Source organism: Pseudomonas sp. Ag1 (assembly GCF_000278565.1).
In the GTDB taxonomy this organism is placed as follows: Bacteria; Pseudomonadota; Gammaproteobacteria; order Pseudomonadales; family Pseudomonadaceae; genus Aquipseudomonas.
This window is the reverse complement of record NZ_AKVH01000105.1, coordinates 57,672-115,342: the sequence shown is the minus strand read 5'-3', so window position 1 is coordinate 115,342 and position 57,671 is coordinate 57,672. Positions and strand designations below refer to the sequence as shown.

The following is a 57,671-nucleotide window of genomic DNA, read 5'->3' as shown; positions in this document are numbered from 1 at the left end:
GATCGTCGACCGCGCGGGCCACCAGTACATCGCATTCGGATTCGTACACGGGGTACAGCAAGACCGGAGAGTTATATTCAAGATACTCAGGCAACTTCTCAAATTTCGGTAACGGCAGCCAGATATGCTCCACCAGCACAATTTCCCCGCCGAAAGATCTGCATCGATGCATGTAGAGCGCGGTCTGCCCAGGCGCGAGTCGTAATTGCTGCGCAGCTTTTTCTGGAGGGGGCAGGATTTTTATCGCAAGGATTTGGGCGGTGGGCAATTCGTTTCCCTTGGTGCCCCTGAATCGCACAAAGCGCAGCATCGAGGAGCGTTCGAAAGAACGCGACACAAACGTTCCCAGCCCTCGGATACGCTCGACCAAACCGTCCTGCACTAACGCGTCAAGCACCTTGCGCATTGTGCTTACTGAAACTGAATACTCTGCGGCGAGTTTGTCTTCTGAAGGCAACGCTATTCCAGTCGCCCAAGTCCTCTGATTGATTCTTTGCGCCAGGTCGTCACGGATCTGCACGTAGCGGGGCAGGCGGCTATCCGGCGTTTGGCTAGAAGCGTGATCAGAAACCATTGCACTAATCCTTGAGTTGAAGCGTGGCGCGGCAAATAGGGGGAGCACATTACCAGACGTTGACAGGTCGCTCAATAAATCTATACTTCTATACAGAACTACCTAGGAGATTTTTTATGACGACCTGCTCAAGCCGCGTTTCAACTGCGGATCTGTGCGATCTCTACTGGGATTCTATCGGGCCCAACATCCAGCAAGCTTTTCCGGGTCTTGTCTCCCTGGGCGGCAAACGCACCTGCGCTGGCCCTGCCATGACAGTCACATGCGCCGACGACAACGTGCTGATCCGGGAACTGGTGTCTTCCCCAGGCAATGGCCAGGTGCTTGTGATCGATGGCGGCGCATCTGCAAACCGTGCCCTGCTGGGCGACGTCCAGACGGCCAAGGCAATGAACAACGGTTGGGCTGGGCTAGTTATAAATGGCTATGTAAGGGATCGAGAGCTCTTGGCTTTACTGCCTTTCGCGGTGTTTGCGCTAGGGACTGTACCCCTCAGGCCTCTGAAGACAGGTGCGGGGCATCTCGGCGGCACCGTCAGTTTCCTGAATGTAACCATTGCACAGGGCGACTGGGTCTATGTGGATAGCGACGGTCTGATCGTTTCCAAGCGCGCACTCGAACTCCCCGTAGAAGCACTGACAGAACAATAAAAGCGTTTCTAGGCGTTAGCTGGAAGTGCGACAAGGAAAGATATGAACTCAAACTCCGAAATTGATAACCCTCTGTTCTTCGTGCACACCCAAGACGGATGCCGGTTGGCCGTCAGACGTTTGAAACATGCCGCTGATACTGCCCCCACAGTCGTGTTGATTCATGCTTTGGCTATGGACTCTCAGATGTGGACTGACACTGTCCGTGCATTACAAAAGCAGGCCAATGTCTACGCTGTCGACTGTCGCGGTCATGGTCAATCTGACAAGCCAGTGGGGCCTTACGATATCGCTCGCTTCAGCGAGGACATGTGCAGCGTCCTTGACCACCTGAGGGTAGATCGGGCCGTGGTGGTGGGCTGTTCCATGGGTGGCACCATAGCCTTGGGAACGGCTGGTCGATATCCGGAACGAGTGGCTGGCCTAGTCGCCATCGACACCACAGCCAGCTACGGCGAAGGGGCTCTCTCGAAATGGTCAGACCGAGGCGAGCAAGCGTTGCGCGACGGGATGGCCTCGCTGGCAGATTTTCAGTGTGAGCGCTGGTTCAGTGCGCAATACCGCCAACTTCATCCAGAGGCGGTCAGCCGAGCGCTCGACGTGTTCCTGGCCAATGACACCATGGCCTACCACGAGGCCTGCCTGATGTTGGGCAAAGCCGACGAAAGGGGGCTGCTGCCCCGCTATAAAGGGCCTGCGCGGATCGTCGTCGGAGAGGATGACTACGCAACTCCGATTTCTATGGCGATGGACATTCAGCGGCTGCTGCCGAATTCAGTGCTCCAGATCGTCCCTGAAGCGAGGCACTACACACCCATCGAAACGCCGGGATCTGTGGCTGCGAACATCGACTCTATTTTGACATCGCTGTAACCCGGTATCACTGAAGGATTCGACAATGACAATAAAAAGAAGAAGTTTTTTGATGGGGTCGGCTGCCGCACTTGCGTGCATTCCGCTGCGCGATCTGTTCGCCGCTGGGGAAGCTTCATACGAGCCCGTATTCGACGCACACTTTCATTTGTTCGACCCTGCTTACCCGGTAGACGCGAATGGTGGGTACACGCCACCTACATTTTCCCAGGCTGATTACCAGCGGCTTGCGACCCCGTTAGGGATTTGCTCGGGCGTTTTGGTCGGCAGCTCGTTCCAAGGCTATCGGCAGGATTGGTTATGCGACGCGCTCACCAAGCTGGGAACTGAATGGGTCGGAATCACCCAATTGCCTATGGACGTTTCGGACGCGGAAATCCTTAGGCTCGCGAAGTTTGGGGTTCGCGGCATTCGCTTCAATATTTATCGCGGTGATGAAATTTCGATGGATCAACTGGTGGCGCTCTCCCAGCGAGCATTCGATCTTGCAGGATGGCATCCAGAAGTCTATTTAGATGCTTCCCAGGTACGAGCGCATGTGCCGCAACTGAGTAAGCTGCGTGGCTTGGTTATTGATCATCTCGGCATGACGGAAGCGGGCTTGCCTGTGCTATTGGATTTGGTTGATGCCGGTGCCAAGGTCAAGGCTTCAGGATTTGGCAGGGTTAATCTGGATGTGCCTCGCGCACTCGAACGTATTGCGCGGCGCAGCCCTGACGCTTTGATGTTCGGGTCGGATATGCCGTCCACACGCACCAAGCGGCCATTCCAGGCTGCCGATATACAACTTATCAAATCTATCCTGGGGCAAGAGTTGGCGCGTAAGGCGCTTTGGAGTAACGGGCGCAGCCTTTATCGCTTGCCGGTTACCGATCAAGTCAAACTGACCACGCGCAAAGGCGGTGCCCTATGAACACGTCGATTGAGAAACGCACCATCAAGAAAGTTGGGTTGCGGCTGATTCCGCTGATGCTGGTTTGTTACCTGGTCAATTATCTAGACCGTATTAACGTGGGTTTCGCTGCATTACACATGAACGAAGATGTTGGGATCACTGCAACAGTATTCGGATGGGGAGCAGGGCTGTTCTTCATCAGTTATTTTCTCTGTGAAGTGCCCAGCAATATGGCCCTTCATCTGGTAGGAGCACGTCGCTGGATTGCCAGAATAATGATTACCTGGGGTATCGTTTCAACCTGCTTTGCGTTTGTTCAGGGGCCGATATCATTCATGGCTTTGCGATTTTTGCTGGGAGTCGCCGAAGCGGGATTTTTTCCGGGTATGGTGCTCTACATCAGCTACTGGTTCCCTCGGGAGTACCGGGGTCGATTGACAGCATTGTTCATGACTGCGATTCCCTTGTCCGCTCTCATCGGTGCACCGCTTTCTGGTTTTCTGCTTGAAACCGCGAACTTCTGGAGTATCGCCAGTTGGAAGTGGATGTTCATCATCGAAGGCGTTCCTGCGATCATTTTGGGCGTAGTGGTGCTGGTGTACCTCACCGACAGGCCGTCTGAAGCCAAGTGGCTCACTCCAGAGGAAAAAGATTGGCTGATTTCCAAGCTCTCCGTGGAAAAAACGGGCGGTCATCTCTCCAGCTTCAAGGACGCCTTCAAAAGCCTGAACGTGATGCTCATGGGTGTTATTCATTTGGGATTCGCCGTCGGCTCCTATGGGATTGCCATTTGGCTGCCGCAGATCCTCAAAGGGCACGGCTTGAGCAGCTTTCACATCGGGCTGATGTCGATGATCCCGTACGGTGTCGCAATTGTAGGAATGATCGCTTGGGGCGCTTTGTCGGATAAAAGCCCTAACCGTTCCCTCCATGTAGCTGCCAGTTGCATGCTAGGTGCGATAGGCCTGTGGATAGCTGCTGCTGTACCCACCCTGTGCGGAGCCATGGTGGGCATCTCAATCAGCACCTTGGGTGTGATTGCAGCGCGACCAATATTCTGGACTTTACCGGGCAGCTTTCTCACCGGCTCAGCGGCGGCGGCGGGTATAGCGTTCATCAACGCGTTTGGCAATCTCGGCGGATTCATAGGGCCCTACGTAATTGGTCTTATTAAAGACCAAACTGGCTCCTTTACCCTGGGTATCGTGGCTACATCCTTGCCATTAGCGTTAAGCGTCGTTGCGGCATTGGTTCTGGCCAAACGCCTGGCGCCACTCAGAGCTGACGCTGCAGCCAATACTTCTGAATCCGTGCAGGAGCCTATCTAAGGGCTGCCTCAATTATTTGTGGAGTTGTCAATGTTCAAATCACCTATGTTTCCCGTCTTCCAGAATGGCTTTAGCTCTCGGATGCATGCTGGCGTGATGGAGTTGCCAGTGCATTACATGAGAGGTGGGACTTCGACGGGGGTGGTGATTTGGGAGCCCTTGCTACCCCGTGATGAGAGGCTGCGAGCTGAGCTATTGCGCCACCTCATGGGAGTCCCTCTTGCTGGAAATCAGCAGGGTAATCGGCAGATAACCGGTCTGGGCCGGGGCCCTGCTACCAGCAACAAAGTGTTTTTGGCACGGGTGGAGTACACGCCTTTGGGGCCTCAGATCGTAAGTACGCTTGCCCAACTGGCCAGTGATCATAGCGACATAGACTGGAGCGTGAACTGCGGCAACATGTCTTCCGCGTTGCCGCTCTGGGCTATCGACACGGGCTTGATCGAAGTGCCTGCGGCTGGGAGCTTCGACATCAAAATCAAGAACACCAACACGGGCGTTCTTACTGTCTCACGGATGTCCCAGGATTCCCGGGACGGATTTGTGAATGCTGAAATTCCAGGGGTTACCGGCGCGTTTCCCCGCGTCGATCTTTTCTTGCAGTCACCGGTAGGCAATAAGACCGGAGCTCTTTTACCTACAGGCAACGTCCTGGACACAGTCGCCGGGCACAATGTTTCGTGTGTGGACGTGGCTGTGCCCATGGTAATTGCCGATGCCGCCAGCTTTGGCAAAACAGGCCACGAAGCCATTTCAGAACTCGAAGCCGACGCTGTGTTCATGGCGAAGCTGAGGCAAGTCTGGATTGAGGCGGGTTTGAAGATGCAGCTTCGGCGTCGCGACGGCGAGCTCATGAGCCTGGCCGAACTCGAACGAAGTGAAACCATTCCCAAAGTGTGCATCGTCGGCGCACCCCGTCACGGCGGGCACATTGCAGTCCGGTATTTCACGCCCCAGACGGGGCACGCTTCGATGGCCGTCTCTGGCGGCTGCTGTCTCGCCGCCGCATGCCTGCTAGTCGGAAGCACCGCCCATGCGGTGGCCGTGGGTCTGAAAAACACATCAACGACGTACTCGGATGTGGAGGTGAGTATCGAGAATCCGGCTGGCAGGTTGGATACCACGGTCAGTGTCAAGGCTCATGCCGGTAGCATAGACATTCGCGCCGCTGCTTACCGACGCAGTACCCAAATCTTGATGCGCGGCCATGTCCCCCTTTATCGAGCGTCAGCGCAATTGATCGAAGCGATGGAGACAGCGGCAAAATCGGTGATCGATTGAGCGTCGAGCGTTTTGAGTCAGCACGCGACCGACGCATTATTGTAGGAGGTGGCCTAGCGTGAGCCCTAATGCCAGCTTTTGGCCGTAAACACCCGTTGGCGACTGCCCCCAAAGCTACGGCCAGTCGATTGCTAACCGAAATCATCTCTCCCACGCAAAAGTATATTTGCCCCCGTAATTTTTAGATCGAGACATTAGCAGTTTGCCTCTGGTCATCTTAGTCACTAACACTGTTGTTTATGCATGACTTGGCCGGACGCTTACATCCAAAGGGCTTTAAGACGTTGCTAAGCGGTTTTAACTGTTCCTGGAAACGTCACAGACTTGATCAGTTTTCGAAACGTAAGCACGGTCTCCTAGCGTAGATATAGAAAACCCAATCTGACGTTTTTACACACTCTGGACCATAAGCTGCCTGTCGCTTAGGCCGCTAGCTGTCTGTGGGAGACCACTGTTTCCAAACCAAGCCAGTCGGTTGACATGAGCGCATATGCAGGACGGCGTGTACCGGTAAACCGTTGAGATGACCGGTAAGTACGGTTGCCTCTAACGCGCGAATGACGTGTCGACAGACCCTGTTCTCTGGAAATCCCGTCGAAACACGCGCGTTGCAGTCGTGCTTCACATAATGTCAGCATGGCAGAAGCTTTAAGCCAGCCATGGGTTCGCTTGCAGGTGAGCCGCTTCGAATTGGCGGATGGCATCGGTGCGCTGCAAGGTGCTGCCGATGGCATCCAGGCCGAGAAGTAACGCCTCCTTGCGTAGCCCATCAATGCTGAACGAAATGGGTGTCTTATCTGCCAGTGTGATGGTTTGCGCCTCAAGGTCGACCGATATCGAAGCGGTTTCGGGGTTGCTAACCAGAGTGCCAAGCTTATGCAGCTCGGCCTCGCTGAGTTGAATAAGTAGCACACCGTTGCGCTGGCAGTTATCGTAAAAAATGCCAGCAAAGCTGGTACCAATCAACGCGCGAATACCCAACTGTTTGAGCCCCCACACGGCGTGCTCACGGCTGGAACCGCAGCCGAAGTTGGGCCCCACCACGAGAAACCTTGAGCCCTCCCAAGGCGTTTGATTCAGCACGAAATCGGGATTTCTGTCCCCATTGGTCAAAAACCGCAGATCAAAGAAAAGACCGCGATCCAATCCATTACGGTCGATGCCCTTGAGAAACTGCTTGGGCATGATTACGTCCGTGTCGACATTAGCTGCCAGAATCGGTGCTGCAGTGCCAGTAACCGTTGTAAAGGGCTGCATATCAAGCCTCCTGGGCGAGTTTGCGAACGTCGGTCAGGTGGCCGCTGATAGCCGCCGCAGCAACCATGGCCGGGCTCATCAAGTGAGTGCGCGCACCTGCACCCTGACGGCCTTCGAAGTTACGGTTGGTGCTGGAGGCGCAGCGGTCACCGGGAGCCAACACGTCGTCATTCATGGCCAGGCACATGGAACAACCCGACTGCCGCCATTCAAAACCTGCGTCGAGAAAAATCTGCGCCAAACCTTCTGCTTCAGCCCGCTCGCGCACCTGGGTAGATCCCGGTACGATCATCGCTCGCACGTGGGCTGCCACCTTGCGCCCACGAATCACTCTGGCAGCATCGCGCAGGTCTTCGATGCGGGCATTGGTGCAAGAGCCGATAAAGGCATGACTGATGGGAACCTCGCGAAGTAACGCGCCGGCTTCCAGGCCCATGTACCGTAAGGCCCGCTGCATATCTTGACGGCGTATCAGGTCCATTTCTTTGAGTGGATCAGGTACCCGCTCGCCAATGTGCACCGTCTGGTCCGGGCTAGTACCCCATGTGACCATCGGTTGCAATTGGCTGGCATCGATGTCGACCTGGGCGTCGAATGTTGCGCCCGGATCGGTGTACAGCGCTTTCCAGCAGGTTACAGCCTGCTCCCACAGTGCCCCCTTTGGCGCGCGGGGCTTGTCGCTAAGGTACGCGTAGACTTTGTCATCGGGTGCCATGAATGCACCCCGCGCACCGGCTTCCACAGCCATATTGCAGATGGTCATCCGTGCTTCCACAGATAGATCAGTGATGGTCTGACCATCAAATTCAATGGCAAAACCGGTTGCCCCTGAAGCCCCGATCTGACCAATCAAAGCCATGATGATATCCTTCGACGTAACTCCGTCGCCAAGCGTCCCCGTCACGGTCACCCGCATAGTTTTCAGGCGCTTATAGACCAACGTCTGGGTCGCCAGCAGATGCTCGATTTCCGAGGTGCCAATGCCAAAACCAAAGGCGCCCAAGGCACCATAAGTAGTGGTATGGCTATCACCGGCGGCAATCACCATCCCCGGCAAAATGAAGCCTTGTTCCGGGGCGATGACATGCTCGATGCCCTGACGTTTATCCAGCACATCAAACAGCTCGATGCCGAAGTCCCGACAGTTTTCCCCAAAATAGGAAACTTGTCGCGCACCTCCAGCGTCGGGCATGGTTGCCGTTCGAATCGGCGACGTTGGGTTTACGTGATCAACCACGCCAAGCGTCGCAGACGGACGCCAGACTTTTCTGCCCGCTTCGCGCAGGCCACTGAACGCCTGTGGGCTGGTGTACTCGTTAGCGACCTGGCGGTCGATGTAGAGAAGAATATGACCATCATCATCGAGCGCGGAGACCGCGTGGGAGTCGATGTGTTTTTCGTACAACGTTCGGAGTTTATTCATGGGGATCAAGCCTTTTTCTCAAGCTCTTCCTGGAGCAGGCAAGCCCACTGAGCGCCGTGCATATCGCGGTCCGCAATGGCACCTTGCACGATGGGTCGCGGTAGACTGATCTTGATAACGTTCAGTGCATCGATCTGGAAAATCTTCACGCCCTCCGGTGCCGTCTTGAGCAAATCCGCAACAGCCTGACTTTTCAGCTTTGGTTCTTTGCACAAGCGCTCAAACACATCGGCGTTTTCGCAAAAAATATCGACAGTCAACCAGAACGGTCCGGCGTTTTTAGAGCGTACGTCGTAGCCAGTATTTGCAAGCGCTGTCATTGGGATACTCCAAAGGTAGAAAACTCGAAAACGAATGGGGCCAATGGGTCGGTGACGGTCATCACGTGATTGAGGACAAATTCGTAGACGACGCCTCGGTCCATAGAGGCCGGTGAAAAAGGAAAAGCGTGCGTGGGCAACGACTCATCGTCTGGCAGCGGGAAGTGCAGCATGTAGGGATTCAGCAGCGACAATATTTCCCGAGTGCGCGTTTCATCCGGTGATGTGACGATAGCTAGAACACCGATTTCAACGGGGTCGCCGGTGAGCGCCTCAAGGCTGCCCAAGGCCGAATCCTTGCCAATGGCGCGGAACTGCAAATCGTAGTCGGCAGCCTCAATTTCGAGACTTTTGCGAATGCGGTAGTGCATTGCCTCGTCCATGCAGGCAAGCCATTCCTCGAAGCGCGCCTTGTACTTCGGGTTACGGATGATGCACATGATGGTGGACTGGTATCCCGCCGGCGCAGCGCCCTCAAGCTTTACGGTATAGGTATCCGTTGGCGTCCATACCGAGCCTTCGACACGAACACTTTGCTCATCGAGCGCTGTATAAGTGGCGGCTTCGACGTTTAGTGAACCACCGGGCTCTACGAGCACATACGGGTTACTGTTTTCATAAAGCATGTGCGCCATTACTGAACGCGGGGTCGCTTTCGCACCGTCGGCGATGGCCTGCAAGGTGAAGCCCTGGTCATCAATGGTGGCCATTACTACGGCCTTACCCGGCGTGGTGGTGCACATCGCACCGCACTCCAGAATCTTGCCAGCATGCCAGGAAGCGCCTGGTGCGGCACCGCGCATGATCGGCAACGAAGCCATCACCGCCGTGTCGGTCGCCCTACCCGCAAAAATAATATCTGCGCCGTTACTGAGCGCATGTATGAACGGTTCTATGCCCATCACGGCGACAATATGAGAACACCGATCAATCAGCGCTTCGTCAATTTCTCGCTGGGGTTGCAGGGAGCTGATGCGCCCTTCCCTTAGAGCCGTCTTTACCGTTTCGCCAAGCTGTTCGCTGTAGATGCATGCTACCTGGACGGTCTGGCCCAGTTCAATTGCCAGCTCCTCGCTGAGCCTACGCATCATGTTGACGCCATCGTCCGAGCCGCAGGTTCCACAACTACCCACGATCAATGGGATACCCAGTTTTGCCCGTGCGATCATCAAGGTGCGCAGCTCAGACTTGAGCACCATGACTGACGATTTGGTCTTGCCCGTGCCCAGGTAATGCGGCCCGGAGTCTGTGGAGCCAGAATCTGTGGCGATCACATCGGGAAGTTCAAGCAGGGCCTGTTCGAAAGCAGCCAACGGCAGGCCTGAGCCCATCGAACCGGATGGGACCAGCACTTTTATAGGCGTGTTCATGTCGAGTCCTTAGTAGATAGTGTTATCGGCCGTCAGCAATTGTGCAGTCGGGGGGCAGAGCCGTTCCGTCGAATACGGCAACCACGCACCGAGCCGCCACCAGGTTGGTTCGGTCAAGCCCTTCACGGGTAGAGGCGCCGGAGTGAGGCGTTGCAATGACATTCGGCAAGGCAATCAGCGCGTCGGTCACCGGTTTATAAGTGGGGTCGGACTCGCTCAGGAATACGTCAAGTCCAGCGCCGGCAATGCGGTTTTCGGCCAAGGCGGTTAGTAGGTCTTTGTCATCGACCAAACCACCGCGGGCGGTGTTGATCAGGTAGGCACTGGACTTCATCCGCTGCAAAGCAGCGCCATTGATCAAACACTGCGTGGCCGGGTTGAGTGGCGCATGCAGCGTGACGTAGTCACTTTCGGCAAGCAGCGTATCGAGGTCGACATAGGTCACACCTGTCTTCCGGGCATAATCAGCGTCAGGCTCCGGCGCCACGGCTAATATCCGCGCCTCGAAACCGATCAACCTTTGCACCACCGCTCGGCCAATACGACCCAAGCCAATAATGCCGACGGTTTTGCGGTACAGATCGGTGCCCAACAGGATCGACCAATCGCCGGCGATCATCCGCTCTTGCGATTCTCGGATGCGGTGGCCCAGTGACAACATCATTGCCAGGGTTCGGTCGGCGACGCAGGCGTCATTGCTGCCCACCGCGATGGTTGCAACCTTGCCATGGGCTTTTACCGCCGCCACGTCGACACGCTCATAACCCACGCCACGGCGAGCGATGACCTGCAGGCGAGGTAAGGCGGCGAGCAAGCTTGCGGTGACATGTGCGTGGCCGACAATCCAGCCATCGCAGTCTGTTAATAGTTCCACCAGCGCCTCCTGCGAAAGACCACCGTCGGCCTGACCCGCCGGAAGGTCGGCTATCACCACCTCACAGCCGGCATCGCGTAACCAGTGGATGGTCGCCTCGTCGAAAAAACGCTGAGTGACAACAACCTTTCGTTTGTTCAACGTCATATCAGGCCACATCCGATTGACGTTCTGTCTGGGTTACCAACAGCGACGATGGATATTCGATGTCGATGACCAGGTTGTAATGCTCATCGACAGTGAACTGACAGTCCGGCCCGACGCTACAACTCGACTCGCGCTCCTCTATCACTGCAGGGCCAGTGAGCAGGGTGCCCGGAGCAATGGCGTATCGGTCGTAGACAGCGGCAGTGAGGTCACCAAATTCAGGAAAATACACTTGGCGCTCGCCGCGTCGTGCTTCGGTATTCGCCTGGCTATAGGCAAGGCTGATGTCCTGCTCGGGGAGCGAGGCCGTCAGTCGCCAATTGATAGCTTCAACCGGCACGCCCTTGACCATGCGATCAAAGCGCTCCAGGTATGAATCAAGGAAAGCCTGACGAATCACCTCGATATTCTGGTTACCCAGCAATCCTCTGGGGATCGGCACGGATATCTCGAAACCCTGCCCCAGGTAACGCATGTCCACTGACCACGCCATGTGAATGGCTTGTGCATTGCCACCGGCTTGTACCAACAGGTTTGTGCAATAGGCCTCCATCTCGTCATAGATGGATTGCACGTGCGCCCAATCGGCGTGGTCGAGCTGGGTCACGTAACCACGAACCTGATCTACAGCAGGTGCGGCAACCAGGAAGCCGAAAGCGGAAATAACCCCTGCGCCCATTGGGACGACTAGGCGCCGAACCTTGAGCAGCTTCGCCAACCCGTATGCGTGCACTGGGCCCGCACCCCCGAAGGCATACATGGTGTAGGCACGCGGGTCCTTGCCCTTTTCAGCCAAGTGCATCCGCGTAGCGGCAGCCATGCTCTCGTTGACGATGCTCTGGATGCCACGTGCGACCGTTACGGCATCGGTTTCCAGGGGTTTGGCCAGCTTTTCATGCATGGCGTCCTTGACCTTGCCGAGCGACAGGTTGAGTTCACCGCCTAGGAAATACTCGGGATTGAGGTTGCCCAGAAGCAGATCTGCGTCCGTCACGGTAGGCTCGGTCCCGCCCTTGCCGTAGCACACAGGCCCCGGCACCGAACTCGCGCTTCGCGGGCCGACCTTCATCAGCCCCAGTTCATCGATGCGGGCAATCGATCCGCCGCCCGACCCGATTTCAATCATGTCAATTACGGTGACTTTAAGGGGCAGCCCAGAACCTTGCTTGAAGCGGCTCAGCCGCCCAGCTTCGAAATCATGTTTAACGTGAGGCCGACCGTTCTCGATCAAACACATCTTCGCGGTCGTACCGCCCATGTCGAAGGAGATGATCTTGTCTTCGGCGATTTGCCGGGCCGTGAATGCGGCCGCCATGGCGCCCGCCGCTGGCCCTGACTCGATCAACCGGACAGGAAAGGCCTTGGCATCATCGATGGTGGTCACCCCTCCACCTGACAACATGATGTACAGGTCGCCCGCAAAACCCAGCCCCTGCAACTCTGCGCTCAAGCTGTTCATGTAGCCGTGAACCCGCGGCTGGACATACGCATTGACACACGCCGTGCTAGTGCGGTCGAACTCCCGAATTTCCGGTGCCACGCTGGATGACAGGGTCACCAGCAAATCGGGGTAAAGTTCGGCAATGATCTGCGCGGCGCGCTTCTCGTGAACCGGGTTGCGATACGAATGCATGAAGGCAATGGCCAGCGACTCTATCTGATGCACTTCCACCAAGCGCGTCACCGCTTCGGCAACGGCGGCTTCGTTAAGCGGGGCATGCTCAACACCATCCGCCCTGATCCGGCCAGCGATACCCAGCCGCAGTGACCGGGGAACAAGGACCGGAACGGCCTCTAGAAAAAGGTCGTCCACGTCGTAGCGACTTTCCCGGCCCATTTCCAATACATCACGGAAACCTTCTGTGGTCAGTAACCCCACCTTCGCCCCTGTGCGCTCGAGGACCGTGTTGGTGATCAACGTCGTGCCATGGACGATGGTCTGAATTTGCGCAGCCGACGTGTCTGTTTCCTTGAGCAGGCGCTGGATACCCTCGATAATCGCGCGGCTCGGGGCTTCAGGAGTGGTCAGACGTTTGCCTGTACGCGTGATGCCGCGCACTTCGTCATGGAAAACGAAGTCAGTGAACGTCCCGCCAATGTCGACGCCGATACGCGTGGTTTTTTGGACTGCCATAGTGAGTTCCTCGTTACTGGGCATCGGAATACCCATAAATCTCGGCCGCGGCCTGCGCTGAAATGAAACCGTCGTCAATGTCTTGCTGGATGGCCGCTTTGCAGCGCTCGCCTACCGGGCCGTACCCGCCGCCACCGGCAAAGAAAAACGTCACGTGTTGGCCGGCCGGCAAGGACACCTGGGACTTGAGCGGTGGTCGACTTCCATCCTGAAACACCACATCGGTGGGCGCCCCAGGCAGCCCCCCGGCAATGCCCAAGGCTGGATGGTCGTGGCGGTCGGCTAGAATCGCCAACTGGACAGGTTGCTGAGTGATGTTGCGGACTTCACAAGCCTGCCCCAGGCCGCCGCGTTGGCGTCCCGCGCCGCCGGAGTCGATGCGGAACTCCTTACGGTTGACCAGGATGGGCGAAACAGCCTCCATGGCCTCGATGCTGCCGGCCCCAGAGTTGGTAGGGAACGCAGTTGTAGACAAGCCGTCGCGAGCAGATGAGGCACCCATCCCGCCGCTGGCGAAGAGGATTTGCGAGAATGGGATACCTGCCTCACTTCGACCGCTAAAGCGCGCCCGCATTGCCGGAGTGCCACCACTGTCGGCAATAACTTGGTCAGGCAGTACATCTGCCAACGCTTGGTAAATGGCGCAGCACAACAAATGTCCGGTCAGGTGCCGAGCGCCCACCGCTGCAGGGAAACGTGCATTGAGAATGGAGCCCTGCGGCGCCGTAACTGTTATGGCACGATAGGAACCCTCGTTACGACGAGTCAACGGATCCAGCACACATTTGAGCGGGTAAATCGAATAGGCCTGGGTGTAGTTCAATGTGCAGTTGGTGCCACGGGCAACTTGTGCAGAGCTTCCATTGTAATCGACGGTCATGTCCGTATCGGCGACCGTAATCGTGCAGTTGATTCGCGTGGGCAACCCATCGAAACCGTCAGCGTCTACGCACGCCGTGTAGGTACCGTCAGGTATGGCGCCGATAGCGCGGCGCATCGACATTTCCGAATGCCCATGAACGGCGTCCGACAGGAGTTCAAAATTGCGTAGGCCGGTGTCGACCAGGAACTCGATTGCCTTTTTTCGGCAAACGTCGTTGGCGGTAACCTGAGCTTCCAGGTCTCCCAACACCTGCTCAGGTAAACGCACGTTATTGAGGAACAGCTCAAGCATCGCGTCGTTTCGTTGGCCGGCATGATAGAGGTGCATGAGTGGGATACAGATGCCCTCCTCGAACAACTCTCGGTTACCGGGTCCGGGGTTGCCGCCGGTGTCGGGCGAGTGCGCGGCAGAACCTGCGAAACCGATTAACTCGCCTTCGTAAAAAATGGGTGTGATAACGGTGATGTCGGGCAGGTGTCCCGTGGCGAGCCAAGGGTCGTTAGTAATTAGGCAATCACCGTCACGTAACGTGTGCGGTTTGAACTTCTCCAACATCGCCTTGGCTGTGCGCGGAATAATGCCCGCGAAAGCAGGGATTCCACCGGAACACTCAGCGATGGACTCGCCCTTGACGTTCATCAATGTGGTCGCAAAATCGTTGGACTCACGAACAATGGTGGAGAACGCAGTACGCAGCAGCGTGGTGGCGGCTTCATCGGCAACGGCGACCAAGCGGCTCCACCATATTTCGAGCGTAATCGGATCTATATTTTTTTGTTTTAAGTGATTCATAACCGCTCCAGGTACACAGTCAGGTGCGTCCGCAAACACACCGCAATGACGGGTTGAAAATCAGCAAGCGGCTCGGTAGTCAGCCCCGGTCTCAGCCAGCTGTTTACCAGTGTCGATGCTGGTCTGAAGGACCGACAAGTGATCTTTTTGGGTGGCAGCCGTCGTTACTTTCGATGGCTGTCTTTCGTGTAGAAGATGGGCGATCAAACGCCGCGTAACGGGCGAGTTAACTTCCGCTGGCCGCGCACAAAGCATGAAGTTTCCGCCTGCCCACGTTTCGTCCAAGGCAATGACTCGCAAATCGTAAAGCGCCCTAAATCGCGCAATGGCTTCCACAGGAAATATCCCGATCGCATGGCCCGACTTGATCACTCGTAGCGCGGCATCAAATGACGAAACGTAAAACCGAATATTCACCTCACGATCCATGTCCCGAGCGAGCTTTTCCATTGGAGGTTGCAACGCTGCGTTCAGTGAAAGCGCAACGTGCTCGTAGATCAGGGTCTCGTTGAAGGCAACACTCGTGCGGCAGGCCAATTCATGCTGCGGGTGAACGACCACAGCGAAACGATCGGAACCGCAGGGGTAACTCAGCAAACCGTGCGGCACTGGCATTTCCCGGCAGATACCAATATCCGCAGAGCCATTTTCTACGCTGCGTAACACTTGGGTCGTCACGGCTTCATCAAGGCTGATTCGAACATGAGCGTTGTCGCCTAGAAAGGTTGCCAAGCACTCCGGCAGAAACTCGACCATTGCTGTAACCACGGACAGCACTCGAACATGGCCACGAATGCCATCGCCGTACTCTCCGACCTCGGCTCGCATTCGAGCCAGGCTGTGCAAGATCTGCCGGGCATGCAGCAGCAGCGTTTCACCTGCCGCCGTCATGCGCACACCACGGGGTTCGCGAGTCAGTAACGTGGTACCGAGCTCCGCTTCCAAGTCTGAGATTCGCTTGCTCAAGGCTGACGGTGAGAGACATTCACGCTCCGCCGCACCGGCTAGGCTTCCCACTTCGCAAACAGCAACAAATAACTTCAACGACACTGGATCTGGATACGTCATCACACCCCCCCCCACCGAACATTCACTGCTCTTTCATCTTCAGTGCTTGCAACGAGGCTTGCTTTGATTTGTGGCGAGGTACCACGATGAACAAAGTCATTAGTGCCGCCAATAACAATGCACCGCTCAATACGAACAGCCCCGCCGAGGACGTACCGGTCGCCTTCTTGACCACGCCCACGATATAAGGGCCAACGAACCCACCGCAGTTACCTAGCGATGAAATGATTGCCGCAGCAACCGCCACCGTTGGTTTGCTAAATAGCTGCGTCAACATGGCAAAAAATGGCGATTTCGTAGCGAAGATTCCGGTCAGCGCCAACGTAATTGCCGCCATGCCTAGGTAAGGGTCTTGAGTGGTTCCTGCGACGAACAGGCCTATCGCCCCCAGCAATAACGGAATGGCAGTAAAAAATTTGCGCTCATAGAAGCGGTCCGACAAACGCGCCCAAATCACGAGGCCAACACCAGCTGCCGCATACGGAAGGCCGGCAATCAAGCCAATTTGAGTCAATGAAAAAGCCGCTGAAAGGTTCTGGACTATCTGGGGCAACCAATAGCCGATACCCAATGCACCTACTTGGGAAAGGAAATAGATGACCGACAAATAAAGGATTATGGGGTTGGTCAACGCTTGCCACGTACCCAAGTGAGTAACGGGAGGCTGGCTGGCTTTTTCTCGCTCAAACTCGGCCGCCAACCAGTCTTTCTCACTCTGAGTGAGCCAGGTGGCTTTCTGCGGGCTGTCTAACAAGTAGCGATAACACAGCACGCCGCCCACTATCGCGGGTAACCCTTCCAGAAAGAGCATCCAGCGCCACCCTGCGATGTCGCCGAGTGTGACGTAGTGCATCAGCGCAGTGCTGAGCGGCGCTCCCACCAGATAAGTAACAGGTGCTGCAAGCAAGAAGAGGCCGGTTGCTGTGGCACGCTCCTTTTCGCGAAACCACAAGGCGAAATAGAACACCATGCCTGGCAGAAAGCCTGCCTCAGCGACGCCGAGTAAGAACCGTAAAACGTACAGTTGATTTGCGGTTTGAACGAAAGCCGTCAGAGTCGCAACCACACCCCAGGTCAGAATTATTCGAGCTATCCAAACCCGCGGCCCAAATTTGATCACCAGCATGTTGCTGGGCACTTCAAATAACACGTTACCTATAAAAAAAATCCCTGCTGCAAACCCGAACGCCTCACTGGTCAGTGCCAAGTCAGCGTTCATCTGCAGCGCGGCATAGCCCAAGTTGACTCTGTCCAGAAAGGCTACGAAATAGAGAAAAAAGGTAAGGGGGATAATCCGCAGCATGACTTTTCGGATGATCTTTTTAACGGTGACGGGGGCAAGCTCGGGACTCATGTCGGTCTCCTGGGGAACGCGTATTTCTTGTTTTTGTGGGCGGACAATTGCCGTCTGTTTTTTTCTGCAAAAAAATCTGGGCTGAGACGACTTGACTGGAGACGTCATGAGCCTGGCTGCGTGCGGACCAACATATAGCCAGCTGCAAAAGGTGTAAATCTCTACTGGATCAATCAACCCATTACAAATAAGCTGCTACTCCCAACCTCATCAATGAGTCGAAAGCCATGCCAAGCGAAGACGATTTGTACATGAGCGCCGACGAAGCAGCTGGATTGCTCGGCATTGCTCATAAAACTCTCTATGCCTACGTGAGCCGCAAAAACATCCGCTCGCTAAAGGTTGGCACATCGCGCAGCCGCCGCTATTGGGCTGCTGACATCCACCGATTACTCGTGGAGCAGGGCGCCGCCGCTGCTCCAGCGCCATCCCCGCAAGTGGCTACCCGCACGAACATCACTCTGCTGACAGAGCAAGGCCTTTACTATCGAGGCCACGACGTAGCGGTGCTAGCTGAAAGCTCAAGCGTCGAAAGCGTCGCCCAGATGATGTGGCAAGTAGATGGTGCATTCGACCATCCCCTGCCCAAGGTGCCAGCCGGCGCAACTGCAATTCTCGACGCCATGGCGCAAACGTCCGCAGTTGAAAAAGCCATCGCCCTGTTCCCGCTCATCGAACGTGACAATCCCCGCGCCCACGACTTGTCGATGCAGGGCCTAGCCCGCACGGGAGCTGAGGTGATGCGCTGGTTTGCTGCGCTGATCGTCGGCGCGAAGTGCCCGGCTGCCGGCCCACTGCCACAGGCGATCGCACGCGCACTGGAGCTGGACGAAGCTGGGGAGGACTTGATTCGGCGAATTTTGATTCTCAGCGTCGACCACGAGTTCGACCCTGCCACTTACACCGTCAGAGCCGCCGCCAACGCAGGTGTAACCCCTTACTACTCGACAATAGCGGGGCTATCCACATTCAGAGGCCGGCGTCTGAGCTATGCCCGCACGGAAATGATGGTGCGCATGCTGGAAGAAATTTATGTGGCCGACGATCCTCGCGAGCCCATTCTGCTGCGCAACCGGCAGGGTGAGCCAATCCCCGGATTCGGCTCAAACCAACACAGTATTGCTGACCCGCGCGCAAAGAGCCTGCTCAACCATCTGCGTCGAATTTATGCGCACGATGAAGACTTTCAGCGCCTGCTCATTGCTGCCGAGACGGTAGAAGAAATCTCCGGCAAGCCTCTGGACTTCATTCTCCTGCTGGTTTTTTGCGGCCGTAAATTGAATATGCGCGGACAGGAAATCGTGCTTGCCGGCCTGGGTCGCATGGTCGGTTGGCTCGCCCACGCCAGCGAGCAATATCACCAGCACGACTTGATTCGCCACCACGCTGTGTACACCGGCCCCCTTCCCGGCCCCGCGTAACCCGCGCCATCGCCCAAGGAACGCCCTACCCATACCCGCCATCCCTAAGGTTGATTGATCCCGTAGAGATATACAGCACCGAAAGGATTCATTAGCCTTCGGAAATCCTAGTTAGGTCGATACATCCACCAATTTAATCAACCTAACCAGCAGTGCTGGACATGGACCTCCATGGTAGCTCCGCGGCTATCGTCCAAACAGGCGAAATACGCGGAAAAACTCGATACAAAAACAACAATAAGCAGGGGTGGGCGAAATGAAGCTTTCAGGTAACTCCCGATTCCGGGACGGCAACTGGCTGTACAAATTGCCGCTGGTGCTTGCGCCGTTGGCGTGCACGATCTCCATGACTGTGCGAGCTAGTGATTTCGAAATTGGCGAAGTGAGCGGGCGCTACAACGGCAGCATAAGCGCTGGGGGCATTTGGAATGCCTCAAAGCCTCAGGCATCAGCCATTTCCCAGGGCAACGCCAATAGCATTGGCTATGGATCGGCGGGCCAGTTCAACCCCAATGGCGGGCGCACGGGTGATGACAGCCGCCTCAACTTCCACAAGCGTGGTGAGCTGGTTTCCTCGCCAGTGACCGCGTTGGGTGAAATTGAATTCAAGTGGCAAAACTATGGCGCTTTTCTTCGCGCGAAGGCCTGGTATGACTACACGCTGAATAACAAAGACGTGCCATTTGGTAACTCCACAAACGGCTATGACCACAATGCGCCCCTGAGCGACAGTCACTTCGATGACCTTGCCAAGTTTCAAGGAATCGCGCTTCTGGATGCCTATGTATTTGCCGACTACGAGATCGGTAGCCACCCCCTGAATGTGCGGGCCGGTAATCAAGTGGTGAACTGGGGGGAAGGGTTGTTCTTCCAAAATGGTATCAACTCGATAAACCCGATTGACTCCGCAGCCTTGCGGCGGCCCGGCGCTCAGGTGAAAGAGGGGTTGCTGCCAGTCCCGATGCTGTACGGCAACTTTGGTGTGACCGATAGCCTCAGCGTTGAATCGTTTTATCAGTTGGAATGGCGCAAAACGGTGCTTGAGGGATGCGGCACGTACTTCTCCACCAATGACTACGCCGCTCCCGGTTGTTTCGGCATACCTCAAAGACCCAGCGCAAACGATCAGATCAGTATCGAGACGGGCCAATACATCGCCCGCGCAAAAGATAAAGAAGCCCGTGACAGTGGGCAGTTTGGATTGGCGCTGAAATACTTTGCCGACAGCATAGGAACCGAGTTCGGCGCCTACGCTATGAAAATTCACTCACGTACGCCCTACATCAACACCATCGCCGATCAGCGCCTGTCCGGTGCGGGTTGGCAGAATCCGACAACCCAAGCCATCGCTGATGCGAACGCCAAATACTATGACGCGTTCCCCGAAGACATTCGAATCTTTGGCCTCAGCTTTTCAACGGAAGCGATGGGGTCAACGGTCTTTGGCGAGTACAGCTACCGGCCCAATCAGCCGGTACAACTGAATAGCTCGGACACGCTTCAGGCCTATGCTGGCGACCCGAGTTCAGCCCTCAACGGTACCGGTGGGTTCGGCGGCGTAGTGGTCCCGTTACCTCTGGGGTCGGACGGCTTGGCAGCGGCACCTGGGGCCAAAGTGAACGGTTATGACCGCCTCAAAATTTCACAGCTATCCCTCGGCACTACCCGAACGTTTTCTCAGGTATTGGGGGCGGACAGCCTAAGCCTTACGGCAGAAGCCGCTGCGAAGTACATCCATGATCTACCTAGCCTTGATGAGCGTCGTTATGGTCGTACCGACATCTACGGCACGGACATGGCGAACGGTAGCGCGAAGGGCTGCCAAGTCGGCGTGCCGGTCGAAAAGTACAAAAAATACGCGTGTACCAGCGACGGTTTCGTAACTGCTTTTTCTTGGGGCTATCGACTCAGAGGGCAGTTGAACTATCCGGGCGCATTTCTCGGTGTGAACGTCTCGCCATATGTGGCATTCGGCCAAGACGTCAAAGGTTGGTCGTATGACGGCAACCTCGTTGAGGACAGATTGACCGGGTCGGTGGGGATCAGGGCGGACTATCGCCAGACCTATTCAGCAGACCTTTCATGGTCCGGCAGCGGCAATACGCCATACGCGTCTACCGACAAGGACTTCATTGCCCTTAGCGTACGAGCGGGTTTCTAACCAGGAGGCACACAATGAACAACAAATACCTCTATACAGCACTACTCTCGAGCGTGATTGCCCTGGCAAGTGGCACGGCAACCGCTCAGTTGAGCGAAGGCGAACTCGCACGGCTCAGCCAAGACTTGACCCCTACCGGCGCGGAAAAAGCGGGGAATGCTAATGGCACCATCCCTGCCTGGGACGGTGGCCTAACCAAGGCTCCCGTGCCGTTCAACCGAGAGAAAGGCTACGTCGACCCATACGCCGCCGACAAGCCACTGTATACAGTGACCAGCGCCAATTCGGCTCAGTATGCTGACAAGCTGGGAGCCGGCTATAAAGCCATGCTCTCCAAATTTCCTGACTTCAAGATGATCGTCTACCCGACGCATCGAAGTGCAGCGCTTCCCCAAGCCGAGTACGACCAGATCCGCAAGGAAGCGGCCAACGTAAAGCTCGCCGATAACGGCGCTGGAATGGTCGGTTATCAACGTACCACTGTGCCGTTCCCTGTTCCCAAGCAAGGACTTGAGGTTATCTACAACCACTATGTGCGTTATCGCACGGGCGAGATCCACAATTATCCCACCGAAATGGTGGTGCAGGGTTCTGGCGGCTTTACACCTACCCACCGTGAATCAATCTTGGTCATGGCTTCAGCCTTGAACAATCCAGAACCGAATCGTCTCTACTACACGTTGCTAAAAATCACTGGACCAGAAAGCGTCGCTGGCACAGTGACTTTAGCGCACGAACCCATCGACCAGACCAAGGAAACACGCCTGGCTTGGCAATACAACCCTGGCCAACGCCGAGTCCTTCGGGCACCCGAAGCAAACTACGACACGCCAGTGTCGACCGCGGACGGGTTGCGTACCAACGACATGATCGATATGTATAGCGGCGCCCCCGACAAATACAACTGGAAGCTTATCGGCAAGAAGGAAATGATTGTTCCATACAACACCTACAAACTCGCCGATCGCGCCCTAAAATACGACGATATTGTTAAGGCCGGACACCTTAATCAAGACCTGCTGCGTTATGAGTTGCACCGCGTGTGGGTGGTGGAAGCCACACTCAAGCCGGACGCTAGACATATCTATTCCAAGAGGAAATTTTACGTAGACGAGGACAGCTGGAGCATCCTTGCCGTCGACCTATTCGACGGAAATAACGGGCTTTGGCGGATGCAGGAAGCCCACACATTGCAGCGCTACGACGTCCTGTCGAGCTTTCAAATCAGCGACGTGAGCTACGACCTGCAATCTCAGCGTTATGCCGTTTATGGCTTGGAAAATGAGGAAAAGCCTGCCGAGTTCGGCCTCAAGTCGAAATTCACCGACTTCAGCCCGGCAGCGCTACGCCGCAGCGGTCACTGATCGATAAACGCTGGCGTACTCAGGGTGGCAACTGGTGTTGCCTGCCTCTTTCCAATTCAGAGACACGCACCATGCAAATATCTAGACGCCCCGCGTTGCTGGGCATCGCGGTCTGGCTATGCGTCGCTTCGCATCCCGGCAATGCAGCTGCCCTTGCGGATCGGCTGCAACGTGAAGCGCCTACCCAGCCAACTCCCACTCGCCAGCCACTTACCAGTGTGCAGCAGCACGACGGAGCCCTCGTCATGGTCGGCGCCAATGGACTAATACTTCTCAGCGACGCCAACGGCACCACCCAACAAGCCCAAGTGCCCGTAGACCTGCTGTTGACCTCAGTTTATTTCGTCGACGCTCGCAATGGCTGGGCAGTGGGTCATGACGGTGTAATTCTTAACAGCTCCGATGCAGGTGCTACCTGGACGACCCAGAGCGATGGCGCCGCTATCGGCAAATTGATGAAACTGAGTGCTGAGCAGCGTATCGCTCGGCTACACGCCGAAACGCCCAGCGACGACGTTAATAGAGCGCTGGACAACGCCAACTTCATGCTCGATGACGTCAACGCTGGATTGCAGTCAGGGCCGTCCAGACCCTTGCTGGACATCTGGTTTCGTAATGCCGACGAAGGCTGGGCGGTGGGAGCGTATGGCACCGTGCTGCACACCGTGGACGGCGGTAAACAATGGCAATTCATGGAAGGTTTGGACGACCCTGAACGTCTGCATCTGAATGCCATCGTCGGCTTAGCAGATGGCACCCTCTTAATTGCCGGTGAAGGTGGCCGAATTTACCGCTCCATAGACGGTGGCAACCGCTGGACGGCGCTACCGGCCACGACGCCTGCCTCGCTGTACAAATTGATCGCACTGCGCGATGGACAAGTGTTTGCGCTGGGGTTTGGCGGCACGCTGCTTAGCAGCAAAGATCAAGGACAGCACTGGAAACTCATACCTCTACCCACACATGCCAACCTCTACGGGGGCGCCCAATTGCCGGACGGTGATTTAGCGCTGGTGGGTCAGGCTGGCACTGTTTTGTTAAGTCAGGACTCGCGCAACTTCAGGCGCTGGCAGGGACGTGGAAGAGCCACGTTACTGGGTATAGCGATGTTATCGGATGGTCAGATCGCACTGATCGGCAGTGCCGGCTTGAGCCGCATAGCGCTATCGGAAATTGAGGTCAACCTGCAATGAATTCGCCAATCAAAATTGAAGCAACGACCCGTGAGGCCTTTTTCCAACGCCTTGTAACACGGATCGAGAACCTGCTTTTCAACCACCGCCCAGCCGTGTTGATCATGTCCATCGTGGTTGCATTACCGCTACTGTATTTGGCCTCTCTGTTGCGGCCCGACGCCAGCTTTACCCGGATGATCCCCACTCACCACCCCTACATAACGCACTACCTCAAATACGAAGACATACTTCGTCCGCAGAGCAATGTTCTGCGCGTGGTGGTGGAAAGCACTAACGGTGAGGACATTTTTACGCAGTCCTACATGGAAACGCTTCATAAAGTCACCGATCGTATTTTCTATATTCCGGGCGTCGATCGAGGCAACCTGAAATCGCTATGGACGCCCAATTCAAAATGGTCGGAAGTAACCACCGACGGTGTTCGGGCCGGGCGGATTATTCCAGACACCTACAAAGGCGATGCGCCGTCACTAGTCCAACTACGGCAAAATATTCTTCGCGCCAACATGCTGGGCAGCCTGGTCGCTAACGACTTCAAGTCCACCGTCATCTTGGTGCCACTGCTCGAGCAAGATCCTCAGACCGGCAAGCCACTGGACTACGGCAAGTTGACGCAAGCGCTGGAAGTTGAGGTCCGCGAGGCATTTGACGGTCACGGCGTGCAGATACGGGTGATCGGATTTGCCCAGATCATCGGTGACTTGCTAGCAGCGGCCGCAGACGTTGCGCTGTTCTTCGCTATTACCGTACTGCTGATCAGCGCGGTGCTCTACGGCTATTGCCGTTGCTGGCGAAGCACGGTGGTTACGGTGCTCATTTGCCTGGTGACGGTGGTCTGCCAGTTGGGTTTGCTCAATTTGCTAGGCCTGGGATTGGACCCCTATTCGATTTTGGTGCCCTTTCTCATTTTCGCCATTGGCATCAGCCACGCCGTGCAAAACATCAATCTGATGATGAGTGAGATGGCCTCAGGGGCAACCTCACTCGAAGCATCGCGCAAAACGTTTCGCGCCCTATTCATACCTGGCGCCACCGCACTTTTGGCAGATGCGGCGGGCTTCATCACGTTACTGGTGATACGGGTCGGCGTTATAGAACAGTTGGCAATTGCCGCAACCATCGGGGTGTTCGTTGCGTTGTTCACCAAGATGTTCCTGCTTCCCGTCTTGATGTCTTACGTTGGCATCAGCCGAGGCGGGCTGCGCAAGCAACAAGCACGACTGAACTACTCATGGCCGATATTCAGTCGTGTCTCCCGGGTAGTCGAGCCACGATTTGCCTGGCCCTTGATCGCTGTCAGCCTGTTGTTGTTGGCCTACGGTTATGGCGCTCGGCAGGACTTGAAGATCGGCGACCTGAACCAGGGGGCGCCTGAGTTCCGGGCGGACTCGCGCTACAACCAAGACAACGCCTACCTGCTGGCTCACTACAGCACCAGCACCGATGTGTACGTGGTGATGCTTACTACGCCCAAGGAACAGTGCGTCCGCTTCAACGCAGCGGACCTTGCCAACCAGCTTGAACAGACACTTCGTGGGGTACCCGGCGTAGAGTCCGTTCAGTCGCTGTACCAAACCATGCGATTCAATATCGTGGCGCGCAACGAGGGCAACCCCAAGTGGGCCGAATTTTCCCGAGATAAGTTCGTCATGAACTCCGCGCGCGCGGGCGTGACATCAGAGTTGGTTGATGCCAATTGCAGCGTGGCCCCCATTAGCATTTACCTTGCCGACCATAAGGCGGAAACGCTAACGCGGGTAGCCAGTGCGGTCAGCGAGTTTTCTGCAAAATACTCGACGCCTGATCTGCAAATTCTGCAGGCCGCCGGCAACGCCGGTATTGAGGCTGCCACCAACGAAGTCATCGCGAGTTCCGAAACGCCGATGTTGATTTTGGTGTTTGCGATTATCAGCGCCGTAGTGTTGTGGGAGTTCCGCTCACTCAAAGTCACCCTTGCGCTGATGGCCCCTCTCTACCTCGCCACTGTTCTGTGCGAGGCGGTCATGGCCAAACTGGGGCTGGGGGTTAAAATCGCCACACTCCCGGTCGTGGCGCTTGGCGTAGGCATCGGGGTGGACTACGGCATCTACCTCTACAGCCGATTAGAGGGTTTCTTGAAGCAGGGAATGGACATGCGCACCGCTTACCTCCAGACACTCAAGACTACCGGTAGCTCTGTTGCATTTACCGGTCTGACCTTGGCTCTTGGCGTGTCGACGTGGATCTATTCGTCAATAAAGTTTCAAGCGGATATGGGCTTGCTGCTCGTCTTTCTTTTCCTATGGAACATGCTAGGTGCGCTACTCCTGATGCCTGCCCTTGCCGCGGTCCTGCATCGTCGGAAGCGGTTGAGCAGCTGACCTTTGCGCCACAAAAGGTGATCAACCGCTGGTCAAGCCAGGTGGCGCCGATTACGCGAGCCTGCCGCTCTATCGGAAGGTGCGATTTCAACTCTACCCCCCGCCACCGAGGCGCTGAGCGTCGTACTGACGGCCCCGTTCGACGAGATCGTCGAGCACATGCCAGACGCCTTCACCACCGCGCTCCACAATCGCGGCGCGGCGTAGGGTTTCGAGTAGGCGTACGTGCGCCGCCACGATTCCAGATGATGACGTGTACTGATTGAGCGATACCCTTTGTAGAGGAGTTCACCGATATGCCTTCATTGGTTATTCTTACAACCAAACTTGCGATTTGCCACGTGTGATCAGAGGGTGGCCGAGGCAGCGGCCCCCCATATCGGTGTACGCATTGTCAGTTCAGGATCAATCTTAGCTTTTTAGGATTTTTAATTAGAAAAAGCCAACTCACGGGAGTTGGCTTTTCACCGAACGGTCGTAATGAAACCTTATCTTTTATTTCAGAAGACTGAGATCGGGTACTCCACAATCAAGCGCAAATCGTTCTGGTCACCCTCGCCCTGGTCGGTGTTGGCCCGGTGCCAGGCCTGGCGCAGTCGCAGCGAAAGGTTCTTGGCGGCACCCGATTGCACCACATATTTGGCTTCGACGTTGAGTTCGTGGTGTTTGCCATCTTCGCCATAGCGCCTGTAGTACGCACTTCTGGAGTCTACCTTCGTCCCGTCAATGTCATCGCCACTGACGTAGCGGCTCATGAATGACAATCCCGGTGCGCCATATGCGGCCATGTTCAAGTCATAGCGTGCTTGCCACGAGCGCTCTCCCGGGCCGTTGAAGTCCGAGTACTGAATGGCATTGGTCAGCCAGACCGAGTCCCCCTTGTTGCCGGAACCATTACCAAACGCGATGGTGTCGAATGGCGTGTCACCATCGACTTTCTGATACGCAAGGGTGATCTTGTGTGCGCCAAGGAAACTGTATCCGGCCGCAAGAGACCAAGTGGTGTTGTTGATCTTGCCGGCATCCGCCTTACCGGTATCAAGAGTGCGATAGAGGTTGAAATCCAGGTTCAACGCCTGACTGCTCGAGAGCGGCAGAACATAGCTGGCGTTGGTGTAGTACTGGTGCCAGATGTCCTTGAGTTCTGATCCGTAGAGCATCAGCGTCAGGTTATCGGTCGGCGTGTATTTGCCGCCCAGATAATCCGCTTCGGAGGACGCTCGAAGCGCATAGCTGGCGTACAGATCTCCGTCGCTGCGAGTGGTGGCTGGGCTCGTGCCTGAGTAGAAGTGACCCGCGTCGATATTGAGATTGTCGATCTCGCTGCTCAGCAAATTCACGCCGCTTGCCGTTTGCGGGAGTACGCGGACGCCTCCCGGCGCGAACAACGGATTCTTCGGTTGCATTTCACCCACTTTCAAAACGGTTCGCGAAACCCTGACTTTGACAGCGCCCCCACTCTTGCCGTACGAGTCTTCCGGCTCTCCATTTCGATTGACCGGCAGGTTTCCCAGCCCGGTGGTACCCGCTCCACCGTCAAGTTTGAGTGCGAAGTCACCGAATGCGTCTACGCCGAAACCGACCGTGCCCTGGGTAAAGCCCGATTCAAAGTTGGCAATGACACCCTGAGACCAGTCTCGACGGTCGACGGCGCCATTCTTGCCATCCCGGTTCCAGTAGTAGTTACGCAGCAATATGTTGAAGCTGCTGTCCTGCACAAAACCCTGCGACATCGATTGGTCTCTGACCACAGGAGCGGCGAATGCCACGTTTTGAAGACAAGCGGATACCGTCAGGACCACCAGGCCCTTATTCAGATAATTCATTTCATTGCTCCCCGGATCGAAAATTCAGGCTCAGGCGATTCCGCTCAAGAGCCTGGCTGGCAGGTCTTTCTCGAAGTGATTCATGGTTGAAATAGTCGTCCGTAGCGCGTCATGAAACGCTACGGCTCAGGGCATCGTTCAGTCGCGTATACGCAATCGCGCCAGTCCTTCTGCAATCGTGATCGCCGACAGCACCGAATCGATGACCGGGGTGTTGAACACATTCGCCAAGGCCGGAGCCCGGCCAATCAAACCACCCGAACCCAGAACGATGGCCTCGGCGCCTTGTTCAATGGCCGCCGCGATGGTTTTGATCAGTTTGATTTCAGCAGATGCCCCCCCGCCAGCCGCTTCGGCAACTCCGATCCCAGCGGCCATGACCTGACCACTGTCCTGAGCGCCGTACTCACGCAGCAGGCCGTTGATCGTCGGTAACGCTGAGTCCACCGTGGTAACGATGCAAAACCTGGATGTCACCGAGCGCGCCGCAGCGATGCTGGCCTCGAAAGCGCCGACCACCGGTTTGCCAAGTAAATGCCGTAGATCGGTCAGGGCGATGTCGTCGTAGCAGGCCAGCACATAGGCATCGAAGTCGTCACCACGGTAGCGTTGTGCAAGGTCCAGCAAGGGCGCAATCGCCTGTTCGCGTTGCTCGGGACTTTCAATGGAAAGGGGACCCCGCGACGGGTTGACCACCACAAGTTCAGTGTCGGCCATTGTCACCGTGGCGCCAGCCAGGCGAATGCCCTCGCTGACGGCCGGGTTGCTGTTGGGGTTAATCACCAGGATGCGGCGTTTGATGTTTACAGAGCGCATGATCATTGCCCCGCCATCAGATGGGGGAGCCCAGTGACAATCCCGGGGAACGTCATGGTCAGCAAGGTGAAGCCGATCATCACGAACACGTAGGGCAACGAACCCATGATGACGTCATTGAAACTGCCTCCGTCCTTTCTTACCCCATGCACGACAAACAGATTCATGCCCAGTGGCGGATGAATCAGGGCGATCTCGCACATCAGTACGATAAAAATACCGAACCAGATCGGGTCGACACCTACAGCCACCACCATCGGAACTGCAATCGGCACCGTGAGCACCAGCATCGACATGGCGTCCATGAACATACCGAGCACCAGATAGAAAATGATCAGCAACAGCAGCAGCGTCAGTTGATTCAGCCCCAGTGCCGCGACCCATTCGGTGACAGTCTGTGCCACACCGACCATGGCCATGGTGACGTTGAGCATCAAGGCGCAGATCAGGACGATGATGACCATTCCCGTAGTCCGCGCGGCTTGCATGGAGCAGTTGATCAGCAGCTCCACGCTCAGCTTGCCGTTGATCGCCACAAGCAACATCGCGATGGTCAAACCCAGCGCAGCGGACTCGGTGGGCGTCGCCAATCCACCGTAGATACTGCCCATGACCACACCAAAGATGATGACTGGCGCGATCAGGTGCTTGAGCATGCCGATCTTGACACTCAGCGGTATCGTCGCCGCCTTGGGTGCATGGGTGCCAGCCTTGCTGTGAGCCACGAAGATATACAGCGAAAATGAAAGCGAGAGCAGTAGACCGGGTATCACGCCGGCCATGAAGAGCTGACCGACCGAGACATTCGCCAGCGACCCATAGACCAGCATGTTCACGCTCGGTGGAATGAGAATTCCCAACGTTCCGCCAGCAGCCAGTGACCCCAGCGACGGTCGCACTGGATAATTACGCGCCGCCAGTGCGGGCAACGCAATAGTGCCCACGGTAGCGGCTGTCGCTACGGAGGAGCCTGAGGTGGCAGAGAACAGTGCGCAGCTGGCAATATTGGCGTGCAACAGTCCACCTGGCAGCCGCCCCATCCACACCGCCAGCGCCTCATACATCCGGTCGGCCATGCCGCCGCGCAGGAGCAACTCACCGAGCATCATGAACAGTGGAATCGCCAGCATCGATGGATTGTTGAGGTTGTTCCACAGTACCCCGCCCATCATCTCCACCATCGGAGCACCGTAGAGTGCATACCCTCCGACAGCGCCTACGGTAATGATCGACACCGCCACTGGAAGGCTTAAAAACATCAGCAGCAACATCAAGACAAAACCGATCCCTACCAGAGCGATACTCACGACAGTTTCACCTCTCGCTTGGCCAGATCACTCAGTTCGGTCTCAAGCTCTTCAGTGAGCGTGTCAGCGCCGAAATGCGAGTTCAATGCCGCCCAGTCCGCGCGTAATGCCAACCGTAGGGCTTGTCCACCGAGGATGATCGCTGCCACGGCGAAGACCCCCATGGCAGCCAGCCATACCGACTGCGGATAGACCAGAGGCGTCGCCCACGGTGTCTGTGCGGTGGAGTGGTAGGACCGGGTTTCTAGCAGCGTGGTCCAGGTGAAATAAAACAGATAGGCCGACAGCATGCCCAGGGACACGGCCGAAAGGGCGTTGGTCAGCGCCTGAGCTCTGGGGCTCATGCGTACCTGGAACAGGTTGATACGAATGTGCGCGCGCTCGATCAAGGCAACGGTGAACGCCAGCGGGGCGCAGACGGCCATCGCGTAGCCGCCCAACTCATCCATCCCGCCGAGCGAGACCGAGAAGAACTTGCGTAGCAGGGTTTCGGCCGTGACTGCCAGGGCGAGCAATAGCATCAGTACGCCAAAGACGATGCCGGACAGGCGTGCGTAGTGCTTCATGAGGGGGGATCTCCGGGATCACGTAATCAATTAGCCTGTCTTGCACCAACGGTGGCACGCCATGTCTTCTCGCATTCAGGGTCTACGGTGTTGCACTGTTCGGCCCAGGCCGGCAGCGAGGTCCTCTCCACCGCGGCGGCTACTGTCGCCTCGTCAGCGGCGGAAACCGGCAGGGTCTTGAGTTTGTATGATTTGCCCTGTGTGCAGGGCTGCTCGCCGCTGTTGCAGCGCATCGCATCGTCGTAGAGCGATTGCGAGTAGTCCCAGATATTGCTGTCGAGCTGGTCGAAGGCTTTCTGCAACATTGCCTGCTGCTCGGTACTCATAGCATTCCAGGTCTTGAGGTTGATCGCGTAGCCATTGACAGCCAGTTGCAGAGCGATGGGCAGCACAGTGGTGGTTGCCTCTGGCCAGCCGGCGGAGTTCGCCGATGCCGGGCCGGTAATCGCGCAGTCCACAACCCCCATCGCCAGCGCCTGTTGTACTTCACCAAACGGCATGGGTACGCCCGTTGCGCCCAGCGCACTCATGAACTTGGCTGCGCTCTGATCACCAACTCTGACCTTCAGGCCTTTGAGGTCCGACAGGCCGGCAATTTGCGGTTTGCAGAAAATCAGCTGTGGACCGGCAGGCCAGACGCCCAGGAGTTTGGCGTTGAATTTCTTTTGCAGTCGCGCATCGACAAAATCAAAAAACGCCTGGGTGTTGACCCGCCCAGACTCGAACGAGGTATTCAGGCCCACCAGATCGAAACCCAGTAACGAAGGCTCATCGCGGCTGGCCTGCGATCCGCGAATGGAGACGATGTTGAACAGGCCGGATTTGAGAATGCGCAGGCCATCGCTGTCAGGAATGCCGGCGACATCGGTCGGAACATACTGAACATTGACATCCAGACCGGACACAGCGGCCAGTGTGTTGAAGAACGGTTGCTCTTGTTTCTGTTGAATGAGCCCGGACCCTGCGGGCTGCCCCAACACCTTGAGTTGAAGAGGCTGAGCCTGAGTTGAACCGATCAGCAGTGCAGCTGCCAGCCCCAGTAAAATGCGATTCGCCATGTGCGTGTCCTGTTTGGGAGAGAAACGGGAAGCGGACCTGGCAATTCACATCAGCCCGCTCGGGTACGGGAAATGAAATCCATTTTTCATGCCATTAGCCATGAAAATATATTTTCAGTTATTAATCATATAGATAGGATTTTTCCGCGCAAAAAACGAAAAAGACAGGTGCCGGACAGATGCACCTCAACAGTGCCCGTTGAACCACATTTGCACAAAGGTTGATCGTTATTGATCCGAATAAACGCATGCACTTCTTTCAAAGTTCATCGAGGTTGTCATTCAGGGTTTCAATACCACGAAGCCGGGCTCGTCCGGCAGAACCTGCCAACTCTATCGCCCGAGTCGCCAGCAGGTGGCAAACGCCCATGACGGCCATGTGATTGAACAACGGCCCTGGCGCCAAGGTCTGGCAGCGAAAATGCCAGGTCACACTGGCCATCGGGGCTACGCCTTCGTCAGTAATGTACAAATGGCTGGCGCCGCTTTTTCGGACCTGCTCCAGAATCGTGTCCATGTTGGCGACCCTGCGACGCAGGCCAAACACTACCACCACATCTTGCTCGGTGAGGCTGACAAGACTTTCGCCCAGCGTTTGTCCTGCGCCCGGTAGTGCCACGATGTTTTCGATCACTTGGGTCATCTGCCATTGCAGATAACTGGCGAACGGATGGCTGCTGCGAAAGCCCATTACCCAGACTTTACGAGCATCCAGCATCGCCTGCGCAACGGCGTTGATCTGGCCCTCACTGATTCCTAAAAACGTGGCCTCGACATTGGCAATGCCTTGGGCAACATGGGCCTCGACCGACTGCACCGATGCACTGTCTACCGAGCCTGTGAGAAACAGGCGAGAGCCACTTTGTTTCTCGACCCGGGCATGACGCCTTGCGGCTTCATAATTTTCGTAGCCCAAACGCTTGACGAAGCGTGAGACTGTGGCATTGGAAACTTGTGCCAGCGTTGCCAGTTCCGACGCGGAATAGCTTGCGAGTTCGGCAGGAAAGTCGCAGACGAACTCTCCCAACCGTCGTTCGGCTGGCTGCAACTTGGGCAATGACTCACGAACACGACTCAGGAAGGACGCTTCTTTTTGTGACATGACAATTCGCTTTGGAGAGGCTACGGTTAACGATCAGTTCCTGCGGTTTTAACACAACTTAATGTGTTGTGAATAAATCTGGTTTCTAGTTATACCCGCCTAAGCCGAGGAGAGTTCTGACCTCCGAATGCTGATCCGCGCACCATGGAGCCCTCAAATCAGGGCTCTGGAACAACTGAGGTCGAGCCTTGATTGGCCAGGGCTGCGGTGGTGCGAGATGTGAAATCTGTAGGAGCCGACCAATACCCTAGGAGTGGGTCCGTTTGGGTTGAAAGAACCTGACCTTTTGACGGGAATTACGCAACTCCCACGTGCTGACAGGCCTATGTTGCAATAGAAAATCTGCCTGTATCTGGATGCTTATCCTCGTTCACACCAGTTTTTATAGCTCTCAGCATCCAAAGAACAATAGCTGGTCTACGGAACTCGGGAGATCGCTGCCGAGGCTAGTCTAGCGGACAAGATCGGTGCCGCCGCTGGAATCATGCTGTGCGATCTGATACATAACGCTGCCCAGCTATAGACGACAAAACGCTAATTTCGATGAACTGCGCGATTTCATTCTGCGAAGCCCCCGCTAATCGCATCGGATAGTCATCCCACCATCCACAACAATCTCGGCGCCCGTCACAAACCGGGCTTCTTCAGAGGCCAAGTACAACGCAGCGTTTGCGGTGTCTCGACCATCGCCCATGAAACCCAAAGGAATTCGGGCAAGTCGCTGCTTCAAAAGCGCCTCGACGTTACCATCGGCACGCTGCCCTGCCAGCCGGGCGCCGACCATCGGGGTGTGCAGTTGGCCGGGGACAACGGTATTGACGCGTATCCCTTTGCTGGCATATTCGGCCGCTACCACTTTGGACAGTTGAATGATGCCCGCCTTGGCTGCCGCGTAGGCCACCTGTGCCGCGCCACTCCAGCGAAGCCCGGAGGTCGATGAGGTGTTGACGATCGCCCCTCCCCCCTGCGACTCCATGATGGGCAGCACATACTTGCACGTAAGAAACACGCTCTTGAGGTTCAATGCGAGCTGCGCATCCCAAGTCTCTTCATCCATGGCGATGGGCCCACCTGCCGCCGACCCCCCGACATTGTTCACCAGGATATCAACGCGGCCATAGCGCTTCACGCACTGTGCAACCATGGTTTCGACTGATTTTCCTGACGTCACATCGCAGGTCATCGCAGTGACGTCGCCCTGGTCCTGTTTGATGAGTTCGAGGGTCTCTTGCATGGTTTCCATCGAACGATCAACAGCGAACACCTTCGCCCCTTCTTTTGCAAAGCGAACGGCCACGGCTCGGCCGTTACCCCAGCCGCTGGCCACACAACCTGCGCCAGTCACGATCGCTACTTTTCCTGCCAGTCGATTATTCATAAATCACTCAAGTTCTTTTTTGTTTACGGACGGTGGATTAATTTCAAAGGCATTAAGGGTCATCGAGATCAACGTGTAGTAGCCGACCAGCCCGACTAGGTCGATCACCGTTTCCTGTCCGAGCAAGGCGAACGTATCGCGATACAGAGTCGCAGGGACGTACTTGAGCGATTGCAACGCGCTGACAAACTCGTAAACAGCACGCTCATCTGCCTGTTCGAATGTCGGCGTTGAATGGCATCGGATGGCCTCTACGGTCGCCTCGGCAACCCCGGATTTGAGGGCGATGGGCTTATGCGCATACCACTCATATTCCGATGACCAGAAACGGGCAACGATCAGGATGGCCAGCTCTGACAGCCTGGGAGCCAGCAACGTGTTGTAGCGGCAGTACGCGCCCAACGCTTGCGCGGTATGCGCCAGCTCGGGCCGGTGGAGCCACACGGCTAGCGGGCCACGAACACTCCCTCTGGGGCCATTCGAGATGGCGTCGTATACGTTGCGCTGATCGGGTGTCATGCCCGATACATCCAAAGAATTCACTCGGGTCATTCAGGCACCTCTTTCCCACCCGGAGGCGGTGTTGTTTTTATCGGCGACCAACATCGCTCGGATCGGCGTCATTGACAAACACCTTATTTGGATAGAAACCTATACTTTTACGTTATACCTCGCTGCAGACGCTTCTATCCGAGGCATAGGAACGCCATACATTGGGTTCACTTGGGTATTGCTCGCACATTCCATCCTGTCGGGAGATACGGTCATCGATATACGAGAACTGCGGTCATTCATTCATATCGCGCGGCTGGGAAGCTTTAGCCGTGCCGCTAATGACCTGCATATCGCCCAGCCTGCGCTGAGTCGCCAAGTGGCGAAACTGGAAGAGGAAATCGGCGCCAGCCTGTTTGTGCGGCATGGCCGCGGGGTCCGTCTGACCAGCGCCGGGGCCTCGCTGCTCGAACGCGCAGAAATGATCGTCAATCTGGTGGCGCAGACAGGCGAGCATGTGCGGACATCGAAGGACAACTTGACCGGGCATCTGGCCCTGGGATTGCCACCAGCCGTAGGCACCTGGGTCGCCCCGGCCATCGTCGAGGCCTTCAGGAATGAGTGGCCGGCGGTAGGGCTGCATATCCGCGAGGGCTTGAGCAGTTCGCTACAAGAGTGGGTGCTAGACCGCCGGGTGGACATCGCCGTGGTCTACAACCAGCCACCTCTGGATGCGTTGCACGTCACTCCGTTGAACAGTGAGCCGATGGTGCTCATTTCTGCCCCAAGCGACGCACGTTTTCTCGGGCCTGGCGGCGACAGCGTGACCTTTCGCGACGTCGCAGAATTGCCGCTGATCGCCCCCGCCTTTCCGCACGCAGACCGACGGGTACTGGAGCAGGCTGCCGCCCAGCATGGGGCGCATCTGCACGTCGCGCTGGAAGTTGACAGCGTCAGTCTGACCAAGGAGCTCGTCGCCGCAGGGCATGGCTATGCCGTCATTACGCAAACGGCCGTGCAAGGCGAAATTGACGGCGGCAAGATACGCGCAATTGCTATCGAGCGTCCTCCTATACGCTCAGTCGTTTCCATCGTGACGCTACGCGAGCAGCAACCGTCCCGACTGGTGCAGGCCGCCTCCGAGATCATCACCCGCAGCATGCACAACCTGGTCACCGAAGGTGCCTGGTGCGGCTACACCACTTGGCTCGGTGAGCCGGCGGTCCCGGCCCTGTCACCGCCTGACGACGAGAGGGTTGAATAGGGTTGCCCGACATGGCTGCCATGCTAGCTATACCGCCAGGGCATGGCTTGGCATAGAAAATCGGTCTTTGCCAATGTTTTCGTCTTCCCCCACATTTTCATAAAGCGTTTGGGTTTGCCGAACAAATCCGACGCTTAACACGGGAGTAACAACTTCAATACGCAGCCTGTTCAACGTTATGTGGGGTACACAGTGTGAAAATCGGGTTTATTGGCCTCGGCCGAATGGGCTTTGCCTTGGCTTCCAATCTCTTGAAAAACGGCGTCGATCTGACGGTTTTTGACATTCAGGCTGACCCTGTCGCGAAGCTGGTCGAGCGCGGTGCTAAGACCGCAGCTAACACGGCTGCCCTGGCGGGTGAGGCCGATGTGGTGTTTACCATGCTCCCTGGCCCCAAGCAGTCGCGGGAAGTGCTTCTGGGCGAAGCCGGTGTCTTGGCGGCCATGAACCAGGGCGCGACTTTGGTAGAGCTCAGTACCATCGACACCGATACTGTCGATGAGATTCACCGCGCAGCCACCGCACGTGGCCTGCGTTTTGCCGACGCGCCGGTTGGTCGGCTGGCAACCAGCGCAGACAAGGGTGAGTCACTGTTCATGCTCGGCGCCTCAGGGGTCGATCATGACGCCCTTGAACCCCTGCTGCTCAAAATGGGCTCGACGGTCCAACATTGTGGCGAGGCCGGTGCGGGCACCCGCATGAAGCTCATCAACAACCTGATGGTGCTCTCCTACTGCCAATTGAATTCCGAAGCGCTGGTCCTTTCTAAGGCCCTCGGGATCGACACCCGCAAGGTCTACGACCTGTTGACCGGCACCACAGCGGTGAACGGGCAACTGAAGGAAAAATGGCCTGCCAAAGTGCTGAGCGGTGATCTGTCGCCCGGGTTCGATATCGCGCTGGGCTTCAAAGACCTGACGCTGGCGTGCCAAGCGGCGCAATCCTCGGGCGTATCGCTTCCCGTAGGAAATCTGGTGCGCGGCATGTTCCAGCTGGCGCGCAACGCTGGGTATGACGGTAAAGATACGTCGTCGATGACTGAATTCTGGGCAATTGCAAATGGCATTGAGCCCTTGCGTATTAATCCCCTACCCGTCTGATCAAGTCGAACAACTACAACAACTGACGAGAAACGCCATGAACTATTCCCAATACATTGCCGGCGAGTTCTGCACCGGTACGGCAAACGCTGCGATTACCGTCATCAACCCAGCCACCGGTGAGGTGCTAGGCAGCTACCCGCAAGCTTCAGACGCTGATGTGCAACGCGCCATCGCGGCGGCCACCGATGCATTCAAAACGTGGCGCAACACCTCTGCGCTTGAGCGCTCGAACATGCTTCGCCGCAGTGCTGCCTTGATGCGCGAGCGTGGTGACGAGATCGCGAAACACATCTCGCTCGAACTCGGAAAGCCTTTCAGCGAGGCCAGGAAAGAAGTCGTGGTGGCCGCAGAAATGTTCGAATGGTCCGCCGAAGAAGCCCGAAGGCTCTATGGTCGTGTGATCCCGGCTCGCACGCCCGGCGTGACCCAAACCGTCGTGCTGGAGCCCTGTGGTGTCGTGGCCGCCTTTGCCGGATGGAACGCGCCGGCCATCACCCCTTCGCGCAAGATTGCGGGTGCACTCGCTGCTGGCTGCACCGTCGTGGTGAAGCCCTCGGAAGAAACCCCCGGCGTCGCACTGCTGATTGCCCAAGCGACCGCTGATGCCGGCATCCCGGCAGGCGTGATCAATATGGTGTTCGGTGACCCGGCCCGGATCGCAGATATTCTCTGCACCGCTCCCGAAATTGCGTCGGTCAGTTTCACAGGGGCAACCGCGGTAGGAAAAGAAATTGCCAGCAAAGCGGGTGCGTTGCTCAAGCGCACTACCCTGGAACTGGGTGGCCACGCGCCGGTGATCATTTGCGATGACGTGGATGTCGCGAACGTCGCGGCGAGTGCCGCCGCTGCCAAATTCCGCAATGCCGGGCAGGTCTGCATTTCGCCTACGCGTTTCCTGGTGCAACGGCCCATTTTTGATGAGTTCGTGGAAGCGTTCACCCGCGCGGCGCGTGCGTTCAAAGTGGGCAACCCATTCGAGGCAGATACCCAGATGGGCCCCTTGAAGAATGAACGTCGTCGCAGTGCGGTCGAGCGCCTTATAGAGGATGCGCGTTCACGAGGATTGCGCATTGCCACCGGCGGCGAGCGTCTGCTTGGCGATGGCTACTATTTCCAACCGACCGTGATCATTGAGCCGCAGGTGGATGCGGACGTTGCCAACATAGAACCATTCGGCCCTGTGGCGATGGTCAGCCCATTCGACGAACTGGAAGATGCGATTATCGAGGCCAATCGTCTGCCGTTCGGGCTCGCAGCGTATGCGTTCACCAACAACCTCGGTGCGGCGGCAAAGCTGTCGCAAATGCTTCAGAGTGGCGCGATCTGCATCAATGAGTGGCTGGCGTCTCTGCCTGAAACCCCGTTCGGCGGATACAAAGACAGCGGCCTGGGCTCTGAGGGCGGTATCGAGGGATTGCGAGAGTTCCTGAAGGTCAAATCTGTCCGGCAAAGCCAAGCCAGCTGAACACGTTGAACACGCACGGCCTGTTCGCATTCAGGCCATGCTCTCTCCCTGCCGTAGCGAGCACAATAATATGAATAATATCGGTAACGCAGCCCTGGCGGACACGCCCGCCACTCCCATAGCCCACGCCACTCGCTCGATCCGAAAGGTTGTTTGGGCCGGCGCGATCGGCACGCTGATCGAGTATTACGACTACACCGCTTACGCCTTCCTGGCCACCACCTTGGCGGCACTGTTCTTCCCGGCGAATGAGCCGCTCGCCTTGCTGTATACCTTCGCGGTGTTCGGTGTTGCCTTCGTGGTAAGGCCTATAGGGGGGATCCTGTTAGGAGCATTAGCCGACAAAGTCGGTCGCAAGCCTGCGCTGTTGGTGTCCGTGGTGGGCATGGTGGGCGCCACAGCCTGTATCGGGCTTTTGCCCACCTATGCGTCAGTCGGCGTGGCCGCGCCTGTGCTGCTGTGCTTGCTGCGTTGCATTCAAGGCATCGCTGCCGGCGGCGAAATGGGCGGCGCCGTGACCTATGTCGCTGAGGTGGTGCCTGATGCTAGACGGGCGGCACTGACCAGCACCACACAGATCGGCTGCCTGATAGGAACTATGGGCGGCGCAATCGCCGTCGCGCTATTGAACCTGCTGATGACCCCGGAACAGTTGCTTGACTGGGGCTGGCGTCTACCGTTTCTGATCTCAGCGCCTATGGGCATCATCGCATTGATGATTCGGCACAAAATGGAAGAAACACCGGATTTTGTGCAGCTCGAGCGCCAAAACAAGGTCAACAAAGCCCCTACCCTGATCCTGCTGCGCCGCCACCCCGGTGCTCTGTTGGCGATCGCCTGCATCGGTTCGTGCGCGATGGCAGGCTACTACCTGCCCTTTACGTACTTAGTCACCTATTTTCAAAAGCAGGGCATCATGACAGCCCAGATGGCCGGTTGGTCTTCCAGCCTTTCAATGCTTGTCGCTGTGCTGGCCATTTACCCGTTCGGATTGCTCAGCGACAAGATAGGCCGGCGCCCGATGCTAATCGGCGTAACGCTGTGCTTCATGGTGTTCACCTATCCGCTGTTTCTGGCAATGAAGCTATCGGTCAGCGCAGCCGTGGCGTCGCAGGTCGTACTTGGGCTGTTTGAGGCCGCCTACCTGTCCACCAACTACACCCTATATTGCGAGCTCTTGCCCACCAGTGTTCGTACCAGCGGCATCAACCTGGGCATCAGCATCGCGGCGATCGTAGCCGGCGGGTCAGCGCCGTACATCGCCACTTGGCTGATGACGTATACCGGTTCGCCGACCTCTCCCGCTTGGATCTTGATCATCGCGGGACTGATCTCTTTCCTGGTGCTGCTGCGCATTAAGGAAACAGCGGGACGCCCCTTGGCGATCGAATAACCGTCAAAAGCCTTTCCACCAGATGAGCGAGACGGCGGACACCTTCACGCCTTCGCCGTTTTTCGAGGACAGACACGAATATGCCGACTTCTACCCACACGCAAGACGACCTGCTGCCCACACTGAAGGCACCGAGCTTGAACCCCGAGTGGTATGCCAACAGCGTCGAAACCATTCTGGATCCCGGGCGCCGCATCATCGATGCCCATTTCCACTTCACGGACCACTGGGCAGGCTATGGGCTGAACGAGCAGCTCGCTGACGTTGAAGCGGGGCACCGAGTCGAGGCTACCGTATTCATTCAGTGCGGCTGGAATTACCGTGCTACCGGGCCAGAAGCATTGAAGCCTGTCGGTGAAACGGAAGCCGTCACCCGAATCGCCGAACAGGCCCTCAGCCAAGGCGCGCCTGCCGAGATCGCTGCTGCAATCGTGGGCCATGCGGACCTCACCTTGGGGGAGGCAGTCGAAGAAGTCCTCATTGCGCATCAAGAAGCGGCCAACGGGCGTTTTCGAGGCATTCGGTGTGCTGCTGCAAGAAGCGAAGCTTTCCGCTTCGGTGTATTGCCACGCCCTAAGCGTCAGCTGTTTGCCGACCCTGGATTTCGTCGCGGCTTCCAGCAACTGGCCAAGCGTGAATTGGTCTTCGATGCATGGGTCTACCACACTCAGATTCAGGAGGTGATAGACCTCGCCAGGGCCGCTCCCGAGGTGCCTATCGTGCTCGACCATTTGGGCGGCATTCTGGGCGTGTATGACCACGCACAACGCAGGCGCGAGGTATTCGCCGAGTGGCAACGTTCAATGAGGCAACTCGCTGAATGCCCCAACGTGTTCGTGAAAATTGGTGGCTATGCGATTGCTATCTCGGGCTACCAGCTCGAGCACTACCTCACACAGCCCTCTTCGCAATTGCTCGCTGAGCTATGGCGTCCAACCGCTGAATTCGTGATCGAAACCTTTGGCGCTAAGCGCTGCATGTTCGAAAGTAACTTTCCGGTTGATCGTGCTGCCGGGCATTACGCCACGGTATGGAATGCGTTCAAGCGAATCGCACAGATGGCGAGCGAGAGTGAAAAGGAACGCTTGTTTTCCGGCACGGCTGCACAGGTTTACCGAATCTCGCTCAAAGATTGATATCAGCTTCATGCAGAATCCTTCATGCAGAAACCAACAGTTCTGGATCCTTACTAACCGTCAGTACTGATTTTTATCAGGAATTTCAGATAATTAGATCAGGATTACCGATACTCTCTGGCGGGATAGACGTATCCGTCTCCACCGTTCAGGGCTCGTGCGAGCTCATCGACAAAGACGCGAGTTTTGATGGGAAAAAGCCGACCCGGCGGCATCACGGCATAAACCCCTCCATCGATAGTGCCGAACCATCCTTCCAAGACTCGCACGAGGCTGCCCTCCTGGACTGCGGAGCCAACCAACCAATCTGCCACCATGATAATCCCCATTCCATTGAGCGCTGCGGGTAAAAGCGCCTCTGAACTGCCAGAAACCAAAGAGCCAATCGGCCGAACCGTCAACTCAGTCGCGCCATTCTTAAGTACCCAGTTGGGCCACGTACTGATGCTGCTGAATCCCAAACAGTTATGATCGGCCAGGTCTTCGGGCGTGTTGATGGCATCATGCTGTGCCAGGTACTGCGGCGATGCATAAAGCGCTGTGTTGTACGAAGCGATCTTTCGAGCGGTCAGCGAGCTGTCTGCCAGTGACGCGCTAAGCCGGATGGCGACATCAAAACCGCCCGAAACGACATCCACGTAGTGGTCGGTGTATTCCGCTTCGATACGAATTTTTGGATATTGCTGGAGGAAACCCGGCAGCAACGGGGCGATGCAGCGATGCCCGAATGCCATGGGAAGTGAGACCCTGATCAGCCCCTGTGGGCTGGCGGCATAATCCATCGCCTCTTCGCCTGCATTGGCCAGTTCGTCAAGTAAAGTTCTTATGCGCTGATAATAATTGCGACCCACCTCCGTCAGGTTGACCCGGCGTGTTGTGCGCGTGAGCAGACTCACTCCCATGCGCTTTTCCAGCTGGCTAATGCGCCGGGAAACGATGGTTGGATTCTTGGAAACCAACAGGCTTGCCCCCACGAAACTTTTAGCTTCCACCACCGCCAGGAAGGTCACCATCTCTTCGAGATTCAAGACTTCAAGCAGTTGCTTCAGATTTTGCATGAGTTAATTCCTGACGCTGCTGATTATCGATAAATGACCGATCGATAAACTCCTTGCTCCCTCAATGGAGTTCCCGATGAAAAATTTTCTGAGTATTGGCTGTGGCAAGGGCATCGGTTTGGCGACTGCCAAGCGTTTCGCTCGTGAAGGATTTCGGACCACATTAACCGCCCGCACCGATAGTACGCTCGGCGCGATGGTTCAAGCGCTGCGAGATAAAACTTTCAATGCTGAATCAGCAGTGCTGGATGCATCGAATATCCAGGCCGTGTCGAAGTTGGTTCGCGAGATGGACGACAACATTGGAATTGATGTACTCCACTACAACGCCGCCGCACTACGCGCCGATACCATTGCAAGTCAGACCACCGATTCCTTCATGCCTGACCTCGCGGTGAACATCGGAGGTGCATTGGCCGCTATCCAAGCGGTGCTCCCGGGCATGGCCAAGCGGGGTGGCGGTACCATCCTGCTGACCAGCGGTGGCTTCGCCTATCACCCATCCCCCGAATACCTGTCGTTAAGCATCGGCAAAGCTGGCTTGCGGGCATTGGTGCAAGCACTTTATGCCCCTTGCCGCGCGCAAAACATTCACTTGGCCATGGTGACTGTCGAGGGCCACGTAGACCATACGACAACGATTCCTGCAAATGCAGCCGAGCATTTCTGGCAGCTGCACAGTCAAGCGCCAGGCAGTTGGACGAGCGAGGCATACCACTGCTGGTGAGCCAAAATAACAACTGGTCTGATTCGTGGGTATCTAAACCCATGAAAGGAATTCTCGAAAACACTTGCGGGCATCTTATAGGTCTCCCACCTTTGCATGATGGCAGCAAAGGATGCCGCCTAATCTAAGGAGTCGGCGAGTAACAGAGCTCAGCAGGTAAACCAATGACCGGCCGCCACTTGGCCGGTACACCTGTGCCATAGGTTGCTGGCGCTGATAAAAAATCAGCGCCAACACCGAAAATTGAATACTGACGCAGGAGACATTGCTGATTTTTGCACAACAAATGTGGTTAAGCCGAGCAGCAGGTCAAGGCTATTTCTGAACCTCGCGCTCAGGCTAGGTATTTAGCTTAAGGGCGGTGATGGAAAACTTCGCATACAACTGAAACTTTAGACCAACTTCAATTCATACCCACCGGTACAGCAGGTGTGGATGTGTCCAATTCCAGTCACGTGCGGCCCCGTCACCAGCATGTCCTCATTCGCGAGCCGCTCCAGCAACCGTAGCCTCGTGTCGAGGGCCTGGACCGGGTTCATGTCAAAACCGATGCTCCAATGCGGATAGCGCAACTGCAAGAGTGTCGAATGGATGACATCTCCCCAGATAAGTACACGCTGGCCACCGCTCTCAATCTGGATTCCACTGTGCCCTGGCGTATGCCCGTGAAGTGGGATCAAGCTGACGCCAGAAATGACTTGTCCAGCGGCAGGAACTGCCTTGATACGTGGCGCATAGGCTGTCAATGCCGAGCCCGCCAATTTGAACAGGCCCGCCTGCGCCATCTGGGGATGTTTCTCAGGAGAGGTCGGATCGCTCCAGAACGCCAACTCCTCTTGCGACAGAAAGAGCGTCGCGTTGGGATACAACGCGCTGCCGTCCTCTTTTACAAGGCCGCCAACATGGTCCTCGTGCATATGAGAAATAATGACGCCTTGAATCTGGTCAAGCGCATAGCCAGCAGATAGCAACGCCGCCGATGCTTTTCCGAAGCGAGGTCCCAACTCGCGACCACAACCCGCATCGATCAACCAAAGCTCGTCGTTTTTCTTCAAAAGGAATGCGTTGATCGGCTCAGGAACCGGCCCCGATTCAGGGAGACCTGCACTTTTGAATAATGCCGCACCTTCCTCCGAGGCCGCAGCTTTAATCATGTCCGTACTGCATAGAAAAATTCCGTCCAGTAATGTGACTAGTGTGAATTCGCCAATAGTGTGTTCTTCAATCATTTCTTTATTCTCCAGATTGACCAGGGTAGGTTTGCCGCAAGCGCCTTTACGCTTGCTCTCCGGCCTTTGAGTGGTGGGTAAACTGCACGAGCAACGCGGCTGCGGAAGCGATCACGGCCATGGACATCACCGCAGTCCAGCCGCCGGACTGCCAGCCGATGCTGCCTGCAGCGGAACCGATGGCGCCGAAGGCAAATTGGGAAGCCATGAAAATGGTGTTGAAGCGGCCTCGGGCGGTGCCGGCGAGTGTGAGGATTCGCGACTGGTTGTAGATAAGAGACATCTGCAAACCGGTCGTCATCAGAATGGCTCCGACGCTAAGTCCCACCAGATTCACGAACGCGATCATTACAACAAAGCTCGCCACGACAAGGCCGATACCGACATGACCTGCGTACTGACCAGCAAGGCGCAACCCCAGTGGTGCAAGCATCACCCCGCCGAGTGCCACCACGCCAAAGAGACCCGCTGTACCGCTGCTCAGCCCAAACTCCGGGCCTTGCAGCAAGAGCGTGAGAATCGTCCAGAAGGCACTGAATCCGAAGAACACCAGGCTTTGCACCAGTGAAGCCTTTCGAAGTTCAGCGCCATCGCGCACGACCTCAAACAATGAAACAAGCAACTCAATGTAGGAAGCGCGCGATTGCGGCTGACTAGGTGGAAGTTTTACCGCAAGCCCTGCCAGCATCATCAGGGAAAGCACAGCGCCCACGAGGAACATCGCACGCCAGCTAAAGTAGGCACCCACGAACCCGCTGATCACCCGAGCCAGCAACACTCCAACAAGCAACGCGCTCGTGATTGATGCGAGAACTCGTTCCCGGCTGCTCGCCGGAGATAGTTCGGATGCGAGCGGGATGATTTGCTGGGCAATCGTCGCGAACACCCCAATCATGATGGACGCCATTGCAAGGCTATACAGTTCGGGCGCTGCGCTCGCGCAAAGCGTCGCTACCGTGAGGCCAACGCATTGAAAGAGTATGAGTCGGCGACGATCTAGCTTGTCGCCAAGTGGCACAAGCAGAATCAAGCCCAACGCGTAGCCAATCTGTGTCGCAATCGCGACGAGACTAACCTTGGTGCCGATCCCGAAGCCATCCGCAATCAACCCAAGCAAAGGCTGATTGTAATACTGGGTGCCTACTGACAAGCCGGTCGCCGCGGCAAGCAGAAGTACCAGCCCCCGGCTCATGCCTACACCCTCAGTTTCCTTCTTGAGCTCTATAAATGGGACGTTCAAAACGTGATCCTCCAGGCCGCGGGGTGCCATTGCCTGCTGAAAAATCTCAGACAAAGAAAAAGTTAGGGGTTTGTATTTTTTGCGCTAACAGCGCTCGCGGCTGCTGACAGGAATGCCGAGAAAAACTCGTTTTCCGGCAGGACTTATCGATACATCAAACGGATGGGAGAGCCGTCCATCCATGCAAGCAGGTTGTAGACGGTATCTTCGTAAAAGACCTTGTAAGTGCCTTGAGTGACGTAGCCGAGATGCGGCGTGCACAGCACGTTGTCGAACGTCCGGAACGGGTGGCCGGTCGGTAAGGGTTCGGTATCGAATACATCGAGCGCGGCACCCGCGATCCCACGCTTGGCAAGTGTTTCAATGAGAGCCGCTTCATCAACCAGCGGACCGCGCGACGTATTGACCAGCCAGGCGCTTGATTTCATCAATGCAAGCTCCGCAGTGCCGATGATGTTTTTACTTCGCTCTGACAAAATCAGGTGAAGTGAAAGCCAATCCGATTCCTTCAGCAATGTTGTTTTGTCTACGAGTGTTACACCCGCTGCTTCTGCCGCTGACGCGGTCAGATTCTGACTCCACGCAATGACCTTCATGCCAAATGCCCGGCCGACGGCGGCCACGCTCGAACCCACGCGTCCCAGCCCAAGTAGCCCGAGTGTGCTGCCTTGAAGATCGTTTCCCACGCCTGTTTGCCACCCGTTTGAGCGGACAGAGCCCAGCTCGGCGGATAAATGCCGCGCCGAAGCCAGAATCAAGGCCCAGGTCAGTTCCGGTGCGCCATTCGAACGACCGCCTGTCGCGCTGATAAGGACACCCTGACGCAAGGCGGCCTCGACATCGATCGAAGCGTTTTGTGCCGCGTTTGAACAGATGAATTTGAGATTAGGCAGTCGCTTCAAGATCTCAGCCGTTAACGGTGTGCGCTCGCGCATTACGCAGATCACGTCAAACGGCAGCAGCCGCCGCACAAGCAAATCGACGTCAGCCAAATGGTCCTGAAAGACTGTGATCTCTGCCCTCGCTGCGACTTCCGACCAATTCGTAATGGACAGCGCGACGCCTTGGTAATCGTCAAGAATTGCTACTTTTATCACGTGACATTCCTATATCCGATTTGGTCTGCAAGCACGCCCAAGTCGACGGCAAATACCAGTGCCTGGGTTCGATACTCGAGATATTGACCGGTCGATATATATCTGACAAATTGTTGCTCGCGATGGCATATATCTCTGTGAGCGATGAAAATGACAACGCTTCGAAACCTCGATCTAAACCTTCTACGTGTGTTTTCCGTGCTCATGGAGGAGAAAAGTGTGAGTAAGGCGGCTGACCGGCTATTTATTGGTCAACCCGGTCTTTCCGGTTCGTTGCGACGCCTGCGGAATGCATTGGATGATGAGTTGTTTGTTCGAGTTGGACGGGGTCTGCAACCAACGCCAAGGGCGCTCGCGATTGCACCAGAAATTGCTACGGCGTTATCCACCATCGAGCGAGCAGTGCGGGCGCCAGGCGTGTTCGATCCCGCCACATGGGAGGGTGAATTCCGCATTGGCATGTGTGATAACTTCGAGGTAGCACTACTTGGCGCTCTCGCGGCTCGAATCCGCGAACTCGCACCGCACTCGCGCGTATTGGCAGTGGCTTCGACGAAGCGCGATTCGGTTCAGCTTTTAGAGCATGGCGCTTACGACCTCAGCGTTTCCGTTCACGAAAATCCACCTTCGTGGCATATATGTGAGTTGCTATTCCAACAACGTCTTGTCTGCCTTTATGACCCTGGGCAGCTAAATTTGACATCGCCATTGAGCATCAAAAGCTACGCGAAGGCCCAGCATGTCATCGTGTCGTCGGAAGGCGACGGCGCGACAAACTTGGACAGTGTGCTTAGCGCTGCCGGGGTCAAGCGCAAAATTGTCGCAGGCGTTTCGAGACACGCGTCAATTGCGCCGCTATTGCTCTCGGTACCGGCGATTGCAACTGTTCCCGAGATCACGGCTTATTGCATGGCGCCGCTTTACGGCCTTGAGGTCACTGCCGCGCCCCTCGAGTTACCCATGGAACAAATCTCGATGTTGTATAGGCGCACTGATCAAATGGATGGCCGCTCCATTTGGTTCCGGAATATTATTAAAGAGGTCATATCAGAGACATTAACAAGTCGCACGATACTGGATTCAGTCGTGTGACTATCTTTGATTTGATCGTCACGCCTGGAATTGGACGCGAGTAAAGGAAGTCGTATCGCTGCATTTTCCGGGCAGCAGTCCACTTCTTAACCCGAGGTGCCCTGAACGTATCGCAATTTACGAGCAATTTCTCGATAAACTCTTGCTGAAAGCTTTTTGATGGCCGCCTGCCATCCGGCGATGGTATTAGTTCGGCCACAAGCCTCGCTACGCTAAGAAATGAAGTTTGAAAGTAAGCGGCCAGCGAACACACCTTCAGAAATCCGGAATTAAGGTCGATGGTGTCCGCCTATTTTAGGCAAACGCGATTACCCTCAATATCAGGATAGTCTTATGCCAACGTAAGTCTTAACCGAAATTCTTTAAGTCTCAGGTCGTCCAGAAATGCCAACAACTCGGTCAGTCGCGGACATCGCGTTGAGTCATGACATCGCCTCTTGCTGAAAGCGACTGGGCTAGCGCGCGTTCTGCATCGCTATGGCGACAAACCGTTATTACCAGTAGGCCGTCCTTGTACAAGCGCGTCAGATGGCGTTCTCCCTAACCGCTTGCCAGGTCGTAGAAACCTCCGGCTTGAAGCCGAGGCTTCTGGCCAATGAACCGTCCATGACTCCAAACCAAGGTTTCACGAGCGGCGAATCAACGGTATCCATCGCGGAGCCGGCTATGTTGCTTAGTTCTAGAACGCTCATAGGCGACTCGTCTATCACATTGATTGTGGCCTCATCCAAGCGTCCACTCAGTCCCATATGCACAACATTAGCTATGTCACGGTGGTGGATCATGCTCAAGCGGTTTGATGGGTGCAAGTCCATTAACTTTGCGATGTGCGGAATTTGCGCAACATGGCCGTCATTATCTCCGTAGACGAATCCGAAGCGCAGAATGGACCAGGTTAGCCCACTTTCACGGAGCAAGATTTCAGCAGCGATTTTACTAGCTGGATAATCACGCGCAGAGCTAACGCTATCACTTTCCCCGGAAGGGCGTTGATTATTGTCCGCATAAACAAGGCCGGTACTTGCCATTATAAATCGAGCATTCGGCGCAAACTGCTTCGTAACCGCGATCAGATTCCGTGTGCCCTCAAGGTTGACGTTCCATATCTGGGAAGCATCAGGTGTCCGTAGAACCGCCGCTAGATGTACTATAGCGTCAACGCCCTCTACAGCTTTGATCAGTGATTTCTGATCTAGCACATCTCCTTCGAAGACGGTGACCCCATCTGGAGCTGTCTTTCCTGGGCGAATTAACACACGACATTCGAAAACTGATTCTGAAAGGCGGGGTAATAGGCGACTGCCAACGAGGCCTGTGCTGCCAGTGACGAGAACTTTCATCTTTCAACTCCTTTGTTGATAAGGCCATTAAGGCGCTCTGTGCCAGTGCTAAGAACTCGAACAACGACCGCGAGGTCATCGCTGGAAATTCCTTCGAAAGCGGTTTTCAGGATGAGATCAATCGGATCAGGCAATACTTGCCACAAGGCTTGTCCCGCCGGAGTGATGGATAAAATCTTCTGGCGCTGGTCTTTACTGTCGGTTGCCTGCTCCACGAGTCCTTTGCGTACCAATGCGGAGGTAACGCCACTGAGCGTCGTCTTTTCAATATTTAGATACGCCAAAAAATCCCGCTGAGGCGTCGGCCCGGCATTGATCAACTGCCACAATACGTACCATTGCGTTGAACCGAGATCGTACGGCTTCAATGTAGCTTCGATTACCGAACGCGCAGCCTGGTGATATTTCTTTGCCCAGGCACCGGCCGAATTCTGTTGGGAGAAATTCAAGTAGACTCCATAATAGTGCGCTACCGGACTATTATGGTTCGGTAGCGTACTATGTCAAGGAGGATGTGCTGTTTCTGGTAAACAGTCTTGGTGCTGCAAGCTCTGGGCTCGTCTACCCGCTGGGGGGGCACATGGGCGCCTGCTCCTGTTCCCTGAGCGGCGCAGAGGTAGGCTCAAAATGTCCGGCAATCCCTACCAACACCGCCCAAGCTTCCGCCGGAGTCACTTGTCTGGTCGGGCAGGCGTCCACTGATGGGCAGCAGTCGCTTGATCTCGTTGGCCCGCTGTGTCGGCAGCCGCGTCAGTACATCCTTGAGATAAGCATACGGATCATGCCCGTTGATGCGCGCTGACTGGATCAGGCTCATGATCGCGGCCGCCCGCTTGACGCTGTGCAGCGATCCCGCAAACAACCAGTTAGGCCGCCCAAGCGCCCACGGCCGGATCAAGTTCTCGATCTGGTTGTTGTCGATGGGCACAGCACCATCTGCCAGGTAGCGCGTCAGCGCTATCCAGCGTTTGAGGCTGTAATCCAGCGCCTTGGCCGTAGCCGAGCCCTCGGGCACAAGTTCACGCTGGGCCAGCACCACTTCGCGCAGCGCATCGACCAGGGGCTGGAGCTGCACGCCGGGTTGACCCACCCACTGCGCCAGTGTTGAGCACGGCCGAAGATCTTTTCCTGTCGATAGAGCGGCAAGTGGTCGGCGAACTTGGCCACCATCACGTGGGCCAGCAGGCCGGCAGTGGGGATGCCTTTTTCGATTACTTGCGGCGGCACCGGCGCCTGGATCAGCGTTTCGCACTGCCGGCAGGCCCATTTCCCGCGAACGTGCTGTTCGACGGTAAACACGCCCGGTGTGTAGTCCAGCTTTTCGCTGACGTCTTCACCAATGCGCTGAAGCTGGCAGCCGCAAGCACACTGAGTGTCGTCCGGTTCGTGATGGATCACAGTGCGAGGAAACTGTGGCGGCAGCGGCGCACGCTTGGGTTGCTGGCGTGGTTCTGTCTGTGCGGGTGCTGGATGAAGGGCTTTTAACTCCGCCTCGATGGCCTCGAGGTCGGTATTGAGCAGGTCGTCGAGCAAGCTGCCTTGCGCCGGGCTGATCTGCTCACTGCGCTTGGCGAACTTGTGACGTTTAAGGAGGGCGGTCTCGTGAGTGAGCTGCTCGATAATCGTTTCATCACGATGGATCTTTCTGCTTTGGGTGTCGACCTTGGACATCAACTGCGCAGCCAGTGTGCGCAGTTGTTCGTGGGTCATTTGGTCGAGATCGGGCAAGGAAGTCATGGGGTGGACATTACCAAAGCAGCCTGACTGCTTCAGCTAAAAGGCAACATTTAAAGCAATGTAATTGCGCCGCCCGCACCGACTCGTTGCCAAGGTAATACAAGTACCAGCGCCTGGAGTTGTTCGGGGTCGAGTTCGATCTCCGACCTACGATGGATGCCCGGCCAATGAAATTTGCCCTGGTTCAAGCGTCGCGCCGCCAGCCAAATACCAACGCCGTCATGCACCAGCACTTTCATGCGGTTGGCCCGCCGGTTGGCAAAAAGATAGGCGCAGTGCGGCTTCGCCGCACCAAACACCGCGATCACCCGGGCCAATGCCGTCTCGGTGCCGGCGCGCATGTCCATGGGCTCGGTGGCGAGCCAGATGGCATCGACGCGAATCATTGGGCCAGGCCACGAATGAAACACGCGCAGCCGTCCGGATCCGAGGCTGGCCATTTTACGGTGATAGATTTATCACCCACAGGCAGCGAGATGAACACCATCTCTTCTGATGCTCGCCTTGGAACCTTTTTTACCGGAACGAAAGCCGGCAAGGTTGCAGGCGATTGATCCCGGTAACTCGGTAGCCACTTGCGGATCACGTTAGCATTGATGCCGTGATGGATGGCTACGCTGGAAATCGTCGCTCCGGGTTGCAGGCATTCCTGGACGACTTGGGCTTTGAATGGTTTGGGATAAGAGCTTCGTTGGCGCATGGAAATCCTGGCGATAAGGGCAATCGCGTCCGCTTAAAAATACGCGGACACCATCGCCCTTAATGCTGGAGTTCGGTAGGTGACTTGGCCGGACGCTTACACTACAGTTCGACCATTGCTCGTTCGTGGCATGAGAGTCTGGCTGCTTGCTGGCAAGATCAAGTTTGCGCATTACACTAGGGAGCTTGAATCGGCTCAGTTGCTCACTATCTTCACGCACTATAGATAGGATGCTGCGGCTGCCCGCAACACTAGGATTTTGCGTGAACAGTTTATTGAACTGTAGTGGTCACTAGAGTGAGAGAGTTCGCGATCCGGGTTCGGGAGTAAGCTCATTTCCTCCTGAAATCTCATTCAAAAGAATCTCAAACCTATATCACCTCTATGAACGCCCACCTGTATCGACTGCAGTTGGGATTTTGGCGTGCCTGCACTTCGCTTAGCACGCTCATCATTTGAGAGGATCTGCGTATGTATAGCCCTTGCCCAAGTTGTAACTCTGGACGCATCGTCACGAAAAATATTGGGAAACAAGCAGGCGGTTTGATCGGTGCCGCAGGCGGCGCCGCCAGTGGTACAGCTGGCGCTCTGTCCGGCGCCGAAGCTGGAGCTGTTTTAGGTGTCGCCGGAGGCCCAATAGGCATCGCAATCGGGAGCGTCGCTGGGGCGATTTTAGGGGGGTTATTTGGAGGGGTCGCTGGCGGTATCGCCGGGGCCACGCTCGGTGAACAGATCGATGACAAGGTACTGAATAACTATCAATGCCTAGAGTGCGGTTACAGCTTCAGCGCTAATCGCTAACTCATCGAGTCAGCCCCTGTTTCTCATGCAAACAGGGGCTCCCCTTTTGTCAAAGGACCTATTTCCATGGCTCATCTCATTGAACAAATGGCTTACGTTGGCGCAACTCCCTGGCACGGTCTGGGTAGTCGCCTTTCCCCTAAACAACCCATCGAAATCTGGCAGCGCGACGCGGGTATGGACTGGAAGATCCAGGACAGCCCGGTGCATTTCAAATCCGATAGCATCGGTGCACTTGGCTCAATTCACACCTTCCCTGACCAGAAGGTTCTCTACCGCTCCGATACTAAGGCCCCGTTGTCCGTGGTTTCTCAGCGCTACCAGGTCGTACAGCCGCGCGAGGTCTTGGAGTTCTATCGGGACCTCACTGAAGTATCGGGCTACGAGCTGGAAACGGCCGGCGTACTCAAAGGCGGTCGCAAGTTTTGGGCGCTGGCCCGCACTGGTCAAGGTACGACCTTGAAAGGCAACGATCAGGTCAATGGTTATCTCCTGCTGGCCACCTCCTGTGACGGTACCTTGGCTACCACGGCCACACCTACAACTGTGCGGGTAGTTTGCAATAACACGTTGACTATTGCGCTGGACGGTTCGGCCAAAGCGATCAAGGTGCCGCACAGCACGCGCTTCGATCCACAGGCGGTGAAAAAGCAACTCGGTATCGCCGTCTCGCAATGGGACAACTTCATGCACCGGATGCGAATGCTGTCTGAACGCAAAGTTCAGTGGCATGAAGCCATGGGATTCTTCATGAACGTGCTGTGTGATGCCAATCCGAACACGCCACTACCGGCAGTACTTCCCAACGAGCGGGCGCTACGCAAGGTGCAATGCCTGTATGAAGGTCAGGGCCGCGGATCAACCCTGGAGTCAGCTCAAGGAACTGCCTGGGGCCTGCTCAACGCCGTGACGGAGTACGTCGACCACGAACGCCGTGCGAGAAGCATCGAGTACCGCATGGATTCTGCCTGGTTCGGGCAAGGAGCACAGCTCAAGCAACGGGCGCTGGAGGCGGCGCTACAACTTGCAGCTTAGGCCTGGTTTTCACTGTCCTCATCAACCCCTTCCCCATTCTATTCTTCCACTCCCTAAACGCCTGATCAGCCTCGTGCTGGTTAGGCGTTTTTTATGCCTCAAGGAAATGATTATGACCACTCACTCCCTACAACATCTCAGAACTAAACCCCGTCCTGCCTTACGCTTGGTCGGCACCAAACAACTGCCGCGTGAGGACTGGTTGATCGTGCGCAAGCAAGGCATCGGCAGTTCGGATGCCGCCGCCGCTATGGGCCTGAACCCTTATAAATCACAGTTGGAGCTGTGGATGGAGAAAACCGGGCGTGACACCTTACTGCCCAAGCTCGATACGCAGGATGAGGGAAACCCGGCGTACTGGGGCAACATCCTGGAGCCGATTGTCGCATCCCATTACACCCAGCGTAGTGGTCATCGGGTACGCCGGGTCAATGCGGTTCTGCAGCATCCTGATCCCAAACTGGCCTGGATGCTGGCCAATATCGACCGTGAGGTTACCGGTGCGTCAGAAGTGCAGATTCTCGAATGCAAAACCGCCGGCATAAACGGCGCACGCCTGTGGAAAGAAGGCGTGCCCGAGTATGTGCAATTGCAGGTCATGCACCAGTTGGCCGTGACTGGCAAACAGGCAGCGGATGTGGCGGTGCTGCTTGGTGGTCAGCACCTGGAAATCCATCGCATTGAGCGCGATGAGTCACTGATAGCTCGGCTGATCGACCTGGAACGGCTCTTCTGGGATTACGTCGTCAGTGACACCCCGCCGCCAGCAGACGGTTCTGCCTCGGCGGAGCAAGCTTTGCGCTGTCTGTATCCGCATGACAATGGACAAACCGTGGATTTTAGCCAGGACACACTGCTCTGCACGGCCTTTACCGAACTGCAGAACGTGCGCAAGTCGATTGCTCTGCAGGAGGCTCAGGAGGCTCAACTCAAGCAAACGCTGCAACAAGCCATGGGCGATGCCAGTCGGGCGACCTTCGCAACCGGCAGCATCACGTGGAAGAAAGCCAAAGACAGCGCGGTCCTGGATGTCTCCCGCCTGCTAAAAGAAAAGCCTCATCTGCAAGTTCGCTACTCGACCACCAAAGCCGGTAGTCGACGTTTTCTGCTGGCCTGAACGATCGTTCGCTACCCCCTTATCCCTGTGCCCCCTCCCTTCAATGCCACCCTGGTCGCTCGTGCGGTCTCGGTGGCGTTTTTATTTCAGTGTCAGGAGATCTCCCATGCTCAAAGGTTTAGCCATCACACCCCCGGTTTTAGGCCGAATCTCCATCGGCAAGGTCGTCGAAAAGAACGGTAAACGTCTGCCAGAAAAGGACGATCAATTCACCCTCACCTCCCAAGTACAGAACCGTGACGGCTGGTTGCTGCATCCCCTTAACGAAGAACTGCGCAATGGTAAGGACGGCAAGCTGCGTAGCATTCCGATCCGGCTGCTGTTCAACGAGCCGGACCTCAACTTTCGGGCTGACTACAACCTGTTCGAACGTAACACCGGCCGGCCGCTGTGCGTCGGCAATGGTGAGACCTGCAAGCGTCTGACCAAGGATGGCATTCAGTCGTTGCCCTGCCCTTCACCGGATGGCTGTTCACTGGCTCAAGGCAATGCCTGCAAACCTTACGGCCGGCTCAACGTGGTGATTGGCGATGACGATCCACTTGGCAGCTTTGTCTTTCGCACTACCGGCTACAACAGCATCCGCACCCTCGCAGCGCGACTGCATTATCTGCAAGCCATCTCCGGCGATCGACTGGCCTGCCTGCCGCTGGAGTTGCGTCTTCGCGGTAAGTCCACTCGCCAAAGCCACGGCGCACCGATTTTCTACGTAGACATCACGGTACGCAGTGGTCTGGGCATGGAGGATGCCTTAATCGCAGCCAAGCAATTGGAGGAGACCCGCCAAGCCGCAGGCTTTGACCAGAGCGCCTTGGATCAAGCGGCACGGCAGGGTTTTAACAATGGGGCCTTTGAAGACAGCGAGGAGGACACCGGTGCCGTCGTCGAGGAGCTCTTTCCTGTCATTGAGGATCAGCCCAGCCGCATAAAGCTCAAAACCCCATTGGCAGTGCCTGACAAACCCTCACTCGCCCAAAAACTGGAGTCGCAAGCCTCGCAGCACAAAGGCAGGCCTTCGGTTCAGTAGCCCTTCTCAACTCTTCTGCGTTCGCCCTATTCGCTCAGGAATACCCGAATGAAATATCACAAGCTGATAGCCGGTGAAACAACCGGTACCTATGTCATGGAATCCCCGGTTACCGAGGCTGACATCCTGCAAATGGCGCAACAACTGGCAATGAGTCGTCTGGCTAAAGGCCGGGCATTGACGGAACCAAAACAGGTTTTTAGCCATCTGCAAACGCTGCTGCAGTACCACGAGCACGAGGTCTTTGCGCTACTACTGCTCGACAGCAAACATCGAGTGATTGCCTTCAGGGAGCTATTTAGAGGCACGCTGGATGGTGCCAGCGTGTACCCGCGAGAAGTGGTCAAGATTGCATTGGAGCTCAATGCTGCAGCGGTAATTCTGGTACATAACCATCCATCCGGCGATCCTGAACCAAGTCAAGCCGATCGCACGCTAACCCTGGCGCTCAAGAGCGCCCTCAGCATGATTGGCACCCAGACGTTGGATCACATCGTTGTAGGTCATGAAGGCTGCGTATCTCTGGTTGAACGAGGTTACCTTTAACTCCAATGTATACACCGTCCGATGGACCGCCTTTGGCATTGCCAGGGTGGTCGTCGGCACGGTGTCCTTCTATTTTTTTTTGTGATTCAGCGTTGTGCTCAGCTTCTGCTGCACCCGAAACCATGGGAACCATCCCCAAAAACCTTCGTGCTCGACTTACACAGGTAGCTTACACGATGGAAGAAGGCTGCCTGTCCGGCTATCTCGTCGCGATACAAGTGATAGTAAGGATTTTGTGGAATCTCGACCAACCCCCTGACGGCTTCTACTGATAGCCCTAAAGCACTTGCCCACGCTCCTTCCAAGCGATTAAACATATTGTCTCTGCCTGATTCGAGCTTACCCAGCGCATTGAATGCATCGTAGTTCAGCAAGATCGCAAAGTGATGATGTGGTCGCCCGTGCTGCCCTTGTTCCCTAGCCCAGACGTAACGCACCTTGGTGTCGTGTGCGTACTTATTCACAAGTTTCGCCATTTGGCGATTGTGCTTGATCTTGGCTTTAAAGGATTCGATGAAGCGGTCAATAACTTCGTTCGTGAAAGCGTAATCGGGCAATTGATTGTTAGCTGGTAGCCGCAAGTCAAACCTGAATGCGAACACACGAGGGTACTGATTAAGCGCTCGAGATACCGTCTGATGAAGACGGTTTAGGTACTCTTGGATGAAGGGCCCCTTATCCACCTGCACGGTCAGGCCTTGATAAGAACCTTCGTAATGAAGGGTTAAGTTCGTGTTGCCTGGATATCTAGCCATGATGGAGCTCCGAGTATTTAGTTTCATATAGTCAGGCCCACTAGTACATTTTTACTTACACCTAAGAATGCAGAGCACAGTACTGCTCTGCTTAGAGCGCCTATTTCCCTCCGACACACCCCTACACCTAACCAGTACAGACAAGCCAAACTCACAATAGAGATACTGTAAAAGCATAGTACCAATACCGAAACCTTCTGACGGCACGACACTAGATAAAACACCCACAAGCCCTGTTAAAAAAGATACATTACAGAGAAACAACAACTCTGGAAAAACACCATGAAGGATAAGTTCCTTCATGGTGTTAACTAGAACCGAGCCAGTGAAATTCACAAAGGCAAACGCAGCAGATCCTCAAGCATCATTCTTCACCAACTGATCCCGCTCTTTAACTTTACTTAGTATCCAATCGTGAACTTCACTTTCCAGCCAACCTACACAACGGTCCCCCAAGGAAATAGGTTTGGGAAATGAATCTCCCGAAATAAACTTGTAAATCGTAGATCTAGCAAGGCCAGTTAGATCCATGACCTCTTTCAATCGAATTATCCTCATGAACGCATCTCCTGTATTCGTCCAGAGGATTGGCAAGGTCAGTAGAACTTTACTGAGGGCCACGAAACTCCTGGCTACTGGCGAGTCAATGAACCACTCAGAGGCTAGAGAACGGGCATGGTAAGAAGCGACCCTTCCTTGCCATGGGCCGCGGCGTTGACGGATTTTTGAAGACCTTTCGGCAGCCGCCCCTTGTTGACCTCAAGGCGGTTCAGGCCCAGTAGCACTTCAGCGGCTTGTTCACGGGTGCTCAGTTGGGCGAACTCCATGGTGCTGATGCCTTAAACACCGCATATTTCGGCCCTGCCATAAAAAATATCTACTATAAATATTCTAGCTAAACACTATAAAACTCATGCAAAATCTCTATGTCTGTGCTATAATGCTACTGAATTTTTTCTAGAAGACTTATAAAATGGCCATCAGAATCAATGATAATCTTTCTCAGCTCTGGGGAGACAATTTAGTCAATGACCGCAGGGATATTTGGCTATGGAAACGCCTCCAAGAATACGGGCTCAATATTGGCCCCCTCGACAGAGCGCCGCGAGAGATGCGCAACATAATCGCAGAGCGCTTGAGCTTAAACCCACACATCGCTGAGACTTTGAAACAACAGGAAGCGGCAAAACTACTTCATCAGGATCACTTCAAGTGGATACATGAGGGCAAACGCCAAATCTCATGGGTAAGTAATCGATTACTTAGCGCTTCAGGACTTATTCCATTCATGATCCCAACAAACCTACATGGAATAGACAGGCTGTATTACATCGCAGACTGCTGGGAAGCTGACATCACCTACAAGCGTATTGAACTAAAGAACATAGAGGAACTGTGGAGATCACAAAAAAACACTGACAAACCTTTCAGATGGTTTAAAGACGACAACCAAAAAATCTTGCTCGCGTGGGAATGGCTTACAAAGAACACTCAACTCAATCTCTCACGCCCCCCATTTGAAGACTATGAAGACCTTTT

52 protein-coding genes and 2 pseudogenes (2 of these 54 cut by a window edge) are annotated in these 57,671 nt (G+C 55.8%); 23 read left to right on the top strand and 31 right to left on the bottom strand.

Going from position 1 to position 57,671, the window contains the following annotated elements; genetic code table 11:
- A protein-coding gene (locus A462_RS10905; RefSeq protein WP_008436801.1) for a GntR family transcriptional regulator crosses the window boundary here: on the bottom strand, window positions 1-574 show its 5' portion. The gene continues 170 nt to the left of window position 1, outside the view; only the first 574 of its 744 coding nucleotides appear in the window; the start codon lies at window positions 572-574; the stop codon falls past the left edge of the window.
- Window positions 575-690: 116 nt separating this feature from the next.
- Here A462_RS10905 and rraA point away from each other — a divergent pair, with 116 nt between their 5' ends.
- Genes rraA through A462_RS10930 form a run of 5 tightly spaced genes read left to right on the top strand, consistent with a single transcriptional unit; the run spans window position 691 to window position 5,601 of the window.
- On the top strand, window positions 691-1,224 hold the full coding sequence (gene rraA / locus A462_RS10910) for a ribonuclease E activity regulator RraA (protein ID WP_008436800.1): 534 nt from the start codon (window positions 691-693) through the stop codon (window positions 1,222-1,224).
- Between the two features lie 42 nt (window positions 1,225-1,266).
- On the top strand, window positions 1,267-2,097 hold the full coding sequence (locus tag A462_RS10915) for an alpha/beta fold hydrolase (protein ID WP_008436799.1): 831 nt from the start codon (window positions 1,267-1,269) through the stop codon (window positions 2,095-2,097).
- Window positions 2,098-2,122: 25 nt separating this feature from the next.
- The gene (locus tag A462_RS10920) at window positions 2,123-3,010 is read left to right on the top strand and encodes an amidohydrolase family protein (protein WP_202948679.1); all 888 of its coding nucleotides are present in this window, start codon (window positions 2,123-2,125) and stop codon (window positions 3,008-3,010) included.
- Entirely contained in the window at window positions 3,007-4,320 is a 1,314-nt protein-coding gene (locus A462_RS10925) for an MFS transporter (protein ID WP_008436797.1), read from the top strand. The genes A462_RS10920 and A462_RS10925 overlap by 4 nt, the downstream gene beginning before the upstream one ends.
- Window positions 4,321-4,350: 30 nt before the next feature.
- Window positions 4,351-5,601 carry a PrpF domain-containing protein gene (locus tag A462_RS10930; RefSeq protein WP_008436796.1) on the top strand — a complete coding sequence of 417 codons (1,251 nt, stop codon included), beginning with the start codon at window positions 4,351-4,353 and terminating at the stop codon, window positions 5,599-5,601.
- Between the two features lie 648 nt (window positions 5,602-6,249).
- Here A462_RS10930 and leuD read toward each other — a convergent pair.
- The 9 genes from leuD to A462_RS10970 are packed head-to-tail and all read right to left on the bottom strand — an operon-like array spanning window position 6,250 to window position 17,223.
- Entirely contained in the window at window positions 6,250-6,858 is a 609-nt protein-coding gene (gene leuD / locus A462_RS10935) for a 3-isopropylmalate dehydratase small subunit (RefSeq protein ID WP_008436795.1), read from the bottom strand.
- Between the two features lies 1 nt (window position 6,859).
- Window positions 6,860-8,281 carry a 3-isopropylmalate dehydratase large subunit gene (gene leuC, locus A462_RS10940; RefSeq protein WP_008436794.1) on the bottom strand — a complete coding sequence of 474 codons (1,422 nt, stop codon included), beginning with the start codon at window positions 8,279-8,281 and terminating at the stop codon, window positions 6,860-6,862.
- Window positions 8,282-8,286: 5 nt separating this feature from the next.
- Window positions 8,287-8,601 carry a DUF4387 family protein gene (locus tag A462_RS10945; RefSeq protein ID WP_008436793.1) on the bottom strand — a complete coding sequence of 105 codons (315 nt, stop codon included), beginning with the start codon at window positions 8,599-8,601 and terminating at the stop codon, window positions 8,287-8,289.
- On the bottom strand, window positions 8,598-9,971 hold the full coding sequence (locus A462_RS10950; RefSeq protein ID WP_008436792.1) for an acyclic terpene utilization AtuA family protein: 1,374 nt from the start codon (window positions 9,969-9,971) through the stop codon (window positions 8,598-8,600). Before A462_RS10950 ends, A462_RS10945 begins: the two co-directional genes overlap by 4 nt.
- 22 nt (window positions 9,972-9,993) lie before the next feature.
- Window positions 9,994-10,992: a phosphoglycerate dehydrogenase gene (locus A462_RS10955; protein ID WP_032899545.1), complete on the bottom strand. Its 999-nt coding sequence runs from the start codon at window positions 10,990-10,992 to the stop codon at window positions 9,994-9,996.
- 1 nt (window position 10,993) lies between these two features.
- Complete coding sequence (locus A462_RS10960) at window positions 10,994-13,126, bottom strand: hydantoinase/oxoprolinase family protein (protein WP_008436788.1); 2,133 nt, start codon at window positions 13,124-13,126, stop codon at window positions 10,994-10,996.
- Between the two features lie 13 nt (window positions 13,127-13,139).
- Entirely contained in the window at window positions 13,140-14,801 is a 1,662-nt protein-coding gene (locus tag A462_RS10965; protein WP_008436787.1) for a hydantoinase B/oxoprolinase family protein, read from the bottom strand.
- 60 nt (window positions 14,802-14,861) lie between these two features.
- Window positions 14,862-15,869: a LysR substrate-binding domain-containing protein gene (locus A462_RS0132560; protein ID WP_050550314.1), complete on the bottom strand. Its 1,008-nt coding sequence runs from the start codon at window positions 15,867-15,869 to the stop codon at window positions 14,862-14,864.
- A gap of 22 nt (window positions 15,870-15,891) precedes the next feature.
- Window positions 15,892-17,223: an MFS transporter gene (locus A462_RS10970; RefSeq protein ID WP_008436784.1), complete on the bottom strand. Its 1,332-nt coding sequence runs from the start codon at window positions 17,221-17,223 to the stop codon at window positions 15,892-15,894.
- Window positions 17,224-17,450: 227 nt separating this feature from the next.
- Between A462_RS10970 and A462_RS10975 the strand changes: the two genes are divergently transcribed.
- The 5 genes from A462_RS10975 to A462_RS10995 all read left to right on the top strand — a co-directional run bounded on the left by A462_RS10975 (window position 17,451) and on the right by A462_RS10995 (window position 25,725).
- Window positions 17,451-18,644 (top strand): citrate synthase, encoded by a 1,194-nt coding sequence (locus A462_RS10975; protein ID WP_008436781.1) that lies wholly within the window; start codon window positions 17,451-17,453, stop codon window positions 18,642-18,644.
- Between the two features lie 256 nt (window positions 18,645-18,900).
- Window positions 18,901-20,805 (top strand): DUF1302 domain-containing protein, encoded by a 1,905-nt coding sequence (locus A462_RS10980; protein ID WP_008436780.1) that lies wholly within the window; start codon window positions 18,901-18,903, stop codon window positions 20,803-20,805.
- 14 nt (window positions 20,806-20,819) lie between these two features.
- Window positions 20,820-22,169 carry a DUF1329 domain-containing protein gene (locus tag A462_RS10985; protein ID WP_008436777.1) on the top strand — a complete coding sequence of 450 codons (1,350 nt, stop codon included), beginning with the start codon at window positions 20,820-20,822 and terminating at the stop codon, window positions 22,167-22,169.
- A gap of 245 nt (window positions 22,170-22,414) precedes the next feature.
- Window positions 22,415-23,362 carry a WD40/YVTN/BNR-like repeat-containing protein gene (locus tag A462_RS10990; RefSeq protein ID WP_008436776.1) on the top strand — a complete coding sequence of 316 codons (948 nt, stop codon included), beginning with the start codon at window positions 22,415-22,417 and terminating at the stop codon, window positions 23,360-23,362.
- Entirely contained in the window at window positions 23,359-25,725 is a 2,367-nt protein-coding gene (locus tag A462_RS10995; protein ID WP_008436775.1) for an efflux RND transporter permease subunit, read from the top strand. Before A462_RS10990 ends, A462_RS10995 begins: the two co-directional genes overlap by 4 nt.
- A gap of 19 nt (window positions 25,726-25,744) precedes the next feature.
- Here the strand turns inward: A462_RS10995 and A462_RS33550 are convergent.
- The 9 genes and pseudogenes from A462_RS33550 to A462_RS11035 all read right to left on the bottom strand — a co-directional run.
- A pseudogene (locus A462_RS33550) lies at window positions 25,745-25,965 on the bottom strand (DUF3363 domain-containing protein); the annotation flags it as partial.
- A gap of 260 nt (window positions 25,966-26,225) precedes the next feature.
- Window positions 26,226-27,551 (bottom strand): OprD family porin, encoded by a 1,326-nt coding sequence (locus A462_RS11000; RefSeq protein ID WP_008436774.1) that lies wholly within the window; start codon window positions 27,549-27,551, stop codon window positions 26,226-26,228.
- Between the two features lie 138 nt (window positions 27,552-27,689).
- Window positions 27,690-28,373 (bottom strand): aspartate/glutamate racemase family protein, encoded by a 684-nt coding sequence (locus A462_RS11005; protein WP_008436773.1) that lies wholly within the window; start codon window positions 28,371-28,373, stop codon window positions 27,690-27,692.
- Window positions 28,370-29,674, bottom strand: a complete 1,305-nt coding sequence (locus A462_RS11010; RefSeq protein WP_008436772.1) for a TRAP transporter large permease — start codon at window positions 29,672-29,674, stop codon at window positions 28,370-28,372. The genes A462_RS11005 and A462_RS11010 overlap by 4 nt, the downstream gene beginning before the upstream one ends.
- Window positions 29,671-30,240, bottom strand: coding sequence for a TRAP transporter small permease subunit (locus A462_RS11015; RefSeq protein ID WP_008436771.1), 570 nt, complete (start codon window positions 30,238-30,240; stop codon window positions 29,671-29,673). The genes A462_RS11010 and A462_RS11015 overlap by 4 nt, the downstream gene beginning before the upstream one ends.
- A gap of 26 nt (window positions 30,241-30,266) precedes the next feature.
- The gene (locus A462_RS11020) at window positions 30,267-31,298 is read right to left on the bottom strand and encodes a TRAP transporter substrate-binding protein (protein ID WP_008436770.1); all 1,032 of its coding nucleotides are present in this window, start codon (window positions 31,296-31,298) and stop codon (window positions 30,267-30,269) included.
- Window positions 31,299-31,557: 259 nt separating this feature from the next.
- A complete protein-coding gene (locus A462_RS11025; RefSeq protein WP_008436769.1) occupies window positions 31,558-32,400 on the bottom strand; it encodes a MurR/RpiR family transcriptional regulator in 843 nt (280 codons plus the stop codon).
- Window positions 32,401-32,977: 577 nt separating this feature from the next.
- Window positions 32,978-33,778, bottom strand: a complete 801-nt coding sequence (locus A462_RS11030; protein WP_008436768.1) for an SDR family NAD(P)-dependent oxidoreductase — start codon at window positions 33,776-33,778, stop codon at window positions 32,978-32,980.
- A gap of 3 nt (window positions 33,779-33,781) precedes the next feature.
- The gene (locus A462_RS11035; RefSeq protein WP_032899541.1) at window positions 33,782-34,330 is read right to left on the bottom strand and encodes a carboxymuconolactone decarboxylase family protein; all 549 of its coding nucleotides are present in this window, start codon (window positions 34,328-34,330) and stop codon (window positions 33,782-33,784) included.
- Between A462_RS11035 and A462_RS0132555 the strand changes: the two genes are divergently transcribed.
- The 5 genes from A462_RS0132555 (at window position 34,296) to A462_RS11055 (ending at window position 40,631) form a co-directional block, all read left to right on the top strand.
- Window positions 34,296-35,534: a LysR family transcriptional regulator gene (locus A462_RS0132555; RefSeq protein ID WP_008436766.1), complete on the top strand. Its 1,239-nt coding sequence runs from the start codon at window positions 34,296-34,298 to the stop codon at window positions 35,532-35,534. The genes A462_RS11035 and A462_RS0132555 overlap by 35 nt on opposite strands.
- A 194-nt stretch (window positions 35,535-35,728) precedes the next feature.
- On the top strand, window positions 35,729-36,634 hold the full coding sequence (locus tag A462_RS11040; protein ID WP_008436765.1) for an NAD(P)-dependent oxidoreductase: 906 nt from the start codon (window positions 35,729-35,731) through the stop codon (window positions 36,632-36,634).
- A 37-nt stretch (window positions 36,635-36,671) separates the two neighbouring features.
- A complete protein-coding gene (locus tag A462_RS11045; protein WP_008436763.1) occupies window positions 36,672-38,102 on the top strand; it encodes an NAD-dependent succinate-semialdehyde dehydrogenase in 1,431 nt (476 codons plus the stop codon).
- A 70-nt stretch (window positions 38,103-38,172) separates the two neighbouring features.
- Complete coding sequence (locus tag A462_RS11050; RefSeq protein ID WP_008436761.1) at window positions 38,173-39,495, top strand: MFS transporter; 1,323 nt, start codon at window positions 38,173-38,175, stop codon at window positions 39,493-39,495.
- A gap of 80 nt (window positions 39,496-39,575) precedes the next feature.
- The gene (locus A462_RS11055) at window positions 39,576-40,631 is read left to right on the top strand and encodes an amidohydrolase family protein (RefSeq protein WP_008436759.1); all 1,056 of its coding nucleotides are present in this window, start codon (window positions 39,576-39,578) and stop codon (window positions 40,629-40,631) included.
- Between the two features lie 104 nt (window positions 40,632-40,735).
- Here the strand turns inward: A462_RS11055 and A462_RS11060 are convergent, their stop codons facing one another.
- Window positions 40,736-41,689 carry a LysR family transcriptional regulator gene (locus A462_RS11060; protein WP_008436757.1) on the bottom strand — a complete coding sequence of 318 codons (954 nt, stop codon included), beginning with the start codon at window positions 41,687-41,689 and terminating at the stop codon, window positions 40,736-40,738.
- 76 nt (window positions 41,690-41,765) lie between these two features.
- Between A462_RS11060 and A462_RS11065 the strand changes: the two genes are divergently transcribed.
- Window positions 41,766-42,416 carry an SDR family NAD(P)-dependent oxidoreductase gene (locus A462_RS11065; protein ID WP_008436755.1) on the top strand — a complete coding sequence of 217 codons (651 nt, stop codon included), beginning with the start codon at window positions 41,766-41,768 and terminating at the stop codon, window positions 42,414-42,416.
- Between the two features lie 392 nt (window positions 42,417-42,808).
- On the opposite strand, the gene A462_RS11070 is transcribed toward A462_RS11065, so the two are convergent.
- From A462_RS11070 to A462_RS11080, 3 genes are all read right to left on the bottom strand, one after another.
- A complete protein-coding gene (locus tag A462_RS11070; protein ID WP_008436753.1) occupies window positions 42,809-43,645 on the bottom strand; it encodes an MBL fold metallo-hydrolase in 837 nt (278 codons plus the stop codon).
- A 46-nt stretch (window positions 43,646-43,691) separates the two neighbouring features.
- Window positions 43,692-44,885, bottom strand: coding sequence for an MFS transporter (locus A462_RS11075; protein ID WP_202948678.1), 1,194 nt, complete (start codon window positions 44,883-44,885; stop codon window positions 43,692-43,694).
- A 143-nt stretch (window positions 44,886-45,028) separates the two neighbouring features.
- The gene (locus A462_RS11080) at window positions 45,029-45,982 is read right to left on the bottom strand and encodes a D-2-hydroxyacid dehydrogenase family protein (RefSeq protein ID WP_008436750.1); all 954 of its coding nucleotides are present in this window, start codon (window positions 45,980-45,982) and stop codon (window positions 45,029-45,031) included.
- Between the two features lie 150 nt (window positions 45,983-46,132).
- Here A462_RS11080 and A462_RS11085 point away from each other — a divergent pair, with 150 nt between their 5' ends.
- Window positions 46,133-47,074, top strand: coding sequence for a LysR family transcriptional regulator (locus tag A462_RS11085; RefSeq protein WP_008436749.1), 942 nt, complete (start codon window positions 46,133-46,135; stop codon window positions 47,072-47,074).
- Window positions 47,075-47,598: 524 nt separating this feature from the next.
- Here the strand turns inward: A462_RS11085 and A462_RS11090 are convergent.
- The 5 genes and pseudogenes from A462_RS11090 to tnpA form a co-directional block, all read right to left on the bottom strand.
- Window positions 47,599-48,414 carry an NAD-dependent epimerase/dehydratase family protein gene (locus A462_RS11090; RefSeq protein WP_008436748.1) on the bottom strand — a complete coding sequence of 272 codons (816 nt, stop codon included), beginning with the start codon at window positions 48,412-48,414 and terminating at the stop codon, window positions 47,599-47,601.
- A complete protein-coding gene (locus A462_RS11095; protein WP_008436747.1) occupies window positions 48,411-48,863 on the bottom strand; it encodes a MarR family winged helix-turn-helix transcriptional regulator in 453 nt (150 codons plus the stop codon). Before A462_RS11095 ends, A462_RS11090 begins: the two co-directional genes overlap by 4 nt.
- A gap of 222 nt (window positions 48,864-49,085) precedes the next feature.
- Window positions 49,086-50,151 (bottom strand): annotated as a pseudogene (locus tag A462_RS33545) (IS66 family transposase).
- 50 nt (window positions 50,152-50,201) lie between these two features.
- A complete protein-coding gene (tnpB, locus tag A462_RS34915; RefSeq protein ID WP_008436740.1) occupies window positions 50,202-50,537 on the bottom strand; it encodes an IS66 family insertion sequence element accessory protein TnpB in 336 nt (111 codons plus the stop codon).
- Entirely contained in the window at window positions 50,534-50,851 is a 318-nt protein-coding gene (gene tnpA / locus A462_RS33540) for an IS66-like element accessory protein TnpA (RefSeq protein ID WP_008436738.1), read from the bottom strand. Before tnpA ends, tnpB begins: the two co-directional genes overlap by 4 nt.
- Window positions 50,852-51,322: 471 nt before the next feature.
- Between tnpA and A462_RS34910 the strand changes: the two genes are divergently transcribed.
- The 5 genes from A462_RS34910 to radC all read left to right on the top strand — a co-directional run bounded on the left by A462_RS34910 (window position 51,323) and on the right by radC (window position 55,377).
- Window positions 51,323-51,652 carry a hypothetical protein gene (locus A462_RS34910; protein WP_008436736.1) on the top strand — a complete coding sequence of 110 codons (330 nt, stop codon included), beginning with the start codon at window positions 51,323-51,325 and terminating at the stop codon, window positions 51,650-51,652.
- A 66-nt stretch (window positions 51,653-51,718) separates the two neighbouring features.
- Entirely contained in the window at window positions 51,719-52,687 is a 969-nt protein-coding gene (locus A462_RS11105) for a DUF932 domain-containing protein (protein WP_008436734.1), read from the top strand.
- Window positions 52,688-52,799: 112 nt separating this feature from the next.
- Entirely contained in the window at window positions 52,800-53,804 is a 1,005-nt protein-coding gene (locus tag A462_RS11110; protein WP_008436731.1) for a YqaJ viral recombinase family nuclease, read from the top strand.
- A gap of 106 nt (window positions 53,805-53,910) precedes the next feature.
- The gene (locus tag A462_RS11115) at window positions 53,911-54,831 is read left to right on the top strand and encodes a recombination directionality factor (RefSeq protein WP_008436729.1); all 921 of its coding nucleotides are present in this window, start codon (window positions 53,911-53,913) and stop codon (window positions 54,829-54,831) included.
- A gap of 48 nt (window positions 54,832-54,879) precedes the next feature.
- Window positions 54,880-55,377 carry a RadC family protein gene (radC, locus tag A462_RS11120; RefSeq protein ID WP_008436727.1) on the top strand — a complete coding sequence of 166 codons (498 nt, stop codon included), beginning with the start codon at window positions 54,880-54,882 and terminating at the stop codon, window positions 55,375-55,377.
- Window positions 55,378-55,475: 98 nt separating this feature from the next.
- On the opposite strand, the gene A462_RS11125 is transcribed toward radC, so the two are convergent.
- The 3 genes from A462_RS11125 to A462_RS34300 all read right to left on the bottom strand — a co-directional run bounded on the left by A462_RS11125 (window position 55,476) and on the right by A462_RS34300 (window position 56,959).
- Complete coding sequence (locus tag A462_RS11125; RefSeq protein WP_008436725.1) at window positions 55,476-56,132, bottom strand: YagK/YfjJ domain-containing protein; 657 nt, start codon at window positions 56,130-56,132, stop codon at window positions 55,476-55,478.
- Between the two features lie 357 nt (window positions 56,133-56,489).
- A complete protein-coding gene (locus A462_RS33530) occupies window positions 56,490-56,690 on the bottom strand; it encodes a helix-turn-helix transcriptional regulator (RefSeq protein ID WP_008436723.1) in 201 nt (66 codons plus the stop codon).
- Window positions 56,691-56,794: 104 nt separating this feature from the next.
- Window positions 56,795-56,959 (bottom strand): hypothetical protein, encoded by a 165-nt coding sequence (locus A462_RS34300; RefSeq protein WP_008436721.1) that lies wholly within the window; start codon window positions 56,957-56,959, stop codon window positions 56,795-56,797.
- Between the two features lie 146 nt (window positions 56,960-57,105).
- Here A462_RS34300 and A462_RS11135 point away from each other — a divergent pair, with 146 nt between their 5' ends.
- A protein-coding gene (locus A462_RS11135) for a hypothetical protein (RefSeq protein ID WP_008436720.1) crosses the window boundary here: on the top strand, window positions 57,106-57,671 show its 5' portion. 283 nt of this gene lie beyond the right edge of the window; the window shows 566 of its 849 coding nt (coding positions 1-566); the start codon lies at window positions 57,106-57,108; the stop codon falls past the right edge of the window.

Coding starts and splice junctions, on each gene's coding strand:
- rraA (WP_008436800.1), top strand. CDS start 691: ATGACGACCTGCTCAAGCCGCGTTTCAACTGCGGATCTGTGCGATCTC.
- A462_RS10915 (WP_008436799.1), top strand. CDS start 1,267: ATGAACTCAAACTCCGAAATTGATAACCCTCTGTTCTTCGTGCACACC.
- A462_RS10920 (WP_202948679.1), top strand. CDS start 2,123: ATGACAATAAAAAGAAGAAGTTTTTTGATGGGGTCGGCTGCCGCACTT.
- A462_RS10925 (WP_008436797.1), top strand. CDS start 3,007: ATGAACACGTCGATTGAGAAACGCACCATCAAGAAAGTTGGGTTGCGG.
- A462_RS10930 (WP_008436796.1), top strand. CDS start 4,351: ATGTTCAAATCACCTATGTTTCCCGTCTTCCAGAATGGCTTTAGCTCT.
- leuD (WP_008436795.1), bottom strand. CDS start 6,858: ATGCAGCCCTTTACAACGGTTACTGGCACTGCAGCACCGATTCTGGCA.
- leuC (WP_008436794.1), bottom strand. CDS start 8,281: ATGAATAAACTCCGAACGTTGTACGAAAAACACATCGACTCCCACGCG.
- A462_RS10945 (WP_008436793.1), bottom strand. CDS start 8,601: ATGACAGCGCTTGCAAATACTGGCTACGACGTACGCTCTAAAAACGCC.
- A462_RS10950 (WP_008436792.1), bottom strand. CDS start 9,971: ATGAACACGCCTATAAAAGTGCTGGTCCCATCCGGTTCGATGGGCTCA.
- A462_RS10955 (WP_032899545.1), bottom strand. CDS start 10,992: ATGACGTTGAACAAACGAAAGGTTGTTGTCACTCAGCGTTTTTTCGAC.
- A462_RS10960 (WP_008436788.1), bottom strand. CDS start 13,126: ATGGCAGTCCAAAAAACCACGCGTATCGGCGTCGACATTGGCGGGACG.
- A462_RS10965 (WP_008436787.1), bottom strand. CDS start 14,801: ATGAATCACTTAAAACAAAAAAATATAGATCCGATTACGCTCGAAATA.
- A462_RS0132560 (WP_050550314.1), bottom strand. CDS start 15,869: ATGACGTATCCAGATCCAGTGTCGTTGAAGTTATTTGTTGCTGTTTGC.
- A462_RS10970 (WP_008436784.1), bottom strand. CDS start 17,223: ATGAGTCCCGAGCTTGCCCCCGTCACCGTTAAAAAGATCATCCGAAAA.
- A462_RS10975 (WP_008436781.1), top strand. CDS start 17,451: ATGCCAAGCGAAGACGATTTGTACATGAGCGCCGACGAAGCAGCTGGA.
- A462_RS10980 (WP_008436780.1), top strand. CDS start 18,901: ATGAAGCTTTCAGGTAACTCCCGATTCCGGGACGGCAACTGGCTGTAC.
- A462_RS10985 (WP_008436777.1), top strand. CDS start 20,820: ATGAACAACAAATACCTCTATACAGCACTACTCTCGAGCGTGATTGCC.
- A462_RS10990 (WP_008436776.1), top strand. CDS start 22,415: ATGGTCGGCGCCAATGGACTAATACTTCTCAGCGACGCCAACGGCACC.
- A462_RS10995 (WP_008436775.1), top strand. CDS start 23,359: ATGAATTCGCCAATCAAAATTGAAGCAACGACCCGTGAGGCCTTTTTC.
- A462_RS11000 (WP_008436774.1), bottom strand. CDS start 27,551: ATGAATTATCTGAATAAGGGCCTGGTGGTCCTGACGGTATCCGCTTGT.
- A462_RS11005 (WP_008436773.1), bottom strand. CDS start 28,373: ATGATCATGCGCTCTGTAAACATCAAACGCCGCATCCTGGTGATTAAC.
- A462_RS11015 (WP_008436771.1), bottom strand. CDS start 30,240: ATGAAGCACTACGCACGCCTGTCCGGCATCGTCTTTGGCGTACTGATG.
- A462_RS11020 (WP_008436770.1), bottom strand. CDS start 31,298: ATGGCGAATCGCATTTTACTGGGGCTGGCAGCTGCACTGCTGATCGGT.
- A462_RS11025 (WP_008436769.1), bottom strand. CDS start 32,400: ATGTCACAAAAAGAAGCGTCCTTCCTGAGTCGTGTTCGTGAGTCATTG.
- A462_RS11030 (WP_008436768.1), bottom strand. CDS start 33,778: ATGAATAATCGACTGGCAGGAAAAGTAGCGATCGTGACTGGCGCAGGT.
- A462_RS0132555 (WP_008436766.1), top strand. CDS start 34,296: ATGCCCGATACATCCAAAGAATTCACTCGGGTCATTCAGGCACCTCTT.
- A462_RS11035 (WP_032899541.1), bottom strand. CDS start 34,330: ATGACCCGAGTGAATTCTTTGGATGTATCGGGCATGACACCCGATCAG.
- A462_RS11045 (WP_008436763.1), top strand. CDS start 36,672: ATGAACTATTCCCAATACATTGCCGGCGAGTTCTGCACCGGTACGGCA.
- A462_RS11050 (WP_008436761.1), top strand. CDS start 38,173: ATGAATAATATCGGTAACGCAGCCCTGGCGGACACGCCCGCCACTCCC.
- A462_RS11055 (WP_008436759.1), top strand. CDS start 39,576: ATGCCGACTTCTACCCACACGCAAGACGACCTGCTGCCCACACTGAAG.
- A462_RS11060 (WP_008436757.1), bottom strand. CDS start 41,689: ATGCAAAATCTGAAGCAACTGCTTGAAGTCTTGAATCTCGAAGAGATG.
- A462_RS11065 (WP_008436755.1), top strand. CDS start 41,766: ATGAAAAATTTTCTGAGTATTGGCTGTGGCAAGGGCATCGGTTTGGCG.
- A462_RS11070 (WP_008436753.1), bottom strand. CDS start 43,645: ATGATTGAAGAACACACTATTGGCGAATTCACACTAGTCACATTACTG.
- A462_RS11085 (WP_008436749.1), top strand. CDS start 46,133: ATGACAACGCTTCGAAACCTCGATCTAAACCTTCTACGTGTGTTTTCC.
- A462_RS11090 (WP_008436748.1), bottom strand. CDS start 48,414: ATGAAAGTTCTCGTCACTGGCAGCACAGGCCTCGTTGGCAGTCGCCTA.
- tnpB (WP_008436740.1), bottom strand. CDS start 50,537: ATGATTCGCGTCGATGCCATCTGGCTCGCCACCGAGCCCATGGACATG.
- tnpA (WP_008436738.1), bottom strand. CDS start 50,851: ATGCGCCAACGAAGCTCTTATCCCAAACCATTCAAAGCCCAAGTCGTC.
- A462_RS34910 (WP_008436736.1), top strand. CDS start 51,323: ATGTATAGCCCTTGCCCAAGTTGTAACTCTGGACGCATCGTCACGAAA.
- A462_RS11105 (WP_008436734.1), top strand. CDS start 51,719: ATGGCTCATCTCATTGAACAAATGGCTTACGTTGGCGCAACTCCCTGG.
- A462_RS11110 (WP_008436731.1), top strand. CDS start 52,800: ATGACCACTCACTCCCTACAACATCTCAGAACTAAACCCCGTCCTGCC.
- A462_RS11115 (WP_008436729.1), top strand. CDS start 53,911: ATGCTCAAAGGTTTAGCCATCACACCCCCGGTTTTAGGCCGAATCTCC.
- radC (WP_008436727.1), top strand. CDS start 54,880: ATGAAATATCACAAGCTGATAGCCGGTGAAACAACCGGTACCTATGTC.
- A462_RS11125 (WP_008436725.1), bottom strand. CDS start 56,132: ATGGCTAGATATCCAGGCAACACGAACTTAACCCTTCATTACGAAGGT.
- A462_RS33530 (WP_008436723.1), bottom strand. CDS start 56,690: ATGAGGATAATTCGATTGAAAGAGGTCATGGATCTAACTGGCCTTGCT.
- A462_RS34300 (WP_008436721.1), bottom strand. CDS start 56,959: ATGGAGTTCGCCCAACTGAGCACCCGTGAACAAGCCGCTGAAGTGCTA.